Origin of the sequence: Sphingomonas glacialis (assembly GCF_006439055.1) — a bacterium.
GTDB classification, from domain to species: Bacteria; Pseudomonadota; Alphaproteobacteria; order Sphingomonadales; family Sphingomonadaceae; genus Sphingomonas; species Sphingomonas glacialis_A.
Map to the genome: position 1 here is coordinate 1 of NZ_RCZC01000002.1, position 57,671 is coordinate 57,671.

39 protein-coding genes and 1 pseudogene (1 of these 40 running past the window's edge) are annotated in these 57,671 nt (G+C 65.3%); 20 read left to right on the plus strand and 20 right to left on the minus strand.

Translation table 11 applies throughout. The features are described from left to right. Positions 1–219, minus strand: a pseudogene (locus tag EAH76_RS24285) (IS110 family transposase); the annotation flags it as partial. Positions 220–340: 121 nt separating this feature from the next. On the opposite strand from EAH76_RS24285, the gene EAH76_RS03875 reads away from it, so the two are divergent. Further along, on the plus strand, positions 341–790 hold the full coding sequence (locus tag EAH76_RS03875) for a hypothetical protein (protein WP_140848411.1): 450 nt from the start codon (positions 341–343) through the stop codon (positions 788–790). Positions 791–900: 110 nt separating this feature from the next. On the opposite strand, the gene EAH76_RS03880 is transcribed toward EAH76_RS03875, so the two are convergent. After that, positions 901–1,308 (minus strand): hypothetical protein, encoded by a 408-nt coding sequence (locus EAH76_RS03880; protein ID WP_140848413.1) that lies wholly within the window; start codon positions 1,306–1,308, stop codon positions 901–903. 140 nt (positions 1,309–1,448) lie between these two features. Between EAH76_RS03880 and EAH76_RS03885 the strand changes: the two genes are divergently transcribed. Continuing rightward, positions 1,449–2,723: an IS701 family transposase gene (locus tag EAH76_RS03885; RefSeq protein WP_140848415.1), complete on the plus strand. Its 1,275-nt coding sequence runs from the start codon at positions 1,449–1,451 to the stop codon at positions 2,721–2,723. Between the two features lie 208 nt (positions 2,724–2,931). On the opposite strand, the gene EAH76_RS03890 is transcribed toward EAH76_RS03885, so the two are convergent. The 5 genes from EAH76_RS03890 to manD all read right to left on the minus strand — a co-directional run bounded on the left by EAH76_RS03890 (position 2,932) and on the right by manD (position 11,970). After that, on the minus strand, positions 2,932–6,585 hold the full coding sequence (locus tag EAH76_RS03890) for a YadA-like family protein (protein ID WP_161988965.1): 3,654 nt from the start codon (positions 6,583–6,585) through the stop codon (positions 2,932–2,934). 785 nt (positions 6,586–7,370) lie between these two features. Beyond that, entirely contained in the window at positions 7,371–7,970 is a 600-nt protein-coding gene (locus EAH76_RS03895; RefSeq protein ID WP_140848419.1) for a DUF1772 domain-containing protein, read from the minus strand. A gap of 267 nt (positions 7,971–8,237) precedes the next feature. Further along, a complete protein-coding gene (locus EAH76_RS03900; RefSeq protein ID WP_140848421.1) occupies positions 8,238–9,458 on the minus strand; it encodes an SGNH/GDSL hydrolase family protein in 1,221 nt (406 codons plus the stop codon). Between the two features lie 32 nt (positions 9,459–9,490). After that, entirely contained in the window at positions 9,491–10,762 is a 1,272-nt protein-coding gene (locus tag EAH76_RS03905; RefSeq protein ID WP_140848423.1) for an MFS transporter, read from the minus strand. Continuing rightward, positions 10,759–11,970 carry a D-mannonate dehydratase ManD gene (manD, locus tag EAH76_RS03910; RefSeq protein ID WP_140848425.1) on the minus strand — a complete coding sequence of 404 codons (1,212 nt, stop codon included), beginning with the start codon at positions 11,968–11,970 and terminating at the stop codon, positions 10,759–10,761. The genes EAH76_RS03905 and manD overlap by 4 nt, the downstream gene beginning before the upstream one ends. A 161-nt stretch (positions 11,971–12,131) precedes the next feature. On the opposite strand from manD, the gene EAH76_RS03915 reads away from it, so the two are divergent. Further along, positions 12,132–14,288 carry an alpha-glucuronidase family glycosyl hydrolase gene (locus EAH76_RS03915; protein ID WP_140848427.1) on the plus strand — a complete coding sequence of 719 codons (2,157 nt, stop codon included), beginning with the start codon at positions 12,132–12,134 and terminating at the stop codon, positions 14,286–14,288. Between the two features lie 13 nt (positions 14,289–14,301). Here the strand turns inward: EAH76_RS03915 and EAH76_RS03920 are convergent, their stop codons facing one another. After that, the gene (locus EAH76_RS03920; protein ID WP_140848429.1) at positions 14,302–15,039 is read right to left on the minus strand and encodes a FadR/GntR family transcriptional regulator; all 738 of its coding nucleotides are present in this window, start codon (positions 15,037–15,039) and stop codon (positions 14,302–14,304) included. Between the two features lie 241 nt (positions 15,040–15,280). Here EAH76_RS03920 and EAH76_RS03925 point away from each other — a divergent pair, with 241 nt between their 5' ends. Both EAH76_RS03925 and EAH76_RS03930 read left to right on the plus strand, forming a co-directional pair. Then, positions 15,281–18,454, plus strand: a complete 3,174-nt coding sequence (locus tag EAH76_RS03925; RefSeq protein ID WP_140848431.1) for a TonB-dependent receptor — start codon at positions 15,281–15,283, stop codon at positions 18,452–18,454. 106 nt (positions 18,455–18,560) lie between these two features. Continuing rightward, positions 18,561–21,107 carry a glycosyl hydrolase 115 family protein gene (locus EAH76_RS03930; RefSeq protein WP_140848433.1) on the plus strand — a complete coding sequence of 849 codons (2,547 nt, stop codon included), beginning with the start codon at positions 18,561–18,563 and terminating at the stop codon, positions 21,105–21,107. Between the two features lie 594 nt (positions 21,108–21,701). On the opposite strand, the gene EAH76_RS03935 is transcribed toward EAH76_RS03930, so the two are convergent. From EAH76_RS03935 to EAH76_RS03945, 3 genes are all read right to left on the minus strand, one after another. Beyond that, a complete protein-coding gene (locus EAH76_RS03935; RefSeq protein WP_140848435.1) occupies positions 21,702–23,126 on the minus strand; it encodes a phospholipase D-like domain-containing protein in 1,425 nt (474 codons plus the stop codon). 190 nt (positions 23,127–23,316) lie between these two features. Further along, the gene (locus EAH76_RS03940) at positions 23,317–25,182 is read right to left on the minus strand and encodes a bifunctional sugar phosphate isomerase/epimerase/4-hydroxyphenylpyruvate dioxygenase family protein (protein ID WP_140848437.1); all 1,866 of its coding nucleotides are present in this window, start codon (positions 25,180–25,182) and stop codon (positions 23,317–23,319) included. A 24-nt stretch (positions 25,183–25,206) separates the two neighbouring features. Continuing rightward, positions 25,207–25,764 (minus strand): DUF3237 family protein, encoded by a 558-nt coding sequence (locus EAH76_RS03945; protein ID WP_140848439.1) that lies wholly within the window; start codon positions 25,762–25,764, stop codon positions 25,207–25,209. Positions 25,765–25,881: 117 nt separating this feature from the next. Here EAH76_RS03945 and EAH76_RS03950 point away from each other — a divergent pair, with 117 nt between their 5' ends. Further along, positions 25,882–27,534, plus strand: a complete 1,653-nt coding sequence (locus tag EAH76_RS03950) for a carboxylesterase/lipase family protein (protein ID WP_140848441.1) — start codon at positions 25,882–25,884, stop codon at positions 27,532–27,534. A gap of 41 nt (positions 27,535–27,575) precedes the next feature. After that, a complete protein-coding gene (locus EAH76_RS03955) occupies positions 27,576–28,253 on the plus strand; it encodes a TetR/AcrR family transcriptional regulator (RefSeq protein ID WP_140848443.1) in 678 nt (225 codons plus the stop codon). Here the strand turns inward: EAH76_RS03955 and EAH76_RS03960 are convergent. From EAH76_RS03960 to EAH76_RS03970, 3 genes are all read right to left on the minus strand, one after another. Beyond that, entirely contained in the window at positions 28,250–29,296 is a 1,047-nt protein-coding gene (locus tag EAH76_RS03960; protein WP_140848445.1) for a hypothetical protein, read from the minus strand. The two genes, EAH76_RS03955 and EAH76_RS03960, sit on opposite strands and share 4 nt — an antisense overlap. Beyond that, a complete protein-coding gene (locus tag EAH76_RS03965) occupies positions 29,293–30,597 on the minus strand; it encodes an MFS transporter (protein WP_140848447.1) in 1,305 nt (434 codons plus the stop codon). Before EAH76_RS03965 ends, EAH76_RS03960 begins: the two co-directional genes overlap by 4 nt. A 71-nt stretch (positions 30,598–30,668) precedes the next feature. Next, the gene (locus EAH76_RS03970; RefSeq protein WP_241659552.1) at positions 30,669–31,532 is read right to left on the minus strand and encodes a shikimate dehydrogenase; all 864 of its coding nucleotides are present in this window, start codon (positions 31,530–31,532) and stop codon (positions 30,669–30,671) included. Positions 31,533–31,711: 179 nt separating this feature from the next. Here EAH76_RS03970 and EAH76_RS03975 point away from each other — a divergent pair, with 179 nt between their 5' ends. The 4 genes from EAH76_RS03975 to EAH76_RS03990 all read left to right on the plus strand — a co-directional run bounded on the left by EAH76_RS03975 (position 31,712) and on the right by EAH76_RS03990 (position 37,951). Further along, positions 31,712–32,806, plus strand: coding sequence for an alpha/beta hydrolase (locus EAH76_RS03975; protein ID WP_140848449.1), 1,095 nt, complete (start codon positions 31,712–31,714; stop codon positions 32,804–32,806). A 59-nt stretch (positions 32,807–32,865) separates the two neighbouring features. Further along, positions 32,866–35,931 (plus strand): TonB-dependent receptor domain-containing protein, encoded by a 3,066-nt coding sequence (locus tag EAH76_RS03980; protein ID WP_241659553.1) that lies wholly within the window; start codon positions 32,866–32,868, stop codon positions 35,929–35,931. A 189-nt stretch (positions 35,932–36,120) separates the two neighbouring features. Next, entirely contained in the window at positions 36,121–37,458 is a 1,338-nt protein-coding gene (locus EAH76_RS03985; protein ID WP_140848451.1) for an MFS transporter, read from the plus strand. Between the two features lie 28 nt (positions 37,459–37,486). Beyond that, on the plus strand, positions 37,487–37,951 hold the full coding sequence (locus EAH76_RS03990; protein WP_241659554.1) for a MarR family winged helix-turn-helix transcriptional regulator: 465 nt from the start codon (positions 37,487–37,489) through the stop codon (positions 37,949–37,951). A 4-nt stretch (positions 37,952–37,955) separates the two neighbouring features. On the opposite strand, the gene EAH76_RS03995 is transcribed toward EAH76_RS03990, so the two are convergent. The 6 genes from EAH76_RS03995 to EAH76_RS04020 all read right to left on the minus strand — a co-directional run bounded on the left by EAH76_RS03995 (position 37,956) and on the right by EAH76_RS04020 (position 44,950). Continuing rightward, positions 37,956–40,064, minus strand: coding sequence for an acetate--CoA ligase family protein (locus EAH76_RS03995; protein WP_140848453.1), 2,109 nt, complete (start codon positions 40,062–40,064; stop codon positions 37,956–37,958). Positions 40,065–40,072: 8 nt separating this feature from the next. After that, the gene (locus tag EAH76_RS04000) at positions 40,073–40,909 is read right to left on the minus strand and encodes a p-hydroxycinnamoyl CoA hydratase/lyase (protein WP_140848454.1); all 837 of its coding nucleotides are present in this window, start codon (positions 40,907–40,909) and stop codon (positions 40,073–40,075) included. Between the two features lie 28 nt (positions 40,910–40,937). Beyond that, positions 40,938–41,414, minus strand: a complete 477-nt coding sequence (locus EAH76_RS04005; RefSeq protein WP_161988966.1) for a DUF3237 domain-containing protein — start codon at positions 41,412–41,414, stop codon at positions 40,938–40,940. Positions 41,415–41,421: 7 nt separating this feature from the next. After that, positions 41,422–42,864 carry an aldehyde dehydrogenase gene (locus EAH76_RS04010; protein WP_241659555.1) on the minus strand — a complete coding sequence of 481 codons (1,443 nt, stop codon included), beginning with the start codon at positions 42,862–42,864 and terminating at the stop codon, positions 41,422–41,424. A 432-nt stretch (positions 42,865–43,296) separates the two neighbouring features. After that, on the minus strand, positions 43,297–43,968 hold the full coding sequence (locus EAH76_RS04015; RefSeq protein WP_161988967.1) for an inositol monophosphatase family protein: 672 nt from the start codon (positions 43,966–43,968) through the stop codon (positions 43,297–43,299). Positions 43,969–44,113: 145 nt separating this feature from the next. Beyond that, positions 44,114–44,950: a helix-turn-helix transcriptional regulator gene (locus EAH76_RS04020; protein WP_140848460.1), complete on the minus strand. Its 837-nt coding sequence runs from the start codon at positions 44,948–44,950 to the stop codon at positions 44,114–44,116. A 96-nt stretch (positions 44,951–45,046) separates the two neighbouring features. Between EAH76_RS04020 and EAH76_RS04025 the strand changes: the two genes are divergently transcribed. From EAH76_RS04025 to EAH76_RS04065, 9 genes are all read left to right on the plus strand, one after another. Beyond that, positions 45,047–45,949, plus strand: a complete 903-nt coding sequence (locus EAH76_RS04025) for an SDR family oxidoreductase (RefSeq protein WP_140848462.1) — start codon at positions 45,047–45,049, stop codon at positions 45,947–45,949. Positions 45,950–46,261: 312 nt separating this feature from the next. Next, positions 46,262–47,059 carry a helix-turn-helix domain-containing protein gene (locus EAH76_RS04030; protein ID WP_140848463.1) on the plus strand — a complete coding sequence of 266 codons (798 nt, stop codon included), beginning with the start codon at positions 46,262–46,264 and terminating at the stop codon, positions 47,057–47,059. 66 nt (positions 47,060–47,125) lie between these two features. Then, positions 47,126–47,647 (plus strand): SgcJ/EcaC family oxidoreductase, encoded by a 522-nt coding sequence (locus EAH76_RS04035; protein WP_140848465.1) that lies wholly within the window; start codon positions 47,126–47,128, stop codon positions 47,645–47,647. A gap of 26 nt (positions 47,648–47,673) precedes the next feature. Further along, a complete protein-coding gene (locus EAH76_RS04040) occupies positions 47,674–48,162 on the plus strand; it encodes an SgcJ/EcaC family oxidoreductase (RefSeq protein ID WP_161988968.1) in 489 nt (162 codons plus the stop codon). A 510-nt stretch (positions 48,163–48,672) separates the two neighbouring features. Next, entirely contained in the window at positions 48,673–49,293 is a 621-nt protein-coding gene (locus EAH76_RS04045) for a response regulator transcription factor (protein ID WP_140848469.1), read from the plus strand. Between the two features lie 302 nt (positions 49,294–49,595). Further along, positions 49,596–49,775, plus strand: a complete 180-nt coding sequence (locus EAH76_RS04050) for a hypothetical protein (protein WP_140848471.1) — start codon at positions 49,596–49,598, stop codon at positions 49,773–49,775. A 249-nt stretch (positions 49,776–50,024) separates the two neighbouring features. Further along, a complete protein-coding gene (locus EAH76_RS04055; protein WP_241659556.1) occupies positions 50,025–52,028 on the plus strand; it encodes a putative bifunctional diguanylate cyclase/phosphodiesterase in 2,004 nt (667 codons plus the stop codon). Positions 52,029–52,351: 323 nt separating this feature from the next. Further along, on the plus strand, positions 52,352–55,879 hold the full coding sequence (locus EAH76_RS04060; protein WP_161988969.1) for a PAS domain S-box protein: 3,528 nt from the start codon (positions 52,352–52,354) through the stop codon (positions 55,877–55,879). 560 nt (positions 55,880–56,439) lie between these two features. Then, positions 56,440–57,671, plus strand: partial view of an alpha,alpha-trehalose-phosphate synthase (UDP-forming) gene (locus EAH76_RS04065; RefSeq protein ID WP_170207999.1) — the 5' portion only. It continues 154 nt past the right edge of the window; only the first 1,232 of its 1,386 coding nucleotides appear in the window; it begins with the start codon at positions 56,440–56,442; the stop codon falls past the right edge of the window.

Consider the following 57,671-nt stretch of genomic DNA (forward strand, 5'->3'; position numbering starts at 1 on the left):
CCGGACCTCGTACCCCATCGCCTGAAGCTCGCGCGCCCAGTGGTGCGCACCTCCGCACGCTTCCAGCGCCACAATGCACCGCGGCTGCGATACGAAGAAATTTAGAAGCTTTCCTCGGCTCAGCTTGCGGCTGAAAACCGTTCGCCCGGTGCTATCGGCGCCGTGCGCATGGAAAACGTTCTTGGCGATATCCAACCCGATTGTGGTAACTTCCGACACGGACGCCTCCCTCAAGTGGTGATCAACACCTCCACTTTGGCACATTGATGCCGTCGGGGGGCGTCCACCCCATCACCAACTATCGCCGTTCGAGCGCCGGCCGCCCGACCGCCTCGCCCAAATGCCGACCGTCCGCTATCGGGCGGAAAAGCGGACAGGCAGAAATCGACCACTTGCAGTCATTCAGCAAGCTGCGATGATCAACGGCATGAAGGTCATATTTGCAATTGGTCAGTTTGGCCTGCTGATCCTGAGCGGGTGCAGCTTTCTTGAACCACGATCCACCTTCCAAATTACGTCCGTCGATCGTTCAGTTAAGTCGGCATCCTTGAAGCTCTGCAAGCAGACGTTCTCGTTGACTCACGTGGATAGCCGTTGGCAAACAACCATCCATGTGCCCGGAGACTGTGATGGTGGCGTCGCCACTATTATGAACGATGGCAGGATCGTCTTCTGTCCCATCGGCTATGTAACCGGCGGGGATGGCAGCAACTGGCAGTTCACCATCAAGGGTGATGTTTGCCGACCTCTCGTAACCTATGGCGATGCCAGTTCTGGGAACGGCAGCTAGCCACCAACTATCGCCGTTCGAGCGCCGCCAGCGCGACCGCCTCGCCCGATTGCCGACCGTCCGCTATCGAGCGGAAAAGCGGACAGGCAGAAATCGCCCAAAAGCGGAAGTTAGAAAACGATCAACGAACCGGTTTCATCGTAGATTTCGCCGCATTCATACAGTTCATTGTTGCTATAAATGCGTAGTAGATCACCTTGGTCGAATGCGAGGGTTAGGCGAAATTCTTCGACGAGAACGAGGCGTATTTTCTGACCCAGCAGGTGGTGGATAAAGAGGGGCGCAAGTTTGTCGGCATCGGTGTTGTGACGATGTGCCGTTCCCTGTCTATCAACATGCTCCAGATAACTGCCAACATCGATTTTCAAGGTGTCGAATGCAAAGTGGAATTGATGGGGTTTAAGACAAATGTCATCCAACTCCTTCCCTACGAGGAACTGTAACTCAGTGACGGGCGGGAAAGGAAACATCGCTTCCAGTCGCAAATTTTCGATTGGATCGCAACGTCTGCTCTCCACCAATAATCGCCGTTCAGCCCTTGCCTCCGCAGACCCCATTTTATGGGTTCACGACCTAGCACTACTTTGGCAGGTTGAAGGAACCAGCTTGAATCGTCGTTGATTCCCATTTGTCAGTGTAGGCTGGCGGACTTACGACGATGGCGGTGGACGAGAGCTGGCGGACCGATCTGGAGCAATGGCTGGCGCCGTTTCTGGCAGGGCTGTCGCATCCGGCACGGCGCAAGATGTGCCCGCAGTACATCGCCGGTTTGATAGGTCCCGGAGATCGCAAGAGCGTGCAGCCGATGGCTGCGCGGGGTGGCGAGGCCGGCTACGATCAGCTTCATCATTTCGTCGCAGCGGGAATATGGGACAGCGCTCCGCTCGAAGCTGCACTGCTGAATGAGGCCGACCGGCTGGTAGGGGGCACCGGCGCCTTTCTCGTCATCGATGACACGGCGATGCCGAAGAAGGGCCGTCACTCGGTCGGCGTAGCGCCGCAATATGCCTCGTCGCTGGGCAAGAACGCGAACTGCCAGACGCTGGTTTCGGTGACGCTTGCATCGCGTGAGGTGCCGGTGATGGTCGGCCTTCGCTTGTTTCTGCCAGAAAGCTGGACCTCCAATCCGGAGCGCATGGCAAAGGCGAAGGTGCCTGCCGACCGACAGGTCGCCCTGACCAAGCCGGAGATCGCCATCGAAGAGATCGACAGGGTCAGGATGGCAGGCGTGCGTTTCGGCTGCGTTCTGGCAGATGCGGGATACGGCATGAGCGCTCCATTCCGCCAGGCGCTGAGTGAGCGAGGTCTCTCCTGGGCTGTCGGCATCCCTTATCGCCAGAAGGTCTATGCTGCCGATGTCGCCATGATTTTTCCGGTCTCGGGCCACGGTCGCCCGCGGCAACACCACATCCCCGACAGCCAGTCCGTGGCCGCCGAGACGCTGCTGGCCGAGCAGCCCTGGAGATCGGTCAGTTGGCGACGGGGTACGAAGGGACGGCTGACCGCGCGCTTTGCGGCGTTACGCGTTCGCGTCGCCGATGGTCCAACCCAGCGTATCCGCGACATGGGCAACCAACATCTGCCCGGCGAGGAAGTCTGGCTGGTTGGGGAGCACCGCTCGACCGGCGAGCGGAAATACTATCTCTCGAACCTGCCACCCGACACGCCGATCAAGACGCTTGCCGGCGCCATCAAGGCGCGGTGGATCTGCGAGCAGGCGCACCAGCAGCTTAAGGAAGAACTCGGCCTCGACCACTTCGAGGGTCGATCATGGACAGGGCTGCACCGACACGCACTGATGACGATGATCGCCTATGCCTTCCTTCAGTCCCGCCGCCTCACCGCCGCGGGACGGAAAAAAAAGAGTCGGGGGACCTCCGCCGCAGCCGACTATGCCCGCCGTTCGGCAGGCGATCCTCAACATCTTCGCTAGGCCTCCGCCGAGGCGCTGCCCGCATTGCCAAGCGCCACTGGATCCACCCTCGACACACAATCTGCCAAAGTAGTGCTAGCCTCACGATACCGTTGGCATGCGCGCACCCAATAACGGGACGAACCCTCCGACGTGCGATAGCACGGGAGGGTTCGCTGTCGGGGCGTCCTTTACGCCGGCGGCGGGGGCGCCGCCCGCGAGGTTCGGATCAGAAGCCGAAGCCGACGCCCGCCGCGCCGCCGCCCTTGCCGCGGGTGTTGATCACCGCGCCGGCCTTGATCACCACCTTGCCGTCGGGGCTAGCCTTGGACACGCCGATCGCGAAGCCCTGTTCGCCGCCCCAGGTGCTGACGCCGCCGCCGACCATGCCCATGCCGGGGCCATAGGCTTGCGGGATCGTCGCCAGCGCCATCGCCGCCGCGGTGCCGCCATTGGCGTCGCGGCGCAGGCTGCGCAGGTCGAAGCCGACCTGGTTGAGCCGGGCGTCGGTATAGGCGTTGGCCGCACCGAGCGTCTGGTTCATGCCGCTGGTCAGCTGCGCGAGATTGACCGCATCGCTCGGCATCGTGCCGGCCGCGACATTGGTGATCTGCCGCGCTGTCGTGGCGTTGCCGACCGAGACGCTGTTGGCCCGATCCGCCACTGAACCGTTGCCCAGCGCCACGCTGTTGGTGCCGTTCGCGGTCGCCGCCGTCCCGAGCGCGACGGCATTGGCGCCTGACGACACCGCGCCACCACCCGCCGCGATCGCATTGGCGCCGCTCGCGACGGGGGTCGCGTTGCCCCCAGTGTTGTTTACCTGGAAGAAGCCGGCAGTGCCGTTCTGCAGCCGGGTGATGTTGGTCGTGTTGGTGGCGATGTTGGTGGTGTTGGCGGCGACCTGCTGCCCGACCGCATTGAGCTGCGCGCCGTTGACCGCGTCGGTCGAGGTCGCGTTGACCGCGCCTGCGCTCACATTGGTCAGCCGCGTGCCCGCAGTGCCGGCCAGGGTGATCGTATCGCGGGCGCTGCCGGCCGCCCCGTCATAGGTGACCGCCCGGTCGGTCGCCGTGGCGATCGCATCGACACGGCTGTTGACGGTGCTGATGCTCGCGCCGAGGCCCGAGAGCGCGCTGCCGACATTGGTGTATGTGGTCGTCGTCGTGGCGCCGCCGGCGCCGACCGTGGCGACCTGATAGCTCGGCGCGGTGACGCTGCCATCGGCATTGACGCTCGATCCACCGCCCAGGCTGCTGGCGACGCTGCCGCCGAGGTTGGTCACCCGCGTATCGACCGCCGCGACGGCCTGGTTGGTGGCGTTGAGCTGCGCGCCGTTGACCGCATCGCTCGAGGTCGTGGTGAGCGCACCCGCCGCGACGTTGGTCACGGTCGTGCCCGTCGCGCCGCCAAGCGCGAGCGTGCCCTTGGTCGCGTCGCTATAGCGCACCGCCAGGGGATCGGCGGTGCCGTTGGCGATGTTGGTGGTCAGGTTGGTGATCGCCGAGGTGTTCGCCCCGACCTGCTGGTTGGTCGCGAACAGCTGCGCGCCGTTGACGGCATCGCTCGACGTCGCGCCGAGCGCGCCCGCACCGACATTGGTGATCACCGTCGGCGCCCCGCCGCGCGCGGCGTTGAAGGCGTTGAGCCCGGCGTCGAACAGCAAGGCATTTCCTTGCAAGCTCGAGACGGTGGTGCCGAGATTGGTGATGTTGGTGGCGTTGGTCGTCACCGCGCCGTTGGTGGTGAAGAGCTGTGCGCCGGTGACCGCGTCGCTCGAGCCGGCGCTGAGCGCTGCCGGCGCGACATTGGTGATCGTCGTCGGCGCCCCGCCGCGGTTTGCGTCGAAGGCGTTGATGCCGACGTTGAACAGCAAGGCGTTGCCCGACAGCCCGGTGACCGTCGTTCCGAGATTGGTGATGTTGGTCGCGTTGGTCGTCACCGCGCCGTTGGTGGCGAAGAGTTGCGCGCCGTTGACGGCATCACTCGAGGTGCCGTTGAGCGCGCCGGCCGCGAGGTTGGTCACGGTCGTTCCGGTCACGCCACCGAGCGCGAGGGTGGCCCTGGTCGCGTCGGCATAGCGCACCGCCAGCGGATCGGCCGTACCGTTGCCGATATTGGTGCTGAGATTGGCGATCGCGGTCGTGTTGACGCCGACCTGGGTATTGGTCGCGAACAGCTGTCCGCCATTGACCGCGTCGGTCGAGGTCGCCGTCAGCGCTGCCGGCGCGACGTTGGTGATCACCGTGGGAACACCCCCGCGCGCCGCGTTGAAGGCGTTGAGCCCGGTATCGAACAGCAGCGCATTCGCCTGCAGCCCGGTCACCGTCGTGCCGAGATTGGTGATGTTCGTGGCATTGGTCGTCACGGCACCATTGGTGGTGAAGAGCTGCGCGCCGGTGACCGCGTCGCTTGAGGTCGCGCTGAGCGCCGCGGGGGCGACGTTTGTGATCGTCGTCGGCGCCCCGCCGCGGGTTGCGTCGAAGGCGTTGATCCCGGCATTGAACAGCAGTGCATTGCCCGACAGACCGCCCACGGTGGTGCTAAGATTGGTGATGTTGGTGGCGTTGGTCGTCACCGCGCCGTTGGTGGCGAAGAGTTGTGCACCGTTGACGGCATCGGTCGAGGCGGCGCTGAGCGTGCCGGGGGCGACGTTGGTGACCAGCGTGCCGGTCGCGCCGCCGAGCGCGAGCGTGCCCTTTGTCGCATCGGCATAGCGCACCGCCAGCGGATCGGCGGTGCCGTTGGCGATGTTGGTGGTGAGGGTGGTGATCGCCGTGGTGTTGGTCCCGACCTGCGCGTTGGTCGCGAACAGCTGCGCGCCGTTGACCGCGTCGGTCGAAACCGCGGTGAGCGCCGCCGGCGCGACGTTCGTGATCGTCGATGGCGCGCCGCCGCGTGTCGCGTCGAAGGCATTGAGCGCGGGATTGAACAGCAGCGCATTAGCCTGCAGCCCCGTCACCGTCGTACCGATATTGGAGACGGTGGTGCCGAGATTGGTGATGTCGGTCGCGTTGGTCGTCACCGCGCCGTTGGTCGCGAACAATTGCGCGCCGTTGACCGCGTCGCTCGAGGTCGCGCTGAGCGTGGCCGGTGCGACATCGGTAATGCGCGTGGCAGCACCACCGCGCAGCGCGCTATAGGCGCCGAGCCCGGCATCGAAGGTCAGCGCATCGACCGGCGTCAGGCCGACTGTTGCGGCCTTCAACTGGGCGACGTTGACCGCGTCGGTGTCCTCCGAGCCGCCGGAAAGGCCGGTCAGGCGACGGTTGCCGATATTGACCTCGGCTGCCGCGGTCCCGCCGACGAGATAGGCGGTGTTGCCGAGCGTGGCACCGCTTGCGAGGGAATTCTGGCCGAGCGCGACGCTGCCGAGCGTGCCCGGGGCGGTCACCCGCGCACCGGCGCCGAGTGCGACCGCGCCGAACGATCCGGCGGCCGTGTTCGCGGCGTCACCGAAGGCGATCGCATTCGCTTCCGCGGCGCTCGCCACCAGGCCCGCGCTGCCCAGGCCGCTGATGCGGTTGCCGCCGATCGCGAGCCCCGCCGGGGTCCTGAGCGTATAGCCGTCGGCTTGCGAAACGCATTGCGGCGTGGTGGCGAGGTTGACCGCATTGCCATTGATATCGAGCACGCCCAGCGCGATCGGCGCGCCGGCCGCGGCATTGGTCAATGCGGTGCTCAGGTTCAGATTGACCGTCCCGAAGGTGAGCGCACCGAGCGTCGTCTCGACAGGGGCGAGCACGGGGGCGAGGATGTTGCCAGCGATGCCGGTGACGACCGATCTCGGCAGGCTGACGCCCGAGCAGACACCCACCACCGATTCCTGTGCCTGGGCGCGCGCGCTGAACATCGTCGCAAGGATGATCGCGCCGGTCGAAGCCATCGCGCGAAGCGCAAGGCGACGGTTAGCACTTGGTTGCTTATGGTAATCTCTTGGTTCGCACCTGGCCTCTGGCTGTAGAGGGACAATACTTTTGCAGCCATTATAGATCGATGCACTTGTAATGCTAACTCGACCGATAGTCTGAGCCGCTTGTGAGGAAAACTGAGAGTACTCGTTACACATGTCATCTGCTCCTCGTGACGAGCTGAAAACATGAGGAGCGATTGATACCAAAAACCTAACAAGATCTACTTGTGAAATTAACCTTTGATGTCTGTTTTGACTCGGTGATTGGAACGAGAAGATGGCGTCGCTTCTTTTGCCATATCTTGGAAAAAGAGCGCTTCTGAGCGTCGTGAGGTGATGTCGTGGCGGGTATTCGCCTTATTTACAAATCAGTTACATGACATTTCCTCATCCCTTTGGGTCGTCTGTGATCGACGAATCCACCAGAATTCCCGCAATTCGGCGACTTCCGACGGGCCGGAAAAGCGCTGAGCCGCCAAGTGGATATGCAGTGTCGCGCTAAACGGAGCGAACGCCATTTCGATTCTTTTCGACCAAAGTCGAATGTATTGTCGAAGATAAGTAAGGCGGTTCCGACAGTCTCGCGTCGTCCTTGCCCGCAGCAGCGATGCATCTCGGCGCTGATGGGCACAAAGGGTGCCTGTTTCGACCTACGACCGTGCGGTCGGCCGCGTCGGAGGGGCTTGCGCAGGCTATCGCCGCTGCAGTCGCTCCCGCCTTATGGTGCGTCGAGCTCGAAGCCTTGCGCGCGCCGGCCTTCAGAGGTTCGCGATGAACCAAAGGACAAAAGCAGCCACCCCCGCGAGCGCCATTGCAAGTCCGATGCGAACGGCGAGCGAATCTCTCGGCGCAGCCTCATTCGGCCAGGGGAGCCTCAGCGCTCGCAACGGCGCGACGAACGCGGCGCTCGCGCCCACCACGCGACACCAGTCCAGCGTCAGCCAACGGCCGGTCATGGCGACCGATTCCGCATCGGTGATCGTGTCCTTCGGCGACCCGATACCGTGATAGTAGAGCGCAGCGTTCATCGGCCAGAATGCCACCACCGTCAGGACCAGCAGCGCGAGAATGCCGACCGAGGGAAGGCACAGCAGCCAGCGGTACCGCCACGGCGTCCTCCAGCCGGCAACAAGTGCGCCGAAACCCGCGACGAGCATCAGCGCGGAGAAAGGAATGAAGAACGCTCCGGTGTCGACAGGCCAGGCTTTGCCGTAGGGCATCATCGCTAACGAAGCAGGCGGATGAGCCCCCCAAGCACCGGCGAGCACTAGAAGGTCGAAAAGCTTGGCGCCGAGCAGCGGTCCGCCGACCAGCGTCGCCAGCCATAGAAAGCTCCGGCAGACGCGTTCTCTCGTCATCTACAGCCTCGCCAATTCTGTGCCGACCGATTGTGGTGTTCGGCAAATCCTTCAGATCATGACCGAAAATCGAGATTCCCGCAAACGCGCCCTTCGCCGTTCAGTTTACGGCTTCTTCCACGCGCCGACAGGCTGCAAATGATCCGAGCGACCGCTCGGCATTCGCACAACCGAATCCTTTGGGTGGCTCTGAAACGCGCCGTAGGGCTCGAATCGGCATCGATTTCGGCCGGGATGCGCTGATGCTTGCGCTCCGAGGTCGCGCCCTCACCGAAAAGCCGCGATCGGCACCGCCTGGCCCATCCGTGCATAGCCAGCCGGCGATGGATGCAGCCCATCGCCCGAATCGAACGCCGGAGCGAGCCGCTCGGGATGCGCCGGATCGCGCATTACCGCATCGAAATCCACCACCGTGTCGAACACGCCCGATCTGCGGATCCAGTCGTTCACCGCGACGCGGTCGGCCTCGCCGGCCGCGCCGGGGTGGTAATAGGCCGATCCGCCATACGGCAGGATCGTCGCGCCGATCACCTTGACCCCGTGATCGTGCGCGCGGTTAACGATCTGGCGATAGCCCTGTTCGAGATCGGCGACGAGCGCCTCGTGCTCGGCCGTCGTGACGGGGTGATCGCGCGTCAGTACGCCGAGATCGTTCACGCCTTCGAGCACGATCAGATAGCGCACGCCCGGCTGGGCCAGCACGTCGCGGTCGAGCCGCGCGAGCGCGTTGGGGCCGAGTCCGTCGCGCAGCACACGGTTGCCGCCGATCCCGTGATTGACGAGCGACAGCCCCGATCCCGCCGGGAGCCGCGCGGCGAGGACATTGGTCCAGCGATCGTCGCGATCGGTGGTGGCGCCGCGCCCGTCGGTAATCGAATCGCCCAGCGCGACGATCGCGCTGCCGCAGCCCGCGACATCGACGCCCGAGGCGAAATACCAATGTTCGACGCGCTCGCCGGAGACCGTCGTATCGCCGGCGTGGTTGCCCGAAACGATGAAGCTGCCGGTGCGCGAGCCCGGATGGCTCGTCACCGCGGACGGCGCCTCCGGCAGATGCAGGCTGATAGACAGCGTCGCGCGGTCGGGGGCGGCGAGGGTGATCGGATCGGACCTGTATTCGGCGCCCGCCGGTATGCTGACCTGGCGTCGGCCGCCGAACGTGACGACCTGATCGCTGCCCGCCCGGATGCTCGGCGATCCGCTCGCCTCGGCCAGCGCGACATGCACCGAATCGATCGTCAGCGGCGCGGTGCCGACGAGGTTCGACAGGCGAATCCGCACGCTGTCGCCGCCGCGCGACAGCCGCACCGTCTGGCGAAGCGTCGCATCGCGCAGCTTTGCCGCGATGTTGGTGTCGGCGTGGTCGGCGTCCTTCTGCGACGACGCCCAACTCGCAGTCCAGCGCCCGGCGCACTGCGCGGCGGGTGACGCGCTCGCCAGCGCGGGGAGGGTGAGGGCAAGCATTGCGGCCAAGCTTCGAACGATCATGGGCGGGACTCCCGATGCGGTGGCGCGCCGTGTCATGCGATCCGCTCCGTTGCGACCGGCGCATAGCTCGGCACGAGCAAATGGATCACGCCGAGCGCGAGCAGATAGGCGCATGACGCGACGAGGAAGATCGGCTGATAACTGCCGAGCGTCTCGAGGATCGTGCCGGCGAACTTCGCCATGATCATCCCGCCGAGCGCACCCGACAGGCCTCCGAGCCCGATCACCGACCCGGCGCGGCCGCGGGGGAACAGGTCGCCCGGCAGCGCATAGACATTGGCCGAAAAGCCCTGATGCGCCGCGCATGCGAGCCCGATCAGCAGCACCGCCACCCACAGGCTCGGCGCCTGCGCGGCAAAGGCGATCGGCAGCGCGAACAGCGCGCAGGCAAACATCGCGGTCTTGCGCGCACGGCCCGTTTGCCAGCCGCGCAGCAGCAGCCGCGACGAAAGCCACCCGCCGCCGATCGAGCCGACATCGGCGAGCAGATACACCGCCACCAGCGGCGGGCCGAAGTCGAGCATCTTCACATGATATTGGCGATTGAAGAAATCGGGCAGCCAGAACAGGAAGGTCCACCACACCGGATCTATCAGGAAGCGCCCGAGCATATAGGCCCAGGTCTGGCGCAGGGCGAGCAGCTTGCGCCACGCGATCGGCCGCGCCCGCTCGGCGGGCTCGCTTTCGATCCAGGCGAGCTCTTCCGCAGAGACCGACGCATGTTCGCGCGGGCGGCGATAGAAACCGAGCCACGCGATCAGCCACACGATCGTCAGCGCGCCGGTCGCGATGAACGCCATCCGCCAGCCGAAGGTCACCGCGATCACCGGCACGACGAGCGGCGTGACGATCGCACCGACGTTCGAGCCGGCGTTGAAGATGCCGATCGCCAGCGCGCGCTCGGACTTGGGGAACCACTCGCCCGTCGCAGCGAGCGCCGCGGGAAACGCGCCCGCCTCGCCGATCGCCAGTGGCACGCGCGCGAACGCCATGCCCAGCGTGCTGGTGAACAGCACATGCGCGACATGGCCGATCGTCCACAGCGTTACCGCCAGCGCATAACCGATCCGCGCGCCGACACGATCGACCAGCCGGCCGAACAGGACGTAGGCGAGCCCGTAAGCGCCCTGGAACCAGATCGCGAGATTGGCATAGCCTTGCTCGCTCCAGCCATATTGCGCCTGCAGGCTGGGCTTGAGCACCGGCAGCACGAGGCGATCGACGTAGCTGAGCACCACCGCGGCAAACAGCAGCGCGCAGATCACCCAGCGGACATTGCCGCGCGGCCGCTCGGTGGTGCTCACCAATTATACATCGTGCCGTCTTCGAGACGGTTCACCGGCAGATAAGCGCGCGCATAGGGATATTGCGCGGCGAGTACCTCATCGAGTTCGACGCCCAAGCCCGGCTTTTCGCCCGGATGCATCATCCCGCGCTCGAAGCTGTAGGCATGCGGGAAGACCGCATCGGTCTCGGGTGTGTGGCGCATATATTCCTGTACCCCGAAATTGGGCACCGACAGATCGAAATGCAGCGCCGCCGCCATGCACACCGGCGACAGATCGGTCGCGCCGTGGCAGCCGGTGCGGATCTGGTAGAGATCGGCGTGCGCCGCGATCCGGCGCAGATGCGTGATGCCGCCGGCATGGACGACGGTCGCGCGGATATAGTCGATTAGCTGGTTCTCGATGAGGTGCTTGGCATCCCAGATCGAATTGAAGATCTCGCCGACCGCGAGAGGGGTGGTGGTGTGCTGGCGGATCAGGCGGAACGCGTCCTGGTTCTCGGCGGGCGTCGCATCCTCGAGCCAGAATGGACGATACGGTTCGAGATCCTTGCCGAGCCGGCCGGCCTCGATCGGGGTGAGGCGGTGGTGGATGTCGTGGAGCAGATGGACGTCCCAGCCGAGCGCCGCGCGCGCCGCCTTGAACAGCTCGGGGACGACGCGGAGGTATTTCTCGGTCGACCACAGGTTCTCGGTCGGCAGATCGGCGTCGGCGGGTTCGTAGAACATCTTGTCCTTCGACACGCCGTAGGTCGAGGGCAGCCCCGGCACGCCGCATTGCAGCCGGATGGCCTTGTAGCCCTGCTGCTGATAGTTGCGCGCCACCTCGACCGTTTCCTCGATCGAGACGCCATTGGCGTGGCCATAGACCATCACGCCGTCACGGCTCGCACCGCCGAGCAACTGGTACAGCGGCAGCCCAGCGAGCTTGCCCTTGATGTCCCAAAGCGCGGTATCGACCGCGGCGATCGCGCTCATCGTCACCGGGCCCCGCCGCCAATAGGCGCCCTTGTAGAGATACTGCCAGATATCCTCGATCCGGTGCGCGTCGCGGCCGATCAGCAGCGGGACGACATGGTCGCTGAGATAGCTCGCGACCGACAGCTCACGTCCGTTGAGCGTTGCGTCGCCGAGCCCGTACACGCCGTCCTCGGTCTCGATCTTGAGCGTGACGAAGTTGCGGCCGGGGCAGGTGACGATCACCTTGGCATCGATAATCCTGGGCATGGCATCCTTCCTGAAGCTTGCTCCGGCGGAGCAGTCGGTCGCTCTGCGGCGCCCTTTCAACGATAGCGCTACCATGCTAGGGGAGGGATGGATTTGTCAACGACATGTGTCAGGCAGGTTTGGACGGACGCCCGCTGCGAGTGTTCGCCATAAGGAGATGGATGGTGCGCCAGGCTGGTCGAATCCTGTCAGTGTTGCTGCTGTGCTGCGGCCTGTGCGCAACGCCGGCGTTTGCCGAGGATGGCTACGATCTGTGGCTGCGCTATCGCCCGCTAGCCGGGCCGGCGCAGGCCGATGCCGCGGCGCATGCGCGGGTGATCGTCGCGCCAGGAACCTCGCCGACGATCGCCGCGGCGGTGGCCGAGCTCGAGCGCGGGTTCGGTGGGATGACGGGTCGGCCGCTGCTACGCGCAGCCCTAGCAGAGGACGGCGCGATCGTGCTGGCAACGCCAGCGCAGGCTCGGGGCGTAGGGCTCGGTAGCGCGTCGATCGCCGATCTGGGGCGCGAGGGTTTCTGGCTCCTCACGACCACTGCGAACGGCAAGCCCGTTATCGCGATCCTCGCCAATACCGATATCGGCTTGCTTTACGGCAGCTTCCGCCTGCTCGAGCTCGCCGAGCAAGGCGTATCGCTCGCGCACCTCGACGTCCGCAGCGCGCCGAAGCTGCAGCTGCGTGTGCTCGATCATTGGGACAATCTCGATCGCAGCGTCGAGCGCGGCTATGCCGGGCAGTCGATCTGGGACTGGTGGACGCTGCCCGATTATACGGGGCCGCGCTACACCGACTATGCCCGCGCCAACGCTTCGATCGGAATCAACGGCGCGGTGCTCAACAACGTCAATGCGGTGAAGGAAAGCCTTACCGCGCGCTACATCGCCAAGACCGCGGCGCTCGCCGATGTGTTCCGGCCGTATGGCATCAAGGTCTATCTGTCGGCGCGCTTCTCGGCGCCGATCGAGCTTGGCGGGCTCAAGACCGCCGATCCGCTCGATCCTGCGGTCAAGGCGTGGTGGGCGGCAAAGGCCGACGAGATCTACCGCGCTATCCCCGATTTCGGGGGCTTTCTGGTCAAGGCCAATTCGGAGGGGCAGCCGGGGCCGCAGGATTACCACCGCACTCATGCCGACGGCGCGAACGTGCTCGCCGAGGCGGTCCGCCCGCATGGCGGCGTCGTGATGTACCGCGCGTTCGTCTATAGCGAGCACAACGCCGCCGACCGTGCGCGCCAGGCGTATGACGATTTCAAACCGCTCGACGGCCGTTTCGCTGACAATGTCATCGTCCAGGTCAAGAATGGCGCGATCGACTTCCAGCCGCGCGAACCCTTCCATCCGCTGTTCGGCGCGATGCCCAAGACGCCGCTGATGATGGAGTTCCAGATCGCCAAGGAATATCTCGGGCAGGCGACGCACCTCGCCTATCTCGGGCCGCTGTTCCAGGAAACGCTCGAAAGCGACACCTTCGCGCACGGGGCGGGCTCGACCGTAGCGCGCGTACTCGAAGGCAAGGTCGATCGCTATCGGCTGACCGGCATGGCGGGGGTCGCCAATATCGGAGTCGATCGCGACTGGTCGGGGTCGACCTTCAACCAGGCGAACTGGTTCGCCTTCGGGCGCTTCGCCTGGGATCCCGATGGCGACGCCAAGACGATTGGCGCCGAATGGGCGCAGATGACCTTCACCCCCGATCCGCGCTTCGTCACGCCTGTGGTTGCGATGATGATGGCGTCGCGCGAGGCGGTGGTCGATTACATGACCCCGCTCGGCCTCGCGCACCAGATGGCGACCGGGCACCATTACGGCCCCGGTCCGTGGGTGAGTGAGCTTGCCCGCCCCGAGTGGAACCCGACCTACTACGCCCGCGCCGACGCGACCGGCATCGGCTTCGATCGGACCGTCAGCGGGAGCGACGCGGTCGGGCAATATGCACCAGCGCTCGCCGGGCGACTGGCCGATCCCAACACCACGCCCGAGCGCGACCTGCTGTGGTTCCACCATGTGGCATGGGACCGGCGCATGGCGTCGGGGCGCACGCTCTGGGACGAGCTCGTCGCGCATTACGATCGCGGGGTCGCCCAGGTCGACGCGATGCAGCGGTTATGGGACGCGCTGGCGCCCTATGTCGATGCGGAGCGCTTCGCCAAGACGCGCACGTTCCTCGGGGTTCAGCAGCGCGAGGCGATGTGGTGGCGCGATGCGAGCATCGCCTGGTTCCAGTCGCGCAACCAACTTCCGCTGCCCGCCGGATCCCCCGCGCCGGCGCACCCGCTGGACTATTACCGCGCGATCGAGACGCCGTTCGCGCCGGGGCACTGAAGGGCAGCGAAGGTTACAGCAGACCGAAGCGCTGCCGGCGAGCGGTGACCCGCGCGTCGAATTCGGCGGTCTCCTGCACCTCGGTCGCCTCGACCAGCGCGCTGAGCACCTTGTCGAGGTGCGAGCGCATCGCGACCCGAGCGCGGTCGGGATCACGCGCCGCAAGCGCTTCGAAGATCGGGCGATGTTCGTCGATGCGCGGTCCGACGCCGGCGCGATGCGCTTTCTCCGACATCGCCTTTTCCTGCGGCGAGCATAGCCGCGCCTGCCACAGCGCCTCGACCGCGCCCGATATCGCGCTGTTGCGCGTGGCGCGCGCGATACAGATGTGGAACTGATGGTCGAACGCTTCGGCCCGCGGGACATCGTCGCCCGCCGCGACCATATTGTCGAACAGCGCGCGAAGCTCGGCGATATCTTCGTCATCGACACGCGCCGCGGCGATCGCGCAGGCTTCGCCCTCGATCGCGCGGCGCGCCTCGAGCAGTTCGAACGGCCCCACGCCGATCGCCGAGAATTTGCCGCCGGGCGGTGTCTTCGCCGAAACGTAGACGCCCGAGCCCATCCGGATTTCGACCAGCCCATCGACCTCGAGCGCGATCAACGCTTCGCGGATCGTCGGGCGCGACACCTCGAACGACTCCGAGAGCTCACGCTCCGATGGGAGGCGGGTGCCGAGCGGATAGTGACCGCTGAGGATCTGGCCGGCAATCTGCCCGGCGACCTGTGCATAGAGCCGTACGTTTTTCATGATTCCCCCGAGTATCTCGCCGGCCTGCCGGTAGCGAGCCTGTTTCACGCGCGCATGTCGACCGCGGCGCTGTGTCTGGCCTCACCATGCGTCCGCGCAGCCGTGAACTGCAACATCTTGCGACTGGCCTGACACAGTTTGAAATATCTGTTTGACAGAATTTCACGTCTAGCGCAGTTTGGTAGCGCAAACATAGCGCTCGGTAAGCAAGGCGCGTGTGCTTTAGGAAGGGGATTTCCAAATGATTCTGTTCGACGGTGCCGTGCGCTCGACTCGATGCGTGCTCCTTGGCGCGACGATCCTGTCGGGCTTCTGTGGCCAGGTTGCACTCGCCCAAACGACGCCGCTCCCACCGCTGACGGCGACTCCCGCGGTCGCTCCGGGTGCCGGACAGGCTTCCGCTCCTGCTCCGGTCGAACAGCCTGCGGCTGTGCAACTCGACACCGCCGATTCCACAGTCGCGCAGGACATCGTGGTGACGGGCTATCGCAACAGCCTCGCGCTCTCGACCAACGCCAAACGCGCCTCGACCGGCTTCACCGATTCGATCTTCGCCGAGGACATCGGCAAGTTTCCCGACACCAACATCGCCGAGTCGTTCAACCGCATTTCGGGCGTCACGATCACGCGCGACATCACGGGCGAAGGCACCAACGTCGCGATCCGTGGCCTCGGTTCGAACTTCACCAACGTGACGCTCAACGGCGCGCCGATCGCGGTGGCGTCGTCGGGCGCGACCGACGCGCAGGGCACCGACCGCTCGGTCGACCTGAGTTTCTTCCCGACCGACCTGTTCACCAAGCTGACGGTCAATAAGAGCTATACCGCCGACCTTCTCGAAGGTGGCGCTGCGGGTAACGTCGATCTGCGCTCGGCGCGGCCGTTCGATCGCGACAAGAACTATCTCAGCTACAATGTGCAGGGGTCGCAGCAGGGCGATGCGAACCGCATCGGCATCCGCGGCTCGCTGATCGGCAGCTGGCACAACGACACGATCGGCATCCTGGCCGGCGTGTCAGGCCAGCGCGCTTTCACCGATACGCGCGGTTTCGAGACGATCGGCTACACCAACCCGGCGCTGTCGGCGGCGCAATGCGGCGCGGCAACGGGCTGCAACAGCACGGGCGGCGGAAACTGGACCATCCCCGCGGTTGTGCCCACGGGTGCTGGTGCCGGGCTTGTTGCCGGGACGGTCGTCGACCAGGCGTTCCTGCTGGCGAAGAATCCCGGCGCGACGATCCAGCAGATCGACAATGCGCTGCTGCCGCGGCTCGGGCGCACGTCCGACGAACGCGGTTCGCGTGACCGCGTCAACGCGATCGTCAGCGTCGAATGGCGTCCGACCGACACGCTGCATTTCTACGTCGACGGCCTGTACGGCTACAAGCATAACGATTTGATCCGCGAGGACATGGCGTGGATCGTGCGCAACAGCGCGATCATCCCGCTCAACCTGACCTTCGACAAAAGCGACTGCAGCAACGGCTGTTCGGTCACCGGCGGCACCTTCGCCAATGCGCAATTCTTCGACGAATTCCGGCCGTATATCGAGACGACCAAGCTGTTCAGCGTGAATCCGGGCGGCGAGTGGGAAATCTCGGACAATTTGAAGCTTCAGGCGCAGGGCAATTATTCGCGCTCGACCTTCCACCGCGAGAGCCCAACCGTCGGCGCGACCACCCCGCTCGGCGTCGGCACGACGGTGACCTACACCAATACCGGCGATGGCCCGGTGATCACGCCGAACATCGATCTCAACAATCCGGCGAATTTCGGCTGGAATGCCGGCTCGCGCGTCAACATTCAGGACGAGCGCCGCATCAACAAGACCAAGGGCGCGCGCGCCGATCTGACATGGGGCGGCAAGGCACTCAACCTGCGTGTCGGCGGCGCCTATGACGATGTGTCGCGATTGATCCAGGGCTATGACAACAGCCAGGCGTGGCAGAATGCCGTTTGCGGCAACAATCCCAGCATCTTCGTCGGGTCGCCCAACACCCAGCCGCCGTGCGTCGGGATCAACTCGCCCGGCGCTGCACCGGCCGGCTATCCGACCTATCCCGGCTACGGCACCGGCTCGACCACCGGGCAGACGGGCACCGTCAGCTATGGCGGTTCGCTGGTGCCCAACAGCGCATTCCCGAGCTATCTGGTGCCAGGACCGGCCGGTTTCGTGACGGTCGACTTCGACAAGTTCGCCAATGCGACCAAATATCAGCAGTTCCACGACAACGCCCCGCTGTCGGGCGGCGCGAACACCGGCGCGAGCGGCGGATACATCCGCGAAGTCGTCAAGTCGGGCTTCGCGACGCTCAACGGCGCGCAGGAGCTCGGCGGCAATACGCTGCGCTTCAACGCGGGCTTGCGCTTCGTCGATACGATCCAGACGATCTCGGGCTCGGTCTCGCTGCCCGACCCGCGCAACTCGCCCGCCGGGGGTGGTTCGCTGCCCGATGGCAGCCGCTATCCGAACCTCTCGACCACGGTGACGACGCGCAACGAATATACCAACTGGCTGCCCGCCGCGACCTTCGCCTACGACATCGGCGAGCACGCGCTCGTCCGCGTCGCCGGCTCGCGGACGATGACCCGGCCCGATCCTTCGGCGCAGCTGCCTGGCGTGAACTTCGGTGCGCCATCGGCCGACCAGGCGACCATCGGCAATCCGGCGCTCAAGCCCTATCTCTCGACCAACCTCGACTTGGGCTTCGAATATTACACCGGTCGCGAAGGCGTGATCAGCTTCAACGCCTTCCGCAAGTCGCTCACCGGCTTCACCACGACCAACGTCACGACGGTGCCGTTCACCTTCCTGGCGCAATACGGCATCACCTATGACACGCTGAACCCGACGCAGCAGATCGCGCTCAACTCGCGTGGCGGGCCGACTGCGGCGCAGGTCCAGCTCACGTCGCAGACCAACGTGCCCGACAAGTTGACGATCAACGGCCTCGAATTCCAGTGGGTCCAGCCGCTCGACTTCCTGACCAAGCACATCGGCGTGACCGGCTTCGGCTTCAACGCCAATGCGACGATCGTCGACCAGACGAGCAAGGGAGCGGCGCTCGCCTATGGCGTGGCACCGTTCACCTACAACATCACCGCCTATTACGAGAAACATGGCGTGATGCTGCGGGTCTCGACGACGTCGCGGCGGGGTTCGCAGAACAGCGGTGCGGCACAGAACGGCATTACGGCCGCCGCGCTGTTCGGCAACGACTATACGTCCTACGATTTCTCGTCGGCGTTCGATCTCGACAAGATCTTCGGCATCAAGAGCTTGCCGCAGCTGACGGTCAACGTGTCGAACTTCACCGACGCGACGTTGCGGTCGTACTTCCAGTTCAACAACGACACCTTCACCCAGTACAAGCCGGGCCGGCAGGTGCTGGTCGGGCTTCGCGGCAGCTTCTGATCCCCCCTCGGGACCCTTGGCGGGAGCGGCATGTCCGCTCCCGCTTTTTTCTGTATCGACCGATCGGCGGCGGGTTCGGCCGTACGCCGCTCAGGGAGCTTGCGGCATGAAGGCCCTTCGTGTTGTCCTCTGGTGCAGCGCCGTGGCGCTCGCGACACCGGCCTGGGCGTGTGACACGCCGGTCTCGGTCTGCGCGCGTCCGTCGCCGGGCGCCTTCGCGCTCGTGTCGCGCAACGGACCCGCGCAACTGCTCGTCGATCCGGGGGCGGATCCAGCGGTCGTCCATGCCGCGGATGGATTTGCCCACGACCTAGCGGAGATCTCGGGCCGAGCGCCGCGTCGCATCCAGTCGACCGACCAGATCACCGGTGACGTCGTGATCGCGGGTGTGCTCGGCCACAGCGCGGTGATCGACGCCCTTGTGCGCAGCGGGAAGATCAAGGCCGCCGACATCGCCGGCGAGTGGGAGGCCTTCCGCCAGATCGTGGTCGAGCACCCGTTCGCCAATGTCGCGCGCGCGCTGGTGGTGGTCGGAGCCGATCGACGCGGGGCGGTGTTCGGACTGTACGATCTCTCCGAGAAAATGGGCGTGTCGCCCTGGTCGTGGTGGGCGGATGTGCCCGTCTCGCGGCGCGCGGCCATATTCGTCACCGCAGGGTCGCGGCGTGACCAGCCCAAGGTGCGCTATCGCGGGTTCTTCATCAATGACGAGGATCCCGGCTTCAGCAGCTGGGCGCGCAAGCAGTTCGGCGGGCCCAACGCCAAGGCCTATGCGCATGTCTTCGACCTGCTGCTTCGGCTCAAGGGGAATACGCTGTGGCCTGCGATGTGGGCGCCCAAGGCGTTCAATGCCGACGATCCGCAGAACATGATCCTCGCCGATCGGGTCGGGGTCGTGATGGGAACATCGCACCACGAACCGCTGACGCGCGCGCAGGACGAATGGCATCGCAATCTCACCGGCGGCGTGACGGGCGGCAAATGGGATTATGCGACCAACGCGGCCAATCTGCGCACCTTCTGGCGCGGCGGGATCGAGCGGATGATGGCGAAGCATGACGGCACGCCGTACGAGAGCCTGGTGACGATCGGCATGCGCGGCGATGGCGACGAGGCGATGTCGGGCGGCACCGCGATCAGTCTGCTCGAGTCCGTAGTGGCCGCACAGCGTGAGATCATCGCCGACGTGACCGGCAAGCCCGCCGAGCAGACGCCGCAGGTCTGGGCGCTCTACAAGGAAGTGCAGGACTATTACGACAAGGGCATGAAAGTGCCCGACGACGTGATCCTGCTCTTTTCCGACGACAATTGGGGCCAGATCCGACGTCTGCCCGATGCGGTCGATCGTCGGAAGGGCGGCTACGGGGTCTATTACCACTTCGATTATGTCGGGGCGCCTCGCAATTACAAATGGCTCGATACGGTGCAGATCGAGAAGACCTGGCAGCAGATGGACCTTGCGTACCAGAAGGGCGCGCGGAGCCTGTGGATGGTCAATGTCGGCGACATCAAGCCGATGGAATATCCGCTGAGCTTCTTCCTGAAACAGGCATGGGACCCCGCCGCGATGACGCCCGAGGCGCTTGCGCGCTACCCGGTGGACTGGGCGCGGGGAACGTTCGGCGCCGGGGGGGCCGATGCGATCGGTGGGCTCGTCACCCGCTACGCGCACCTCGCGGCACGGCGGAAGCCCGAATTGCTCGATGCCGACAGCTTCGCGCTTGGTCCGGTGACGCCCGCGACGCTCGATAGCGGCGACTTTGGCGCGCGGGTGGCGGAATGGGATGCGTTGCAGGCCGATATGCGCGCAACGAAGCAGCGTCTGCGGCCGGACCAGCGCGACGCCTATTTCCAATTGGTCGAGCATCCAATCGAGGCGCTCGGCAATCTCTATAACCTCTATTACGCCGTCGCCTGGAATCGGCGGCTCGCGGCGGCGGCCGACGCACGTGCAAACAGCTTTGCCGACCAGGCCGAAGCGGCTTTCGCGCGCGATGCGGCGATCACCGAGGCGTATCATGCGCTGAATGGCCGCAAGTGGGACGGCATGATGGCGCAGACGCATATCGGCTATACCGGCTGGCAGCAGCCTGACCGCAATGTCATGCCCGCCGTCACGCGCGTCGCCGGGGCCGCCGAACCGATCCGCTTCGTGCCAACCCGGCGGTCAGGCGATGCGGGTATCGCAGCCGCGGAGTATACCCGCGCAATTGGCGGCAGGGGGCTGATCTGGCGGACGATCGCGCATCTCGGTCGATCGGCGGCGGTCGTCGCGTTGCCGCAGGGCGCCAAGCCGACGACGCAGGCCGACGGCGTGCGGCTAGAATATGCCGTATCGACCGAATCGGCGGGCAGGATCTCGGTCAAAGTGGCGCTCGCGCCGACGCTGGACGTCACCGGCGGTGGCACGCTGCGCCTTGGCATATCGCTCGACGACGGCCCGATGCGCACGCTCGAGGATCACCTGACACCGGCCCCGAACGATGCGACCAGCCAGGCGCAGCGAGACTGGAACGCTGCGGTCGAAAGCAATATCCGTGAACTCGAAGTAGATTTCCCGTCGCAACGCGCCGGAGCGCATGTCGTCAAGATCTGGCGGATCGACGACAATGTCGTGCTCGAGGAGCTGCACGTGGGGGTCGTTCCAGAGTGATCGCGGCGCTGTTCCGGCAGAGCCAGCCGACGGCAGCGACCGTCCGGCGGCGACGCGCTTTGGCCGAGAACGCAGCAGGCCATTCTGTCGATCTCGTCAGTGCGCTGTTTCCAGGGCTCGATCATGGATCGGCATTTCGCGGGTCGCGCCATTCTCGACGTGCTCGTGGGCCATGGACGGCGCACCGAATCCCAAAATTAAACAAATTTGTTAGCTATGCGTATTGATCTTTGTCCCAATTTGGGGCGTTGTTGTCTCGGTCCTGTAACGGCTGGACCATAAGGCCTGGAGAGATAAGTTGCGCGAACCGAATTCTGGCGTTTTCGATGCCCGACGGGCTACCTACCGTCCGTTTGGAGCCCACGGGGTCCTGCTAGCACTCCCGGTATCGGCGCTGCTTTGGGCGGCTTTGGTCGCTCCCTTCCTCTTTCGCTGAGGATCGCCGGACGGGGAGCCTCGGTTAGAACAGATCTGAAAGCCGGGCGGACCTCATAGGTTTCTTGCCCGGCCAACCTTCGATCGCGGTGACCAAGCCGAGTCGCCGGACGACAGCCGACGCTGCCCTGTCAGCAGCCTGAGTCACAACAGTGCGCGTCAACCGAAGGGATGGCGGAGACGGCGGAACAGGCCGCGCCTGGCCGTCGCCTCGAACATTTCCGAAGGGCTTTCGGGATCCAGCACTTCATTGTCGGCGAGCCACGCCTCGACAGTGCCGAGGTCGGGAGCCTCGTACGGCCGAAGCGACCGGCCTTTGCCGCGCAACGCCTCGATCGTGCTGATCAGCGAGCCCCGCGCGTCGATCTCGGCGGCAACCTTGGCGACCGGAAGGCCGAGATGCTCGGCGATGAGGCCATCGCGGATCGCGCGAATGGCATCGGCGCCTTCATCGCCGGCATCGATGGTCACGTCGCATTCGGTATCGAGCCCCATCGAGCGGTTGTTCATGTTCGCCGAGCCGATGCGCAGGGTACGTCCATCGACGATCATCACTTTCGCATGGACGTAGATCGGCGCGCCTTTGGCCGTGAAGGGATGATAAAGCCGCAAGCGGTCGTGGGGATCGCGCTGCTTCAGCGCGGTTACGAGGCGGGCGCGGGCAGTGTCCATTGCGATCGGCTCGAGCCACCCTTGGGCATGCTCGGGATTGATGATCACGATCTCGGGGCCGTCGGGCTCCGCCAGCCGTGCCGCGATCGCCTCGGCGATACGACGCGACGCGAAATATTGGCTTTCGGCGTAGATCGAGACCTTTGCAGCGGCGATCTGCGTGACGAACAGCCTCTCGATCTCGCGTATCTCCGGACATTCCGGCATTTCCGGAGCGGTGCGCGCGATGCCGACCTCGACGTCCCTGAACTCGGCGGCCAAACCCTTCGGCCAGCAATCGCTGTGCGAATCAACCGGCGCAAGCGTTTCGCCACCGGCGTGTGTCCAGCGATCGCGCGCGAGTTCTCCCAACGCCGCGGCGATGGGGCCTTGCAACGCCGTCGTCGCATCGTGCCAGGGCTTATAGGGTTTGCCGTTCGGGGTGACCCTGCGGGGTTCGACATCGCGGTGGCGCCGCGTGTCCCATCGCTCGCTCGTCATGTCGATCCCGCCACAGAATGCCAGACAGTCGTCGATCACGACGATCTTCTGGTGATGCGATCCGCCGGTCGGATGAAAGCTGTCGAGCCTGGTATGGATGCGAGGATGCTGCATCCAGCGGGCGAGCGTGACGATGTTCGAACCTCGAACGAGCGTCTTGAGGGCGCCCACGTCCCACCGCAGGAGATAGATCTCGAGTTCGGGATTCCGATCGACGAGCCAATAGATGAAATCGCCCACGGAGGCGGGCTCGTCGCTTTCGCGTTTCGAATCGACGAGATGGATCCGCGCGTCGAAATCCCAACCGATCAGCATGATCCGACGCCGCGCCTTGAGCATCGCCAGCCGGGCATTCTTGAAATACGCGTCGGCGTCGATGATGACGCTCATCCGGGTCGCGCTCGCGACGCGCCAGAACGCCTTGCTGTCCATGCTCACCCGATATCTTCCCAACCAAGCCACGGGGTGGTCTGCCGTCGCGCGCAGTGGCGAACCACCATGGGGTGCCGTTTGACAGAAATTAACGCCGTTGCAACTGGCCGCTCATGCCTCGGCTATCGTCCTACGTGTCGATTGTCCGGCCCGACTCTGTTACCCGCTACCTAAAATCGGGGGGCAGGTGTCACGCCACCGGTTCCGCGCGAAACTGACTTTGGGCGCCAAGCCGGATCGGGGCGTTCGCCGCGCCATAGCCCGTATACGCCCCGCGCCGCTCGATCACTTCGAAGAAGAAACGCTTCTCGAACGCCCGCGTGTAGAGCTGCCAATATTCGTTGCCGGCCTCGTCGCGGTCGAACAGGATGTTGAGCGCGGCCATCTCCGCGACCAGATCGTCCGCCAGCCCGAAGCGCGCGACCAGATCGTCATAATAGTTGCCGGGGATCGCCAGCGTCGCGACGCCGTTTGCCGCTAGCGTGCGCGCGGTTGCGAAGATGTCGGGGGTGGTGAAGGCGATATGCTGGAAACCGGCACCGAAGACGTTGCCGATGAACCGCGACGACAGCGTGCCGCGCCCGCCCGAGGCGTTCATCGTCACGCGGAAGGCGCCGTCGGACCCCTCGATCGCGCGGCTCTGGACGAGCCCGGCGGGATCGGGAATGTCGAGTTCGACCTGTTTGGCGACGTCGAACAGCGCGGTCCAATAGAGCTGCCACGACAGGAATTCGTCGATGTCGACCGAGGCGGCGACGTGATCGACCCGCTCCAGGCCCGCACCCTCGGCATGGCTTTGCAGCGGGCGGAATTCGTCGGTCCAGGTCCGATCGGTCGCCGTGTCGCGCAGCAGATAGATCAGGCTGCCGCCGACGCCGCGCAGGGCTGGCATGCCGGCGCTCTCGCGCGGGGTGCCGTCGTCATAGCGCTGGATCGCGAGCGCGCGGGCGCGGCGCAGCGTCGCGTCGGGGTTGGGGACGGTGAGCCCGAGTGCGCAGATCGAGGCGCCGTGCATGATGTCGTAGGAATGCGCGAAGCCGCGCTGCTCGCGATTGACGACGAGGTTGATCGCGCCCTGGCGCCAGCGATCGACCTGCAGCGTGCGATGCTGCCCGACCTTGGCGAAGCCGAGTCCGGCCAGCAGCGGCTCGAGCCGCGTTGCCTCTTCGTCCGACGCGGCGAATTCGATGAATTCGATCCCGCCGATCGGGGAGGGCGGCGGCAATGGCGAGCGCTTGCCGATCAGTCGCTCGGCTTGGTCGTGCACCGCAACGAGCGAGCGCAGACCATCCTGTGCGACCAAGGCGGTCGAGCCGGCGCGGAAACGATCGTTGAAGATCTCCAGCGAGAGCGGGCCGTCATAGCCGAGCTTGAGCAATTCGGCGACGAAGCCCGCGACGGGCAGGTCGCCTTGCCCGGGCATGCAGCGGAAATGGCGGCTCCAGAACAACAGGTCCATCGACAGCAGAGGCGCGTCGGCGAGTTGTACGAAGACGATCTTGGCGGGGTCGATCTCGGCGAGGCTTTCGTTGGGAATGCCGCGCGACAGCGAGTGGAAGCTGTCGAGCAGGATGCCGATCGACGGATGGTCGACCGCCTTGACGATCTCCCACACCTGGCGGTGATCGTAGACGTGCCGCCCCCAGGCGAGAGCTTCGTAACCGACCAGCACGCCGCGCGCCGCGGCGCGCTCGCCGAGCGCGCGGAAATCGTCGACGATGCGGTCGTGCTCGCCGAGCGAATGCGGCGAGCAGTTCGAGCAGACCAGGATGCGGTCGGTGCCGAGCTCGGCCATCACGTCGAACTTGCGTTCGGCGCGGTCGAGCGCGCGCTGGCGCAGCTCGCCCGGCATCCCCTCGAAATCGCGGAATGGCTGGTAGAGCGCGCAGGTCAGCCCGAGATCGTCGAGCTGGCGCGCGATCTCGCGCGGCGAGGCGGCGCAGGACAGCAGGTCGGTCTCGAAGATCTCGACCGCGTCATAGCCCGCCGCCGCGATCGCGGTGAGCTTCTGTTCGAGCGTCCCGCTGACGGAGACGGTGGCGATGGAGGTACGCAAGCGACAGTTCCAATCGATGGGAGGTCAGGCGAGACGGAAGACGTGGACGATCACCGCGGGCGGGCCGCCCGAGACGCTCTGCAGGCTGCCGACGAAGACCGACTGGTTGAGCCAGTCGTGCGGCCCGGTCGGCGCCTCGAATTCGGGGACGGTGCGGAGATAGCGCGCCTTTGCGCCCGCCACGCGGGTGTTGGTCAGGCCGCGATTGCGGACGTGGATCTGCGTGCCGTCGGCAGCTTCGATCATGTAGTCGGCCTCGAGAACGGTGTAATCGTCGGCGCGCTGGATCTGCCAGTCGGCGCCGCCGGGGATGATCCGGCCGCTGATGCGCGGGCCCTCGAACGTCCCGCCGATGATCGGGATGCGGCGGCGGATGCCGTAGGGCGTGCGGCCGATCTCGCGCGTCGGCTCGAGCAGGACGTGGGCCGAGAAAGCGAATTCGACGCGGGGCGTGGCCTCCGGCGGCGGGACCGGGACGGGGCCCTGCGGGAGCGCTTGCGCAGGCGTCGGCAGAGCGAGCGGGAGCAGCGTCATGGCCATCGCCCCGAGCACGGTGCGCCGACTGGTCAGGCTCTCCATCATCGCATCTCCTCGCGTGCCTCGCCCCGCCGCTTGACGATCACGAACCGTTTCGTACACACTCTGCCCGTCGGGACCGAAATCGGCAAGAGGCGCGTTGCGGCCCGGCGAGGAGGATGAATGAAAGCGATCATGCGGGTGCTTGCGGCATCGAGCTTGCTGGCGTCGGCGGCGGCCGCGATCGCTGGCCAGGTGGTTCAAGTCGCGGCGATGCAGCCGGTTGCGACCGATCCCGTGCGCACCGAGTCGGGCCTGCTCGCGGGCACACAGCGCGACGGCGGCGTCCGCGCCTATCTCGGCATTCCCTATGCCGCGCCGCCGGTCGGCGACTTGCGCTGGGCGCCCCCGCGCGCCGTCGCGTGGAGCGGCGTGCGCAATGCCGATCGCACCGGCCCCGAATGCATGCAGGTGCTGCGGCCGCACGACATCAACCATTATTTCGGCGAGGAGGCGGTTTCCGAAGACTGTTTGTCGATGAATATCTGGGCCCCCGCGCAGGCGTCTGCGGCGAAGCTGCCGGTGGTGGTGTTCCTGTATGGCGGCGGCTTCACGATCGGGTCGTCGGGGATGCCCAATTATGGCGGCGCCGAGATCGCGCGGCGCGGCGCGGTGTTCGTCAATTTCAACTATCGCGTCGGCGCGTTCGGCTTCCTCGCGCATCCCGAGCTCAGCCGCGAGCAGGGCGGGCATTCGGGCAATTACGCGCTGATGGACCAGATCGCGGCGTTGCGCTGGGTCAAGGCGAACATCGCGGCGTTCGGTGGCGATCCCGACAAGGTCGCGATCATCGGGCAATCGGCCGGCGCGCTGTCGGTGGCGTCGCTGATCTTCTCGCCCGAGGCCAAGGGGCTGTTCCGCAGCGCGGTGATGACGAGCTGGTGCAATTATCGCGACACGCTGCCGACGCTGGCGGAAGGCGAGGCGATCGGCGTGGCGGTGCAGGAGCGGCTGAAGGCGGGATCGCTCGCGGCGATGCGCGCGCTCCCGGCCGACCGCATCCTGGCGATCCAGAGCGAGAGCCAGCTCGGCGCGAATGTTGCGGGCGTCCGGATCGGCGGGCCGATCGTCGACGGCGTCGTGCTGCCCGCGCAGAAGGCGGCATTGTTGGCGGCGGGGCGGATCAACCGCGTGCCGATCATCGCCAGTTCGAACACCGACGACATCGACATTGCGATGAGCCCGTTCGGCAAGGTGACGACGCTCGACGCCTATCGCGCCACCGCGCGGGCGGCGTTCGGCGCCGAGGCCGATGCTTTTCTCCAGCGTTTCCCAGCGGCGAGCGATGCCGAAGCGAAGGCTGCGGCACGGCGCGTCGCGCATCTCGGCGGCTTTGCGCTCGCGTCGCAGCAATGCGCGGTCGATCAGGCGCAGGTCGGACAAGCGACGTACATCGACGACTTCGCGCGCAAGCATCCCTACACTCCGGGGGTGCGCTTTGCGGATCAGGATCCCGCGACGGTCGGGGCCTATCACACCGGCGACATCCCCTACTGGCTGGGCACGCTAGACGTGTACAACAGCTTGCGCCGGACGCGCGACTGGACGCCCTACGACCGCAGCCTTGCGACGACGATGATGGATCACCTCATCGCCTTTGCGCGCGACGGGCGCCCGGGGGCGGGCTGGCCGGCATGGTCGGCGCGCGATCAACGCGAACTCGTGTTCGGCGACGGCGTCGCGGTGCGGCCGCTCGATACGGCGGGCCTCGCATGGCTGGCGGCGCATCCGGTGGCGCGGACGCCGCTCGTGCCGCGCGGCTCGCCACGCGACTGACGCGCTGATATTGAACGCAGCGGGGCGAGCTTCTACGCGTCATGTCAGCCACTCAGCCAAGGGACCGCGCCATCGCTACGACATCAGAGCCGCGCGGCACGCGTGCCGCGGATTCGGAGGCGACCAAGGCCAACATCCTCGCGGTCGCGCGCGCCGAATTCGCCGACAAGGGCTTGAGCGGCGCGCGGATCGACGAGATCGCCGAGCGTACCAACACGAGCAAGCGGATGATCTATTATCATTTCGCGAGCAAGGAGGGGCTGTACCGCGCGGTGCTCGAGGAAGCCTATACCCGCATCCGCGAGACCGAGACGGCGATGCCGATCGAGACGATGGGCGCCGAGGAGGCGCTCAAGACCAACGTCCGGATGACCTTCGACTATCATCACGAGCATCCCGAGTTCGTGCGGCTGGTGATGAACGAGAACATGCACCACGGCGAATTCATCCGCGACGTCGCGGGGATCAAGCGGCGCAACGAAAGCGTGATCCGCGTGCTCGGCGAGATTTTGGCGAAGGGCCGCGACGAGGGCGTGTTCCGCGCCGACCTCGACCCGATCGACCTGCACATGACGATCAGCGCGCTGTGCTTCTACAACGTCTCGAACCGCTATACTTTTTCGGAGATCTTCCGGCGCGACATGGTCTCGCCCGACGCGGTCGAGCGGCGGCGCGAGCAGGTGGTCGAGGTGGTCTTAGCGGCGTGTCGGCCCTCCTAGCGGCTGGGTAGCCTGCGATAGGCGAGGCGGTCGGCTTGGTAAGAGCCGAGCCACAGGGTGTCGCCGACGATCGCGGCGGCGGAGGCGCCATTGAAGGCGGGGTCGGGTTCGCCATACGCCACTGTCGTGACGGTGCCCGCCTGCGGATCGATCGCGGCGGCGACATAGCCACGGTGACACAGCATCTTGTCGGCCTCGCCCGCGACGACGCGGCGCAGTCCGCCGCATGCGGGCTCGTCGAGCCGCATTCCCGCTGCGACGAGGCGGCCGTCGGTCCAGTGGATGTTGTCGGGCATGAAGCCGGGCATCTCGATCGTGCGGACGGGTTTCCTCGGATGGCGTCGGTCGTAGACCAAGACGGCATGCCAGCCGAAGGCGACGACGTAAAAATGGCGCTCGTCGGGGTCGGTCTCGAGCCCGTTATTGCCGGGTAGCTGCGTGCCGGGGATTTCGCTGAAGGCAGCGGCGCCGGGCGCCCATTGCCACACCGCGCCGGTGCGCTTGCCGAGGACGAAATCGCCGATCGTCGTGCCGGGGCGGGTGAGGACGGTCACCAGCAGCGTGCCGTCGGCGAAAGTCGCGACGGCGTTGCCGACTTGCCCTGCGGGCATGAGGCGGCAGCCGCGCCAGTGGAGGGCAGGGCCATCTGCTCCCAACGTAACGTCGAAGATCTCGATCGATTCGCGGCCGCCATGATTGACGACGTGGAGCGTGTAGTGGCCGTCGCCGACGCGGCGCAGGCTGAGGCCGCGCGCGTTGAACAGCGCTGGGTCCACCGGACCGGGACAGTCGGGATAGGCGCGGCGGTCGGGATCGACCTGCGCCGCGCTCCCGTCGAACCACGGCGCAGCGCGATGCGTTTCCGTATCGACCAGCTTCAGACCAGCGCCCGGCGCGAAGCCGCTGGCGATGATCCATTTAGAGCCGGGGATCGCGACGACATCCTCGGGATGCGCGGTGCCGCAAACGAAGGCGAGCGACGCCCCGGGCGGGCAAGCCTCGGCCGGCGCGGCCAAGGCGAGCAGCGCGGCGAGCCAGATCACAGCACGATCCGCTTCACGTCGCCGACCACGAAGATGTAGGCGAGCGCCCCGATCAGCGCGAGCCCGCCGACAAAGGCAAGCGCATAGAAGAACGAACCGGTCGCCGCGACGATCACGCCGATCGCGAGCGGGGTGACGATCCCGGCGAGATTGGCGGCGAGGTTGAAGATCCCGCCGGTTAGCCCGAGCATCCCGGCGGGCGCGATGTCGGACACCAGCGTCCAGCCGAGCGCCGCCATCCCCTGCGCAAAGAAGGCGACCGAAAGGATCGTGATGACCGCGGCATCGGATTGCACGAAATTGGCGGCGATGATCGTCGAGGCAAGCAGCAGCCCGGTGATGATCGGCGTCTTGCGCGCGACATTGGCCGAGAGACCACGCCGCAACATCGTGTCGGACCACCAGCCGCCGAACAGCACGCCGACCGACGCCGCGATGAACGGCAGCACCGCGTAGAAGCCGATCTTGAGGAACGCCATGTGGCGCTCGGTCGCGAGATAGGTCGGGAACCAGGTGAGGAAGAAGACGAGCGTCGAATTGCCGGCGAACTGGCCGATGCAGATCCCCCACATGCGGCGATAGCGCAGCAGCTGGCCGGCCTTGCTCCAGTCGAGCCGGCCACCCTTGCCCGCATTCGCGACCAGGCCGCCGCCGTCGGCGATCAGCGCGAGCTCGGCCGCGTTGGCGCCCTTATGGTCGCGCGGTTCGCGATATTTGGCGAGCCACAGCAGCACGAAGGCGAGTCCGAGCATACCGCACACCACGAACAGCGAACGCCAGCCATAATGCGCCAGTAGCCAGAACAGCACGGGGCTGAGGAAGGCGAGCCCGATATACTCTCCGACGGTATAGACGCCGGTGGCGAAGGCGCGCTCGGATTGCGGGAACCAGGTCGCGACGACCCGGCTGTTGGCGGGGAAGCACGGCGCCTCGGCGATGCCGAGCGCAAGCCGCAAGCCGAGCAGCGAGGCAAGCCCGCCGACCGCCGCGTGGAGCAAGGTGAACAGCGACCAGAAACCGACCGAAAGCGCATAGGTGAGGCGCGTGCCGAAGCGATCGAGGAACAGCCCGCCGGGGATCTGCGACGCGGCATAGCTCCACGAGAAGGCCGAGAAGACGATCCCCATTACCGCCGCGTTGATCGCGAGATCCTTGGTCAGCGCCGGCGCGGCGATGCCGAGGATCGTGCGGTCGAGATAATTGACCAGCGTGCCGGTCGCGATCAGCCCGAGCATCGCGAAGCGCGCATGACTGGGGCGGGCGGCGCTAATGCTTGCGTGGATCGTACCGGTGTCGCTCATGCCCCATCCTCTCGCATGCGGGGGATGGTCTTGTGCCACCTCGCCCGCTTTGTCCCGCCGTAGCGGCAATTTTAGAACCGTGCCGCCATTCGTTCGCGATTCGCCGGGTGGCCGGTGAACAAGTCGAACGCGCGTGCCGCCTGGAACACCGCCATGTCACCGCCATGCGCGGTGCGGCAGCCGATGGCCCGCGCGGCGGCCAGCAGCGCGGTCTCGAGCGGGAAATAGACGACGTCGGCGACCCACAGATCGGGCCGCAGCAAGGCCGCGTCGACCGGAACGCCCGGATGCCCCTCCATGCCGATCGGCGTGGCGTTGATGATGCCCTGTGCATCGGCGATCTCCGCGGCGACCGGCCGCGTCGCGGCGCGGGCGATCCCGCCGGGCAATCGCGCGACCAGATCAGCGGCGCGCGTCGCCTGCGGATCGACGATCACCAGTTCGCGACAGCCGAGTTTGACCATCGCCATCGCGGTCGCGGCACCAGCCCCGCCTGCGCCGACCTGAACCACGCGATCGAGCGCCACGCCGCCGAGTTGCCGCTCGAACCCTTCGGCAAAGCCGTAAGAATCGGTATTGTGCCCGGTGCTGCGGCCATCGCGGAACACCACCGTGTTGACCGCGCCGATCGCGCGCGCCTCGTCGCTGAGTTCGTCGAGCAACGCCATCACGCGTTGTTTGAAGGGGTGCGTCACATTGACCCCGGCAAAGCCCGCCGCGCGCACCATCTCGAGCGTCTGCGCGAGATCGGCGTCCTGCTCGGGCGGCTGTGCGAGATCGAGCAGGCGGTAGCGCAGCGCGAACCCTTGCGCGGCGGCCTCGGCCTCATGCATTTCGGGCGAACGCGAGCCCTGGATATCCATGCCGATCAACCCGGTCAGGATCACGCCGCGCGCGACGTCTTCCGTCGCCATCGCTGTGCCATCGTCGCTCACGCCAGAACCTCCCCGGTGCCGGCGCGATCGACCCTGAGATCGGTCGTCCGCCGGCTGCTTGTACATCCATTGACTTGGTACGAACCATTTCGTACATCAAATGTCAACGGGGCGCGAATGGTGCGAGCCGGGGACAGGACAAACGCCGCAGAGCGTTGTTTTGAGGGGATCAGATCGGCATGCGACTCGCCACTCTTGCTATCGCCACGATGCTGGGCTGCGCCGCGGGAGCCGCGACTGCGCAGAGCAATGGTGCGCGCATCGCCGAGGCCAGCCCGATCGGCGAAGGCGTTCAGGCGGTCGGCGCCGACTCGTTTGCCGGCGTGAAGGTCGCATTCCCTGATGGCGTCACCGGCTATCCCGACATGCCCTATCAGACGCTGCCGGGTTATCGTCCCCTCAAGCTCGATCTGTTCCTGCCGCCCGCGAGCTTCGCGGCGGCGGGCCCGCGCCCGTTGGTCGTCTATGTCCATGGCGGCGGCTGGATGGCGGGCGGCCCGCGGCGCAGCGCGGCCTATGTCGACTGGCCCAAGGTGCTCGCCGCGCTTGCCGCCAAGGGCTATGTCGTTGCCAGCGTCTCCTACCGCTTTTCGCGCGAGGCGCCGTTCCCGGCGGCGATCCAGGATGTAAAGGCCGGCATCCGCTGGCTGCGTGCACACGCCGCCGATTACAATATCGACCCCAAGCGCGCGGCGATCTGGGGACAGTCGGCCGGGGGGCATCTGGCGGCGCTGGCGGGCGTGAGCTGCAACGTCGCAGCCCTCGAACCCGGCGCGCGGATCGTTCCCAGGGCGGGCAATGTCGAGACCGTCGCCTCGACTGCGGCCGGCAGCGACCAGGCGTCGGATTGCGTCCAGGCGGTGGTCGGCTGGTTCGGCATCTATGATTTCGCCGCGCTCGCCAAGCGGACCAGCCCGCCGCCGGGCGTTCCCGCCGGGCCGAGCGCCGACGACCTGTTCCTCGGCTGCCCCGAGGGCAATTGCACCGCCGAGCAGCGCGCCTTTGCGTCGCCCATCACCTATGTCGACCGCAGCGACCCGCCGTTCCTGCTGATGCATGGCAGCGACGACCGTACGGTCCCCGAGGCGCAGACCGAGCTGTTCGACGCGGCGCTGCGCGCCAAGGGGGTGTCGGTGCGTAAGATCGTCATTCCCGGCGTCGACCATAGCTGGATCGGCAAGACGCCCGAGGCGACGCGCGATGCGAGCAAGCTCGCGCTGCGCACCGCAATCGACTTCATCGACGCGCAGATCGGCGACGCGGCGAAACGATAGATATCAAGCAATCCGTCACGCCGGCCAAACCGGCGGACGCACCAACGGGGAGGACGACCATGAAGAAGAGCATTTTGACGCGCCGCGCTCTGGCACACTCGGTTTCGCGCGGAGCGATCGTCGCGGGGGCGGCACTGATGATCGGCGTGACCGCCACGCCCGCCACGGCGCAGGCGATCGGCACGACCGGTCCGACGACGACCACCGATCAGGTCACCAAGCCCGGCGACGCCACCACCGCCGCCGCGCAGGCCGATGAGGCGCGCGCCACCATCGCGCCGCGCCCGACCGCGCCCGAGCCGAGCACCGATGGCGCCGACATCGTCGTCACCGGATCGCTGATCCAGCGGCCCAACAACACTTCGGTCAGCCCGATCGTCAGCGTCGGCGATATCGCGATCAAGGAAGCCGGCGTCGCGACGCTCCAGGATGCGCTGAACCAGTTCCCGAGCTTCACCACCGGCGGCAATGCCGGCACGGGCGGGCAGGGGACCGGCGGTCGCGCGTCGATCAACCTTCACGGGCTCGGCACCAACCGCAACCTCGTCCTGCTCGATGGGCGGCGGCTGCCGTCGTCCGACATCAACGGCAATGTCGACGTCAACATCCTGCCCGAGGCGATCATCGACGGGATCGACGTGATCACTGGTGGTGCGTCGGCGGTCTATGGCTCGGACGCGATGTCGGGCGTGGTCAACTTCAAGACCGTGCGCAAGCTCGAGGGCGTCCGCGTCGACCTGCTCAACACGATCAGCGAGCGTGGCGATGCCTATCGCTTCAACGGCTCGCTCGCGCTCGGCTCGAGCTTCGCCGACGATCGCGGGCATGTCATCGCGGCGTTCAGCTATGCCAAGCAGAACCCGATCAACGGCAGCGCCCGCGATTTCTTCTACGACAAGACGCCATCGTCGTTCATCGGCACCGGCACCTTCGTGCCGAGCGCAACCAACGCGCCGAACGCCGCGGTCGAGCAGGCGGTGTTCGCGCGCTACGGCGTGACCAGCACGGTCAATCCGTTGCTCAATCTCGGCTTCAACGCCAACCAGACGCTGTTCGTACAGACCGGTGCGGTCAATTATCAGGGGCCGACCAACACGTCGGGCTACCTGCTCGTCGGCAACAACGTCCGCATGCCGGTCGGCCAGCAGACCGATTTCTACAACGGCCTCGACCGCAAGACGGCGTTCGTGAAGGCCGACTATGAGCTCGCCCCCGGCATCACCGCTTATGGCCAGTTCATGTATGTCGATCTGAACGTGAAGACCGCGAGCGGCGGCAGCCTGACGCAGTTCGGCGTGCCGCTAACCGTGCCCGTCACCAATCCGTTCATCCCGACCGATTTGCGCACGATCCTCGCATCGCGGCCCAATGCGGGCGCGAGCTTCACGATCAACGGCCGCTATGTCGGCGTGCCGTACAAGAATTTCGAAGAGCAGTATAACGTCCAGCAATATCTGGCGGGTGTCCGCGGCGGGATCGCCAGCGGATGGACCTTCGACGTCTATGCGTCCTACGATCAGTCGGTGCACGACCAGGCGATCCATTCGGCGGTCGTGAAGAGCCGTGTCCAGACGCTGTTGAACGCGGCGGACGGCGGGCGGTCGCTGTGCGCGGGCGGCTATAACCCGTTCGGCGACGCCAATGCGCGCGGCCTGTCGCAGGCGTGCGCCACCTATATCACCAAGGACGCCTTCTCGAAGGAGAAGGTCTCGCAGACGCAGGTCCAGGGGCAGATCAACGGCAAGCTGTTCGATCTCGGCGCCGGCCCGGCGCAGATCGCGATCGTCGCGGACTATCGGCGCAACAGCTACAGCTATGTGCCCGACAGCGATCTGGCGGCGCAGAACCTCGAATCGATCATCGCCTCGGCGGGGGCGACGGGCGCGATCAATCTGAAGGAAGCCGCGGCGCAGCTCGATATTCCGCTGCTTTCCGATCGGCCGTTCTTCCGCGAACTCGGCATCGGCGGCGCGATCCGCGTTTCCGACTATTCGACCACGGGTACGGTCACGAGTTTCGAAGGCGATGCGCGCTGGCGTCCGATCGAGCCGCTGCTGTTCCGCGGCAGCTATCAGCGCGCCGTCCGCGCGCCCAACATCGGCGAGCTGTTCGCGCCGGCATCGGGCACGCAGCTGGTGATCGGCACGCCGCCGGCGTCGCTCGGCGACCCGTGCGACGTGCGTTCGAGCGCGCGCACCGGCGCGAGTGCCGCGCAGGTCAGCGCGCTCTGCGTCGCGCAGGGCGTGCCGGGTGCGGCGGTCAGCAGCTACACCTTCCCGACCACGGCGACGGGGCAAACCGTCACCGGCAACACCGCGCTCACGCCGGAAAAAGCCAATACGTTCAATCTGGGTCTGGTGCTCAACGCGCCGGTGCGCAGCGGGCTGTTCCGCGATTTCACGCTCTCGATCGACTATTACAACATCAACATCAAGAACGTGATCTCGTCGGTGCCGGGCCTCACCGTCCTGTCGAAATGCTTCAACCTCGACGGGTCGAACCCGAGCTATGCCAACAGCAATCCCTACTGCCAGTTGATCCAGCGTGACGCGACCGGGCAGATCGTCTCCGTCTCGACGCCCTATCTCAACCTCGGCGGGCTGAAGACCGACGGCGTCGAGATCCAGGCGCATCTCGGACTGCCGATCGCGATCGCTGGCGCGCAGGGCAAGGTCTATGCCGACACGGCGGTCGGCTATACCCGCAGCTACAAGGTGCAGCTGCTCCCCAATACGCCGTTCCTCGATTATACCGGGGTCAGCAATGGTGGCGCCGGGACCGGATCGGTGCCGCCGCGCGCGACCCCGCGCTGGAAGAGCCTGACGACGATCGGCTATCGCTCCGACGCGTTCGGGATGGGGCTGCGCTGGCGCTATCAGGGGCCGCTGCGCGATGTCAGCGCGGTCCTGACGCCGGCGAACGCCCAAGTCGGCGTCGCGGCCTATTCGCTGTTCGATCTGTTCGTGTCGACCAAGATCAACAAGCGCTTCGAGATTCGCGGCGGGGTCAACAACCTGCTCGACAAGGGGCTGCCGTTCGTCGCCAGTTCGCAGAACGGCACCGACGTCGCGCTGTACGATCCGATCGGGCGGTCCTTCTATCTCGGCGTCAAGCTGGGCTTCTAAGCGCAGTTTCGGCGCAAACGTGGCAAGACTTGGCCCCCGCGATCACGATCGCGGGGGCCAATCGGCGTTTGTGCCCGACCAGCCCGGCCGCTGCCGAGGCGCGTGGTGCCCCTTTCGCAAAGCTGCGCGTCGGAATTGGTTGCAGCGTATAGCAAAGTTGCGCACACCTGCGTCCAACAGGAGAGAACAATGACCGAGGATCCGCGCGCAACGATCGAGCGGGCGCCCATGTCGCGCTTCCAATGGATCATGGTTGCGGTGATGATCGGCCTCAACGCGCTCGACGGGTTCGACGTGCTGTCGATCAGCTTCGCCTCGCCGGGGATCGCGGCGGAGTGGCGGGTTGATCGCGCGGCGCTCGGTCTCGTCCTGTCGATGGAGCTGATCGGGATGGCGCTCGGCTCGCTGCTGCTCGGCGGAGTGGCGGATCGCTTCGGGCGGCGCGCGACGATCCTCGGCTGCCTGTGTGCGATGGCAGCCGGCATGTTCGGCGCGGCGACCGCGCATGACGTAGTATCGCTGTCGGCCTGGCGGGTGCTGACCGGGTTGGGCATCGGCGGGATGCTCGCCGCGACCAACGCGGCCGTCGCCGAGGCGGCGAACGCCAAGCGCCGGAGTCTTGCGGTGGTGCTGATGGCGGGTGGATATCCGGTCGGCACGATCATCGGCGGGCTGATCGCCACGGTGTTGCTGGGCCATTATGGCTGGCGCGCGGTGTTCGTGTTCGGCGGTATCGCCACCTTATCCTTCATTCCGCTGGTGCTGTGGCGTGTCCCTGAATCGATCGCCTTCCTGCTGCAGCGGCCGGGCCCGACGACGCTCGATCGGGTCAACCGGACGTTGGCGCGGATTGGGCATCCAGTGATCTCCGTGCTGCCCGCCGCCACGCCAAAGCCGCGCCGTGCGGGTGTGGTCGCGCTGTTTTCGCGCCGTCACGTCGCGCTGACCGCCGCGCTGACGCTCGCTTACCTCGCGCACATCATGACCTTCTATTACATTCTGAAATGGATCCCCAAGATCGTCGTGGATTTCGGCTTCCCGCCGCCGATGGCGGGGGGCGTGCTGGTCTGGGCGAGTGTCGGCGGTGCGCTCGGGTCGCTGACGCTTGGGCTGCTGACGCTGCGGGTGCGGGTCTATTGGCTGACGCTGGTGGCGATGCTCGCCTCGACGGCGCTCGTCATCCTGTTCGGCTATCAGCGCGGCAGCCTCGGCTGGCTGTCGCTGACCGCCGCGATCGTCGGCTTTGCGACCAATGCCGGGGTGGTCGGGATCTACGCGCTGCTCGCGCAATCCTACCCGACCAATTTGCGCGCGAGTGCGACCGGGCTGGTGATCGGCATCGGCCGCGGCGGATCGGCGTTGGCGCCGGCGCTGGCCGGGTGGCTGTTCGCTGCGGGCTATGGCTTGCCGCTCGTCTCGGCGCTGATGGGGGCGGGGTCGCTTGTCGCCGCGGTCGCCTTGTTCGGCGCGCGCGCCCGCTTCGCCGCGCTGTCGCGCGGGATTGAGCCGACCGGCGATGTCGATTAGCGTCTCCGCCTGAACTGGGGAGCAAGTGTTGGCCGAAACCGCGCCGGAACCGACCGAGGATAGCGTCAGCCTGGGCGTGCTGTCGGATCTGATCGGCTATCGTCTTCGCCGCGCCTCGGCGGTGATGGCAAGCGACTTCTCGCGCGCGCTCGAGGGGACCGGAATCCGCCAGGTGCTGTTTGGCATCCTGTCGATTGTCGATGCCAATCCCGGGGTCAACCAGGGGACGGTCGGGCGGATGCTCGGCATCCAGCGCGCGAACATGGTCGCGCCGGTCAACGAAATGGCCGAGCGCGGCTGGATCGATCGGCAGACCGACCCGAGCGATCGGCGCGCGTTCATCCTGTCGCTGACCGCGGCGGGGGAAACGATGTTCGCGCGTGCGCTGACGCAGATCCGCGCGCACGAGGCGAATGTGCTGAGCGATTTCGACTCCCGCGACCGCCAGCACTTGGTCGCCCTGCTCGCGCGGATCGAGGCGCGCGAGGGCTGATCGCTCAGTCGGCGAGGATCAGGGCGTCGAGCGCGACCGCGCCTTGGCCGCGCGGATAGACCATCACCGGGTTGAGATCGATCTCGCGGATGTTGGGCGCAGCGGCGAGCGCACGGCCGACCGCGGCGATGATCGCCGCCACCGCATCGAGATCGAGCGCGGGCGAGCCGCGCCAGCCGTCGAGCAGGGCACCGCTCTTCAACTTGCGGAGTTCGGCGATGATCGCGGCGGGCGTCAGGTCGGGCGCGAGCAAGCACACGTCTTGGAGGATTTCGGCCTGGACGCCGCCGAAGCCGACGAGGATCACCGGCCCCCAATCGGGGTCGTTGCGCGCGCCGACGATCAGCTCGACCCCGCGCGCGCCCATCGTCTCGACCAGCACGCCGTCGAGCATCAGGTCGGGTGCGTGGCGCGCGGTATTGGCGTGGAGTTCGGCCCAGCCGCGCGCGACCGCCGCGGCATCGCCGAGGTTGAGGATCACGCCGCCCGCATCGCTCTTGTGGCTGAGCGCGCTGGCCTGCGCCTTGAGCACGACGGGATAGCCGATCTCGGCCGCGATCCGCTGTGCGTCCTCGACGCTGGTAGCGAGCTCGCCCTTCGAGAAGGCGACGCCGAACGGCGCGAGGAGCGCCTTGGCGCGATATTCGGGGATGACGCCCGCTGGCACTTCGATCGGGGCTGGCGCCTCGCTCGCCACCCGATTGAAATCCCGCGCGGCGCGCGCGGCCAGCCGGGCGAGCGCACGGTACGCGCGGTCGGGCGCGGGGAAATAGGGGACGCCCAGCGCGCGCAATTCGGCGACGTAGGACGCGGGCACCGGCGCGCCGTCGTCGAGCCCGGCGAAGATCACCGGCTTGGCGGGAGCGAGCGTGCGGATCGCGGCGATGATCGGCGCGAACTTGAGGTGGCAGGTCGTCTCGTCGGTCTGGATGATGCCCAGTACGATCGCGGCGAAGGCATCGTCCTCGAGCAGCGGGGCGAGCGTGCGGCGATAGAGATCGGGATCGACCAGCGCCTGCGCGGTGAGGTCCATCGGATTGCTGACCGGGATGAAGTCGGGCACCGCAGCGCGCAGGAGCGCGGCGGTCTCGGTGGAGGGCGCGGGCAACGCCAGCCCCTCGGCCTCGCACAGATCGAGCGTCAGCGCCTTGAACGCGCCCGATTCGGTCAGCACGGCCGCGCCACCCGGCTGCGGCATTCCGGTGCGATAGAGGATGTCGACGAGGTCGCCGAGTTCCTCGAGCGTCTGTGCGACGATCACCCCGGCGCGCTCGACCTTGGTCTTCATCACCTGCCAGTCGCCCGCCATCGCACCGGTATGCGTCGCGGCCGATTCCCGCGCAGCGCTCGACTGCCCCGGGTGGAGCAGCACGATCGGCTTGCCCGCTTCGCGCGCCCGCGCGGCCAGCGCGAGGAAGCGCGCGGGCTGGCGGAACTGTTCGACGATCATCGCGATCACCTGCGTCGCAGGATCATCGAGCAGATGCTCGACATAATCCTCGACGCCCGAAGCCGCCTCGTTCCCGGTGGACACGGATAGCGAGATGCCAAGCTCCTTCGCCATCAAAGTGGTGCCGAGCACCACCGCCATCGCGCCCGATTGCGAGACGATGCCGACGCCCTTCGCGTCGCCCAGCCGGTACGCCGGCACCTGGACGAAGGTGAGCGGAATGCCGTCGACATAATTGACCATGCCGAGGCAGTTCGGCCCCTCGATCACCATGCCGCTCTCGGCCGCGATCCGCGCGACGGCGCTTTGCGCGGCGAGGCCTTCCGCGCCACCCTCGGCAAACCCCGCCGAGAAGATGATCGCCGCGCCGACCCCGCGCGCCGCCAGTGCCTCGACCGCGCCCAGCACCGCGCCGCCCGGAATCGCCAGCACCGCCGCATCGACCCCGTCGGGCAGCTCGGCGATGCTCGCCAGCGCTTGCCGCCCGCCGATCACCGGCGCCTTGGGGTTGATCAAATGGATCTCCCCCGCAAAGCCGTGGCGCTCGAGATTGGCGAGCACCTGGTTGCCGAGCGCGCCGGGTTTCTCCGATGCGCCGACGATCGCGACCGAGCGCGGGCGCAGCAGACGATCGAGCGCGGTGACGGGCGGGCGAGCGGTCATGCTGTCTCTCAGCCCTGCGTCTTGCTGGTGTCGTAGGTGCCGAGGCCGGGCTTGTAGCTCTTCTCGTCGATGAACTGGCGGATGCCTTCCTTGCGGCCCTCGCCGTCGAAGCTGTTGGCCGCCTCCTGCGCGCGGATCAGATAGTCCTGCGCATTGTCATAGGTCATCTCGCCGACACGGCGGACGGCGTCCTTGGTCGCCTTCAGCGCGACGGGGTTCTTGGCGAGCAGGACGTGCGCGACTTCGGTGACGCGGTCCTTCAATCGCTCGAGCGGGACGGCTTCGTTGACCAGGCCCCATTCGGCGGCGGTCGTGCCGCTGATATTCTCGCCGGTCATCGCGTGGTACATGGCTTTGCGCAGCGGCATCAGCTCAGTCGCGACCTTGGTCGCGCCGCCGCCGGGGAGGATGCCCCAGTTGATTTCGCTGAGGCCAAACTTGGCGTCCTCGGCGGCAAAGGCGAGGTCGCAGCCGAACAGCGGGCCGTAACCACCGCCGAAGCACCAGCCGTTGACCATCGCGATCGTCGGCTTCTGATACCAGCGCAGCCGCGCCCACCAGCCATAGCTCTCGCTCTGCGCTTTGCGCGTACCCGCCAGGCCCTTGGCCTCTGTCTCACGGAAATACTCCTTGAGATCCATCCCCGCGGTCCAGGCCGAGCCCTCGCCGGTCAGCACGAGCACGCCGACATCCTCATGGAATTCGAGCAGGTCGAGCACTTCCATCATGTCGCGGTTGAGCGTCGGCGACATGGCGTTGCGCTTGTCGGGGCGGTTGAAGCTCACCCAGGCGATACGATCGACGATCTCATAGGCGACGACGCCGTTGCTGCTGGTCTGTGTCATGCGGATACTCCCTTGGAACATGTGGCCGTCACGCGACGGCGAACACCTGGATTTCGACTTGGGTCGGGCGGCGGATGCCGACGCCCACGAAGATGTGGCGCCGCAGCCAGCCGTGGTCGCCGTCGGGCACGGTGAAGCGCGGCGTGCTGCGGAAGTAATACTCGCTCGGGTCCACGGGCTCGTCGTGGGCGAGGCGGTGCGTCAACGCTTCGCTCGCGACGCGGACGGCCGGGTTGGTGATGCCGATCACGGTGCCGTCATCGGCGCGGATCGCGTAGCGCGTCTCGAGCAGGGCGAGGCCGTCGGCATGGATCGCCTGCCAGTCGCCGCCCCCCGGCAGTACGACGCCTTGCAGCCGCGGTCCCGCGACGCGCTCGCCGGTAATCGCGACGAAACGGACCTGTCGCCCGTCCACCACGCCCTGCTCCTGCGGCACTGCGACGTCGACGAACAGCGAGAAGGCATGCTCGAGCGCGGGCGCGATCGGGGGAGGGGACTCCGCCATGTCGTCGTCAGATCGGGAAATGGCCGGGCTGCGTTTCGATCGTGATCCAGCGCAGTTCGGTGAAGCTGTCGATCCCGGCCTTGCCGCCGAAGCGACCATAGCCCGATCCCTTGACCCCGCCGAACGGCATCTGCGCCTCGTCATGCACGGTCGGCCCGTTGATGTGGCAGATACCCGACTGGATCTGGCGCGCGACGCGTAAGCCCCGGGCGGTGTCGCGCGTGAACACTGCGGCGGACAGGCCGTATTCGGTGTCGTTCGCCAGTGCGATCGCCTCGGCCTCGTCCTTTGCGCGGATCACGCCGACGACGGGCCCGAAGCTCTCGTCGCGAAACAGCCGCATCTCGGGCGTGACCTTGTCGATCACATGCGCCGGCATCAGCACGCCGTCCGCCTCGCCGCCGACGAGCTGCTCCGCGCCGTGCGACAGCGCATCGTCGATCAGCTCACGGACATGGTCGACGGTCTTCTGGTCGACCACCGCGCCGAGCGGGGTGTTGCCGGCGCGCGGATCGCCGACCGGCATGCTTCCGACTTTCTCCTTGAACTTTGCGACGAAGGCATCGGCGACGCTGTCGAGCACGATGATCCGCTCGGTCGACATGCAGATCTGGCCCTGGTTCATGAACGCGCCGAACGCCGCGGCCTTGACCGCCTCGTCGAGATCGGCGTCGTCGAGCACGATCAAGGGCGCCTTGCCGCCGAGCTCGAGCAGCACGGGTTTCAGATGCTCGGCGGCGCGCTTGGCGATGATCTTGCCGACCGCGGTCGAGCCGGTGAAGTTGATCCGCCGGATCGCGGGATGGTCGATCAGCGCGCCGACGATCGCGCCGGCATCGGCAGGCGCGTTGGTGACGACACCGACCACGCCGCCGGGGAGCGCTTCCTCGAACGCCTCGACGATCAGGCCGTGCGTGCGCGGGCATTGCTCGGAAGCCTTGAGCACGACAGTGTTGCCGCACGCCAGCGGCACCGCGATCGCACGGACGCCGAGGATGATCGGCGCGTTCCACGGCGCGATGCCGAGCAGCACGCCGACCGGTTCGCGCAACGCCATCGAAATGCAGCCGGGCTTGTCGGAGGGGATCACCTCGCCGCTGATCTGCGTCGTCAGCGCGGCGGCCTCGCGCACCATGCCGGCCGCCAGCATCAGGTTGAAGCGCGCCCAGCCTTCGGTCGCGCCGATCTCGCCCATCATCGCCGCGACGAAAGCGTCCGCTCGGGATTCAAGCGCGACCGCGGCATTCATCAGCGCGGCGCGCCGCGCGTTGGGGCCGAGCGCCGACCAAGCGGGGAAGGCCGCCGCTGCGGCGCTGGCGGCGGCCTTGGCGTCGGCGATGGTCGCTGCCGGCGCGCTACTCGCCACCTCGCCGGTCACGGGATTATGTCGCTCGAACCGTACGCCCTGCGCCGCGTCGTCGCGCGCGGGCATCGAAATATCGCTTGCCATGGCATCTCTCCATATTGTTATGCCGTATAGCGGAAGTTCAGTTGACCCGCAATATGATCAGCCACGAAAATGCCTTTCGCTATTTTGGAGCGCAAATTGCCGGGGAGTGCTGGTCGCCGCCGACGAGCGTCAGCGCGAAGTTGAGCGGGCTGGCTGAACCGGGACGCTTGCGCGCGGACGAGCGGCGGCACGCCTCGGCGCTTACGGATGACGACGTCCTTCGCTGGCGATTCAAAGCGCCTGATGCCCGATGGTAACGCGATCGTATCGCGGTGGTGGCACTCAAGGTGCTGCCGAGTGTGAGTGCTTGTCGCAGGCTGTCCGCACTCGAGCGGGGTTTGATGTCTCAGATCGTGTCCATGCACCTTTGCCAGCATGCATTGAGCACGCAAACCATGGAGCGGCTGGTATGCGATTCATTGAAGGCTAAGTTCAGCACCGCGAAGCCTTCCTCGCCCGCATTCCGTCCAGCCGCGTGACGACGACACCGCCCGCGCGTTCGATCGTCGGGATCCAGTGCCACGATGCCCTACGGCTGAAGCGAGGCTCGATCGCCAGGTCGATACGGCCTGCCGCCATTATCGCTATCGCCTGGCATTCGGCGCAACGGTGGGTCATCCGCACCGCTGCTTCCAACCGTGCGAAACCATGCGCGAGGTCCTTGCCGAGATATTCGGGCGAGGTGGTGTGCTGGGTCGCGCGATCAAGGCTGCCGAAGTCCCGTGTCGCCAGCACTCGGCGCACTCCGTCATGGTCAATCCAGGCACCGTTGCGATCTGCCCAGAAGCGTTCGCGAGCGAAGGGCTGGCTCATCATTCTCAGTTCGGCCCGTCCGTCGGCCGTCATCCCGATCAGCGTCCCCCAGACAGGCAGGCGGCAAAGGATCGGGCGCGTGCCGTCGACCGGATCGAGCACTCGGTGAAAGCGCCCGCTTCCCGTGAGCCCCAGTTCCTCGCCGAGGATGGCATGGTCGGGGACACGCGCACCAGATTTCGGCGCGGGTCGCTGCCTCAGTCGCACGGTCCGCCTTGGTCGCGGGATCGAAGCTGTACCCCCCCCCGTGATCTTGGTATCGATCGCGTTGTCGGTGCGGTAGCCGGGCATCATCTCGGCATCGGCAAAGTCGACGGAGCGGCGCGATGCCGGCTATGGCGGAGATGAACGAGTCTCTGACATTGGGAAGCGGGGGAGGGGGCGTGAATGGCCGACTATGGGTCGAGCCGACCAAGCCGAGACTGGTCGATCTCGATCAGTCTTCGCGAGAGTCCAGCAGCACGCGCAGTCGCTCTGCATCCGCCGGCGATACGGGGTTGTAGATGATCATGCCGAGTTCGGGCCGCCCTTCGACCGCGAACGAAGAGAACTCCATCGCGAGCAGTCCGGCATCGGGGTGATGGATCCGTTTCACCCCCTCTGTGTGAGCGACCACGTCGTTGCCTCGCCACAGTGCTTCGAACTCGGGGCTGACCCGGGAAAGTTCGGCGACCAGCTCGGCGGTCGCCGTGCTGTTGTTGGCACCCGCCCGCGCGACGTCAGCGCGAAAGGCACCCACGACGTAGCGGGCGATGCCGTCCCAATCCTCGTTGCGGGCGCGGACATGGTTACTGCCGAACATCAGGCGAAGGATATTCCGACCTTCACGCGGCAGTTTGGCATAGTCGGTCAGCAACAGCGCGGCTGCCCGGTTCCAGCCGACGACGTCCCACATCGCGGTCTTGATGATCGCCGGGCTCAGCACCATTCCGTCGAGCACGCGCTGAAGCCGGGGGCTGATACCGTCAACTGGCAGGTAGCGCGCCTCGGGTAGCCGGCCGAGGCCGAGCATGTAGATGTGCTCGCGTTCCGGCTCGGTCAGCATCAGGCCCTTGGCAATGCGGTCGAGCACGTCGGCCGACGGCGCGCCACCACGACCTTGTTCTAGCCACGTGTACCATGTCGGGCTTATGTTGGCGCGGCTCGCCACTTCTTCGCGACGGAGCCCCGGCGTACGCCGCCGCCCGGCACCGAACCCGAATGCCACCGGGTCGAGACGGGTTCGACGATCGCGAAGATAGGTTCCGAGCGGGTTTGGCGCTTTGCCGGCCATGATCGATCCTATTACACGCTATACCACGATAAGATCACCACTTTAACACGGTCCGACAGGTCTTGATACGTCGCCTTGGCAACAAGGAGATCTTCGATGCGCGTGTTTCTAACCGGCGCGACCGGCTTTATCGGTTCGCACGTCATACCCGAGCTCCGCAGTCGTGGCCATGACGTGCTAGGGCTCACGCGCTCCGACGCGGGGGCTCATCGCCTCGAAGCGGCCGGCGTCGAAGTCCATCGCGGCGACCTGGAACAGCCCGAGACGCTCGCGCTTGGCGCTGCGGCGGCCGACGCGGTGATCCACTGCGCGTTCGACCACAATTTCGCGACCTTTTTCGAGAATACCAAGAAGGACGAGCGCAACATCGCTGCAATGGGGGAGGCGCTGGCGGGGACGTACAAGCCAATCCTGATCACCTCGGGCGTCGGGATCGGCACGCCGCTCAATGGCGGTCCGGCGACCGAGGATGTGCTCAACCCGCGCCACGCCAATCCGCGTATCGCGACCGAACTCGCGGGCGCGGCGCTGATCGCCCGCGGCATCGACGTGCGGACTATCCGACTGCCCCAGGTGCACGACACCACCAAAGCCGGGCTGATCACCCCGCTGATAATCGAGGCGCGTCGGGCGGGTGCGGTGGCGTATCTTGGCGACGGCCAGACACGATGGTCCGCAGCGCACGTCAGCGACGTGGCAAAGCTTTATGTCCTCGCATTGGAGAAGGGCGAGCCGGGCGCTCGTTACAATGCGTCGGTCGAGGAGGGCGTCACGGCACGTGCCATCGCCGAGGCGATCGGAAAGGGAACTGGGCTGCCCGTCCGCCCGGTCGCAGCCGACGAGGTCCAGCGCTATTTCGGCTGGATGGCACCGTTCGCGGCGCTCGACATGATCGCATCGAATGCCTGGACGCGTGCGCGCCTCGGATGGGAGCCGACAGGGCCTGATCTGCTCACGGACCTCGCCGCGATGAACTTTTCGGCGCTCGCTGACGCTTGATCAACCGCCGTCGCTCGCTCGCTGAAGCGTCGTGCTGGCGAGCGACGACGTACGCCGTGTCCGAGTTGACGGGATCGCAGGTGCCAATCCGAGTGGTAACAGCTGCAAGCTACGAAAGGATCGGATGTCCGCTCTTGGGGAGTGTCAAAATGGCGCCAAATGTCGCGTTCTGGGGCGTCCTGCTCGTCTGGAACTGCCTGTTCTCGAGGCGAGGTGTCTCGGCGTCAGCGAGTCGCGTTTCCACCAACAAATGGCTGATGGCGATATGGCAAAACATCGCTAGACCTGACATCATCACGCCACGGATGGTCGATGATGATGCGCGTTCGCAATACAAACGCCTGTGCTGCGATCAGTCCAATCGTCCGGTCGTTCAGCGAACGCCGGGCGGTGCTGCATGGCGACGTGATCACGAAGCCGCTACCGGCCAGGCCCGATCAGTTCATCGAGATCTATATCGCTGAACGCTACGGTGTATCGCATGATGGCGGCCAGCGTGAAGCCTCGCCGGAGATGGTCGTCGTCGGACCGCAAAGCTATCGCCATACCCAGCTGTTCCTGTCGGGTGAGATCGACGTCTTCACGATACGGTTCCAGCCGGGCGGCTTTCACGCGCTATTCGGCATCGACATGTCCGAATTGGTCAATGAAGGTGCCGTTGCCAGCGATATCGTCGGTGCTGCGTCAGAACGACTTCGCGGGGCTGTGCTCGGCGCGGTCGATTTCGATGCGCGCGTCGCGATTGCCGAGCGCTGGATCCATGATCGGATGGCCGATGCTCGGCCGCTCGATGCGGTTGCCCATGCGGCCTGGGTGCTGTCGCGCGCAGGCGGACGCCTCCGGATCGATGCGCTTGCGCGGCGCGCAGGGCTCGGCGAGCGACAGTTCACGCGTCGTTTCGCCACGCAGGTCGGGCTTCCGCCGAAGCTCTATGCCCGCACCATCCGGTTCAACGCCGTGCTCGCGGCGAAGGAGGCCGATCCCAACGCGCTGTGGACCGATCTCGTCCACGATGCAGGCTATGCCGATCAGGCACATTTCATCCGCGATTCTCACGCGTTCGGCGGCACCACGCCCGCGCGTTTCTTCGCGGAATGGTCGGGCGCATGACGGATTCGTTCAATTCCGCATAAAGTGGCTGGGCTAATCCGCGCGTAGCAACGGGAGCGAGAAGCGATGACACGACGCGATCTGGCCGTCAGTCTGATGGCGACACAGATGATGACCGCAGCGGCGAAAGGAGCAAGCGTCGCATCGGACGATACGATCCGTAAAGTCCAGGATGTGCTCGACCGGTGGCTCGCGGCCTGGAACGCGTCCGACATGGACGCCATGTTCGCGCTGTTCCGGGCGGACGCGCACTGGGTCAACATCGTCGGCATGCACTGGAAAGGGCGCGCCGAAATCGAACAGGCCCACCGGGTCTATTTCGACCTGATGTTCAAGGGGGTGCCGCAGTCGCTGGAAGCAATCGAGTCCATCGTGCCGATCGCGGGTGGGGCGGTCAGCGTCGTCGTCCGCTGGTCGCTGGGCGCGTTTAAGACGCCCGACGGTCACCGCAATCCGCCAAGCCGCGACAGGATGTCGCTGGTTTTGGCGCCCGATGGCGATCGCTTCGTCATCGTGCACGGCGCCAATATCGCAATCGTGGAGGAGGCGCAGCGCTTCGATCCTGCGCTCAAGGCGCCAAAGGCGTGAGTCCCGGCTCCATAACCGCAATGGTTATGGCGACGCTGCTCGCGGGCGCATCCGGCGCCCCATATGCTGCCCCGGACACGGAGACACGAAGGATGCTATCGCAAGATGATCTGACCGCCATCAAGGCGATGGTGCCAGCGATGGAAGCCGCTTGGCGGACCCACGACGCCGCCGCCTATGCCGGTCAGTTCGTGCCCGATGCGGAGCACGTGAACGCCTATGGAATGTGGTGGCGTGGTCGTGCCGAGGTCGAGCAGGGGATCGCCTTTGCATTGAGCCGGATCTATCCGGACAACCCCATCGTCGCGAGCGATGCGTCGGTGAGCGCGGTCGGAGCGAACGTCGCGATCCTGCAATATCGATGGCGGTTGAAGCCCTATTCAGATCCCGACGGCACGCATTATGCTGATCCGCAGGGGCGAGTGACGGATGTTGTCGTTCGGACCGACGCGGGTTGGCGCATCCGGAATTTCCAGAGCACGTTCATCAATCCAAACGTCCCGCAGCCGCGGTAAGCGGAGAGCCGCGTGAACTCCTTCGGTGGAAAGTTCGAAAGACCGCGTTCGCTCCCATTCGATGTTCCGACGCGAGATTGAAAGTCCGAGGCCTAGTCCCATCGGCTCTCTCGTTGAGGAAAGCGGGCGATAGTCCCCCGAAGGTCCGTGTTCGGCAAATCCGGAGCCGGCATCCTCTAAGGAGAATGCTGCCACCCCATCTGCGGTGGCAGCGCGATAGCGATTGTTTGGGTTCCGCTGTCAGGTCCGGCATTGCTTCGGTCGCATTCCTAAACGCAGAACCCATATTTGGGTGATACGGGCCTCGAAATGACGACACTAGCTCCGTTACCTGATCGATTTACTGCGCTGCAGCGTCTCATCGACCGTGCCAATCCTAAAACGTGAGCCAAACTTCAAGGAAAACTCGAATTCCATCAATAATGGATTGTTGATCTTAATCAATGCAATGCTTAATGATTTAAGACCATAGAAGTGACATTGTCTGTAGGGCAGACTTTGGAGAGTCGGGTGGGGTTGCGTAACGTATACGTCATTGATGACGATGATGTGTTGCGAAAGGCGTTGGTCAGCTTGCTGTCTGTGCGTTCGGACCTTTTGGTTCGGACGTTTCGATCGGGCGAAGAGTTCTTCGAATCTGCGACCGAACAGGATGCAGCGGTCATTCTCGTCGATCATAATATGCCGGGAATGAGTGGCCTTGATCTCATAAGTAGAACCAGCTTGGTTCCCGGGCGTTATGCAACGATCATGCTGACTGGATGTGGAAATATCAGCTTGGCCGTCGCCGCGATGAAGGGGGGCGCTTTCGACTTTTTGGAGAAGCCGTACGACCCCGCCTTTCTCCTGGCTTTGATTGACCAAGCGTTTGTTCATTTGGACATGGATAGTAGCACCGTTAAGCGCAAATTCGTCGCGAAGAATAAGATCTCGGAGCTTTCTCCCCGCGAAACCGACGTTCTGAAGGGGCTGATCGAAGGACGATCGAACAAGGTTATCGCGCATGACCTGAACATCAGTCCGCGAACGGTCGAGATCTATCGTGCGAACATGATGGACAAGCTTGACGTCCGTTCGCTGTCGGAGGCGCTCCGTGTTGCCTTCATGGCGGGATTGCTGTCGGCAGCGTGAAAGAGCCATCGATCCAGATAGAGTGATCACGCGCTGATGCTTCAGCGATCTTCTGCGTGCGCCACGTAAATCGGGAGGCGCATCGGCACGCTGCTATCGCGGCATCATTCCCGCGATCGGCGTTTATGACAAGCGTCCGAATAATCGGCGCTGCAGTGGATCGCTTAGCTGCTCGCGATCCACCGACCGACCGATCGGCCGGATTCGCTTCTATCAGTAAGGTATGGCCGTCGCGTATCGTCCTCGTGGAGCGATATGCCGGTTGATTGGAGGGGGGACCTATCATCGCGTCGGAGGCGTTCGTGCAGCAACCCATCGATCTCTTCGTCGACGCGCTGTGGGAGCGTTACCGCGAAGGTGCATATCCGATTGCGCTGCAACAGGCGCAGGACGCGCATCACGACGACAGGATCGCAGCTTCGTGGCACGAAATCGCGGCGCGGCTCGCGGCGAGGTTGGAGAGCGCGCTGCTCGCACCGTAAGGCGCTCGCTCGTTCGGCTGCGTTCAGTTGTAGATGCTGCTGCCATGCTCGTGGCGGTGACCCATCGGTCGCACTCGAGGCTGGGCATTGGCGCCGGTCACGGCGCAGGCCTCATGATCGGCCAATGGCTGCAAAGAGCGTATCGAACGCTCGGCCACGCCGGCATCCGCTATAATGAATACGGACAGTGGACGCCGAACGCCCGTTTCCAACCGCCGCCCAGGTTGGACCAAGAGCAATCGAATCCCGGTGAAAGAAAAGGAAGCACTCTGGATGCACGCGGGCAAGAGTGAGAGCGTCGAACGGGAATTGCTGGCGATCACCTGCGAAAATCTAAAGCCGATGCTGGCGATGAACTTCGTTGCATCAACCGGGGTTTCGGCGATCCTGTGGTCTGGCGGCGCGCGTTGGGCGATCGGATGGTTCACCGCTGCCGCGATGCTGGCGGCTTTGCGATATGGCCTCGGTGCTCGCCTGTCACGCGCCGTCATTCTTGGCGGCACGCCGGCCCAATTTGCCCGATGGCGGCGCGAGTTCGCGGGCGGACTGTATCTGTCGTCAGCGCTGTGGGCAACGCTGTCGCTCCTGGTCAGCCGCACCCCCAACCCCGGCCAGTATATGGTCGCGATCATCCTCTCTGCGCTGGCGGCGGGCGGGGCGGGGATCATGGCGACGATGCGTCGCGAAGGGCGGGTCTACATCGCCGCGATGCTCGGGCCGGCGTCCATCCTGCTGTTCGGCCACGATCATCAGGGTGTGGTGATGACGCTGCTTGGCCTGATGTTCCTGATCGTCATGCTCGTCGTGCATAATCGCAACTATGTGACCATCCGCCACAGCGTTGTCTTGAAGAACGAGAATCTCGATCTCGTCCGCGAACTGCAAGTGCTCAATATCGACTTGGAACATCGGATCGACGAGCGAACGAAGGCACTGATCGACGCCGCCAATTCGGACAGCCTGACCGGTCTGCCGAACCGGCGGCGGCTCCTGTCCTGGATGCACACCCATCTTGCTGCCGATAACGGCCGCAATGCCGCGGCGTTGTTTCTCGACCTCGACTGCTTCAAGCAAATCAACGATGCAATGGGCCATACTGTCGGCGATCGCGTCCTTGCCGCCGTTGCCGAACGGCTCGGCAGTCTGATCCCGGAAAATGCGATGTTCGCCCGCTGGGGCGGGGATGAATTCGTTATCGTCCTGGGACATGGAGATGACGTCTTCTGCCAGGCGCAGCGGGTCGGACATGCGCTGATCGATGCAACCGCCCAGCCCTTTCAGATCGACGGGCAGAGCCTGTCGGTCGGCCTTTCGGCTGGTCTCGCCCTGTTTCCGGGGGATGCGAGCACCCACGAAGCGCTGATCCTGGCAGCCGATCTCGCCGTCGCCGAGGCCAAGCGCCAGGGGCGCGGCAAAGTTCTGACCTTCCGCGACTCCTATGCCGCTACGCAGAAGCGGCGCTTCGACGTGTCGCGCGCGCTGCCCGAAGCGATCCGGGTCGAAGAACTCGTGCTGCATTATCAGCCGATCTTCAATTGGCGCACCGGACACATCCATGGCTATGAAGCGCTGGCGCGCTGGAACCATCCAAAGCTCGGCACCATCAATCCGGATGAATTCATTCCGATCGCGGAAGAAACCGATCGGATCATCGCACTTGGGGATCTCGTGTTGCGGCGCGGGTGCGCCGCCGCGGTCGAATGGACGACGTCTGATCATGCACCGATCGTGGCGGTCAATGTCTCGGTCAAGCAACTGCGCGAAAGCGACTTCGCGCTGCGGGTTGCCAAGATCCTCGCACAGACCGGCCTCGCCGCCGGCCAGCTCGAACTTGAAGTGACCGAGTCGGTGTTTGCCGAAGATTATATCGACGCGACCCGCTCCTCGATCGAGAGCCTCCGGGCGATCGGCGTATCCTTGCTGATCGATGATTTTGGAACTGGCTATTCATCCTTGTCGCGCTTGTTGAGTTTTCCGGTGGCGGCGGTGAAGATCGACAAGTCGTTCATGTCTACGCTTGATGGCAGTGGCGGCGCGGTCGTCGAAAGCACGGTACTGATCGCGCGGCGCCTCGGGATTTCAGTCGTCGCCGAAGGAGTCGAGACGGCAGAACAAGCCGCGCTCCTTTCGGCGATGGGGGTTGACCTGTTCCAGGGATATTATTTCGGTCGTCCTTCTGCGTCGGCGCTCAAAGGGCACGACATGCGCCTGTCGACCGCCATCGAACCGAGGCGAAGTGCCATCAGATGGTAGCAGCGCAGAATGGCACGACCGAACCCCGCCTGAGGGGAGGGGCTAATAAACACCGATATCCCACTGGCATCTTGAAACAGTGGGTATCGGTGCGTTGGACAAAGTCGGCGATTGGAAAGCTTTTTCGCGGCGCGTCAGCGCCCCGGCCTCGGGCAAGCGGGAGATCGTTACGTTTAATCTGAGTTATGGGTAGCTCCCACTGTAGTCTGGGTGTAAATCCCTCAACAGGCCAAGAACTAGCCTGTCTGTCTAATTGGGGATCGCAGAAGGAATTGCGTCTCTCAAAGCCCTCTAGCCATCGGTTTCCAAGTACCGATAGGCTGTTGTCGCGCATCGTAACTGTGCTCGCGGTAGCGGCGGCATTCGGCCTTCTCGGCTGGTGGGGCGTGATGTTGACACAGATGGAAGCACGCATCCCGCCGGTCTGGCTGCCCAACGCCATTGTCGTCGCGGTGCTGCTGCGCACTGATCGCCTGGCCCTATTTCTGCTGCCCGTCTGCTTCGCCGCAGGCGTGATTTCGGAACTCGTTCTGGACGAGTCGTTGATCCGCGCGGTCCTCTTGACTGGAAGCAACATTCTCGAAATCGCCGCGGTGGTCGCAGTGATGCGCCTATGGTGCGGCGAACGGCCGGATCTTACGCGCTTCCGCGAGGTGCTGGTTTTCGGTTTCGTTGGCGGAATTCTCGTCACCTGCGCCAAAGGCTTGCTGGCCGCCGCCGTGATGGCCGCTCAATTCGGCCGGCCCGATCCCGCCGACTGGTTCGCATGGTGGACCGCGGACAGCCTGGGAATGATGATTGTCGCGCCGATGGTGATGACCGCAATCGACGGATGGCGACGGCGCTCGCCCCCCAGTCTGGCAACGGTTCGGGAATGGTTCGTCGTGTTGTCCGTCGGGCTGGCAATCACGGTTGGGGTGTTCGCGCAGACTCATTTCCCTTTTCTGTTTCTGGTCACGCCAGTTGTGCTGGTCGCCGCGCTGAGGCTCGGACCGAGCGGGACGGTGGTGGCGACGGCGATGGTGGCCCTCGTTGCCGCAATCGCGACCCGCGCCCATCTTGGCCCTATTGACCTGATCCGCGGTGATCTGAATGAAAAGCTGATTGCGCTGAAGGTGTTCCTGGTGACCAACGTTGCGATGGGACTGCCGATTGCCGCACTGATCGCGGGGTTGGAACGCGCCCGCGTGGACTTGGAGGCAAGCCGAGACTTTCAGCGGTCGATCCTTGAAAACATGCAAGAGGTGCTGTTTCGCACCGACAAGGAGGGACGCTGGACCTTCCTCAATCCCGCATGGGAGCAACTGACCGGCTATTCGGTCGAAGAGAGCCTGGGCCAGCCGAGCTTCACAATACTGCACTCCGAGGAGGTCGATGAAGCGAAGCGGCTGACACAGAGCGCTAGGGATGGCGAAATGCCACCCCATTCGCGCGAGTGGCGGTTGCTCGGCGCGGACGGCAGCAGCATTCATGTCGAAGTCGCGACAGCGAACCTCCACGATGCACAGGGCCGCTATCTCGGGCGAGCGGGAAGCGTTCGCGACATTACCGCGCGCAAGGCCGTGCAGGTCGCGCTCACCGAAAGTCAGAGACGTTTTCAGACGCTCGCCAACGTGTCGCCTGCGGGCATTTTCCAGTCGGATCTCACCGGCGCCTGTACCTACGTCAATCGCGCATGGCTCAATTTCGCGGGAATCAGCTTCGACGAAGCAATGGGTAGGGGATGGACGCGCGCCGTTTTGAAGGAGGACCTTCCACGCCTTCGAGACGAATGGGCTACTGCTATGGTCGGTGGCACAGAATATCGCAGCTGGTTCCGGTTTCTCCGTCCCGATGGTTCACAGTCCTGGATGGAAGGCGTGAGTGCCCCCGAGTTCGACGAGAACGGAAGGCTGGTCGGGCATATCGGCGTCAGCTTAGATGTGACCGACCGAAAGCTCGCCGAACAGGCGCTGGTGGAAAGCGAGCAGCAGTTGAGCCTGCTGGCGGCACACGCAACAGACGCAGTGTTCCGGCTCGATCTGACGGGTCGATGCCTCTATGCCTCACCATCCGTGCGCGAACTGCTGGGCATTTCGCCCAAGAGTGTGATCGGCCATGACTTGCTGACGGGGTTTTACCCCGATGACGAAGCAAGTGTGATCGCCGCCCATCGCGCGCTGGCGAGAGGCGAGGTTGAGCGGATCGTGGTCAGCTATCGCTCGGCACCGTTCGGCAAGCCCGGTACCTGGGTTTGGATGGAGGCCAATTGCGGTTTGGTGCGCGACCCGGAAACCGACGATCCGCTGGAAGTGATCGCCGCCGTGCGTGACATCACCGAGCGCAAGCAACTGGAGGTAGAGCTCGACGCGGCGCTGCAGCGCGCTGAGGCTGCGGCGCAGGCCAAGTCCTCGTTCCTTGCGAACATGAGCCACGAAATCCGGACGCCAATGAACGGCGTCGTTGGCTTCACCGAATTGCTGCTCGGCTCCGAGCTGACCGATGAGCAGCGCGACACCGTTCAGATCATCGCCGATTCGGGTAAGGCGATGATGCAACTCCTCAACGACATCCTCGACATCTCGAAGATTGAGGCTGGGCAGATGCGGTGCAATGAGGAGGCGATCGACCTCCCCGACGCGCTGAAATCCTGCATCAAGCTGATGGATGCGCTCGCGCGTCGCAAGTCGATCGTGCTCGGCATCGAAATCGCCGCCGATCTGCCAGAGTGGGTCATCACCGACGGACTGCGGCTACGCCAGATCGTCCTTAATCTGCTCGGCAACGCATTGAAATTCACCGACGTGGGATCAGTAACGCTGCGCGCCTCACGGCAAGCCGATCCGGACGGTGAACGCATCGAGATCGAGGTGGCCGACACCGGCCCGGGGATCGCCGAGGACCGGCACCGTGCAATCTTCGAGCAGTTCGTTCAGGCTGACACATCGGTAGCGCGACAATATGGTGGCACCGGCCTTGGTCTTGCGATCAGCCGTCAGCTTGCGAGGCTGATTGGAGGCACCCTCGAGCTTTCCAGCATGCTCGGCAAAGGCACGAGCTTTTATTTGCGGCTACCGGTGCGGGAGGCTAGCCGCCCGGCATCGGTGCCGGGCGCAGACGATACCGCGCCCCGAAGAAGGCGTTGGACAAAGGGGCTGGCGGCGCGCGTGTTGGTGGCCGATGATCATGACGTCAATCAAATGCTCAGTCATGCGATGCTGGAACGGCTGGGATACCGCGTCGATATCGCCGAGGATGGCGCTGAGGCGATCGAATGCGTGGAAGCCGCCATGGCTTCGGGCGATCCGTATGGGATCGTATTGATGGACATCCAAATGCCGGTGCTCGACGGACTCGAGGCAAGCAGGCGAATCCGATCCTCGGGCATTACGGCGCGGCAATTGCCAATCCTGGCGTTGACCGCAAACGCGGGTACCGATGACATCGCCGCCTCTGTCGAAGCCGGCATGGAGGGGCATCTCGTAAAGCCGATCCGAATGGCGGACCTGGATACCGCACTGCGTCGCTGGCTTTGCGACAGCGCCGTTGGGGGCGATCCGATCATCGCGAGCCCGACGGCGCCTATACCTATCTTCACGCCGAGCCCCGAGATGGCCGAACAGTTCGCGGCGCGCTGCGCGGAGACGCTCGATGCAATCGATGCGATGCTTCGCGCGGGGGTGTTTTCCGATGCGAACGTTAGAGAAATCGCCGTCGCAGTCCACAACATAGCAGGGACCGCCTTGATGTTTGGCCGGCCGGCGCTGGGGGCGGTTGCCTCCGCACTGGAGAAGGGGCTCGATCTGTGGTCGCCGAGCGAGCGGCCGGCCAAGGTTGCCGAATTGCTGAGCGCGATGCGCGACGCCGCATAACGATATTTTACGGGACGCGATACGGCGGCCGTCCAAGCGAACGATGCCGGGGCGCGTCCGTAAATTCTCTGACCTAAGCATGCGCGATGATAGAGTCTCGACTGAAACCGCCAGCTGCAGAGTTGCGAAGCGCTTCCCTGTTCGACAATTTCGAAGCGCCGCTCGTCGCGCTTGCGGCCGGATCCGGTTTGGTCTCGATCGATGCGCGGCTTGCGGCGTTGGTCGCTTGACTGACGGACAGGCTTGATGGCCCACGGTCTGATCACCGGTCGCTTGGTCGAAAGCATTACTGCGCTCTTCGGGAGCCTCTCGCTCACGATCGCCCGGAGCCACGACCCGGAGACGCGCTGAAGCGACGGAAAGGTATCCTTGCCGGAACGGCCGGCCGCTCTCGATCGTATTCATGCCATCATGACAGAATTAGCACACGCCACGCCGGGCCTTTTGGTCCAGACGAAGTCGCCGGGCGAGGCGCTGCGCTCTGGCGGCGCCCCCCATTTCGCGCTCGTCGATCGCGCGGGTCCGTTCGCTCGGAGCTGCGTGCCGTGGAGTGCGAGCCGGTGAGCAGACTGATCATCATCTCGAACCGCGTGTCGGCCCCGAAGGGATCGCAATCCGGTGCTCAGGGTGGGTTGGCGGTCGCGCTCGCCTCGGCCCTACGCGAGCATGACGGCCTATGGTTCGGCTGGTCGGGCGAACGGATCGACACCTTCACCGGCGAGATCGACTTTCAAACCAACCAGGGTGTCACGACCGCCACGATCGACCTGGAGGACCAGGATATCGACGAATATTACAACGGCTATGCCAACCGGACGCTGTGGCCATTGTTCCACTTCCGCGTTGATCTGGCCGAATATGAGCGCGACTTCGCGGGGGGCTATCAGCGGGTCAATGCGCGCTTCGCCGACATGGTCTCGCCGCTGCTCAAGACCGATGACGTCGTATGGATCCAGGATTACCACTTGTTCCCGCTCGGCGACGAACTGCGCCAGAGCGGCTGCACCAATCGGCTCGGTTTCTTCCTGCACATTCCCTGGCCGCCCCGTCGGCTGCTATCGATCCTCCCCGAAGCGGCGGAATTGGTCCGGCGGATGTTCGCCTATGATGTGATCGGCTTTCACACCGCGGAATGGCTGGAGTCGTTTCTCGATTTCGTCCGGCTCGAGCTCGGAGGGGCTGTCGGTACGGACGGCATCGTCACGCTCGGCGACCGCAGCGTGCGCGTCCTGGTGTGCCCGATCGGGATCGACACGTCCGAATTTGTCGAGCTCGCAGCGGGCGTGCCGGCGCGATTGGCGTACCGGAAAATGCGCGACAGCGCCGATGGCCGCGACATGATCGTCGGGGTCGACCGACTCGATTACTCGAAGGGGCTGGAAGAGCGCTTCCTTGGCTATGAGCGTTTCCTGGTCGAGCATCCAGAAGAGCGCAAAGAAGTGTTCCTCCTCCAGATCGCCCCGCCGTCGCGCGGCGCGGTGGGCAGCTATCAGCGGATCCGCGACACGCTGCAGGGCCTGGCGGGGCGGATCAACGGTGCCTATGCCGATGTCGATTGGGTCCCGATCCGCTACGTCAACCAGGGCTATGCCCGCGACACGTTGGCCGGCATCTATCGGGCGGCAAAGATCGGGCTGGTCACGCCGCTGCGCGACGGGATGAATCTGGTCGCGAAGGAATATGTCGCCGCGCAGAATCCCGAGGATCCCGGCGTGCTGATTCTGTCGCGCTTCGCCGGGGCTGCAGCCCAATTAACCGAGGCGATCCTGGTCAACCCCTACAGCGCCGAGGA

Bases quoted from the DNA above. Each gene is read 5' to 3' on its own strand.
- EAH76_RS03875 (WP_140848411.1), top strand. From the start codon at position 341: ATGCCGACCGTCCGCTATCGGGCGGAAAAGCGGACAGGCAGAAATCGA.
- EAH76_RS03995 (WP_140848453.1), bottom strand. From the start codon at position 40,064: ATGACCGCTCGCCCGCCCGTCACCGCGCTCGATCGTCTGCTGCGCCCG.
- EAH76_RS03930 (WP_140848433.1), top strand. From the start codon at position 18,561: ATGAAGGCCCTTCGTGTTGTCCTCTGGTGCAGCGCCGTGGCGCTCGCG.
- EAH76_RS03885 (WP_140848415.1), top strand. From the start codon at position 1,449: ATGGCGGTGGACGAGAGCTGGCGGACCGATCTGGAGCAATGGCTGGCG.
- EAH76_RS04015 (WP_161988967.1), bottom strand. From the start codon at position 43,968: ATGCCCGGCTACCGCACCGACAACGCGATCGATACCAAGATCACGGGG.
- EAH76_RS04040 (WP_161988968.1), top strand. From the start codon at position 47,674: ATGGCGACGCTGCTCGCGGGCGCATCCGGCGCCCCATATGCTGCCCCG.
- EAH76_RS04025 (WP_140848462.1), top strand. From the start codon at position 45,047: ATGCGCGTGTTTCTAACCGGCGCGACCGGCTTTATCGGTTCGCACGTC.
- EAH76_RS03980 (WP_241659553.1), top strand. From the start codon at position 32,866: ATGAAGAAGAGCATTTTGACGCGCCGCGCTCTGGCACACTCGGTTTCG.
- manD (WP_140848425.1), bottom strand. From the start codon at position 11,970: ATGCCCAGGATTATCGATGCCAAGGTGATCGTCACCTGCCCCGGCCGC.
- EAH76_RS04035 (WP_140848465.1), top strand. From the start codon at position 47,126: ATGACACGACGCGATCTGGCCGTCAGTCTGATGGCGACACAGATGATG.
- EAH76_RS04030 (WP_140848463.1), top strand. From the start codon at position 46,262: ATGATGATGCGCGTTCGCAATACAAACGCCTGTGCTGCGATCAGTCCA.
- EAH76_RS03895 (WP_140848419.1), bottom strand. From the start codon at position 7,970: ATGACGAGAGAACGCGTCTGCCGGAGCTTTCTATGGCTGGCGACGCTG.
- EAH76_RS03925 (WP_140848431.1), top strand. From the start codon at position 15,281: ATGATTCTGTTCGACGGTGCCGTGCGCTCGACTCGATGCGTGCTCCTT.
- EAH76_RS04000 (WP_140848454.1), bottom strand. From the start codon at position 40,909: ATGACACAGACCAGCAGCAACGGCGTCGTCGCCTATGAGATCGTCGAT.
- EAH76_RS03935 (WP_140848435.1), bottom strand. From the start codon at position 23,126: ATGGACAGCAAGGCGTTCTGGCGCGTCGCGAGCGCGACCCGGATGAGC.
- EAH76_RS03975 (WP_140848449.1), top strand. From the start codon at position 31,712: ATGCGACTCGCCACTCTTGCTATCGCCACGATGCTGGGCTGCGCCGCG.
- EAH76_RS03915 (WP_140848427.1), top strand. From the start codon at position 12,132: ATGGTGCGCCAGGCTGGTCGAATCCTGTCAGTGTTGCTGCTGTGCTGC.
- EAH76_RS03920 (WP_140848429.1), bottom strand. From the start codon at position 15,039: ATGAAAAACGTACGGCTCTATGCACAGGTCGCCGGGCAGATTGCCGGC.
- EAH76_RS03890 (WP_161988965.1), bottom strand. From the start codon at position 6,585: ATGGCTTCGACCGGCGCGATCATCCTTGCGACGATGTTCAGCGCGCGC.
- EAH76_RS04005 (WP_161988966.1), bottom strand. From the start codon at position 41,414: ATGGCGGAGTCCCCTCCCCCGATCGCGCCCGCGCTCGAGCATGCCTTC.
- EAH76_RS04020 (WP_140848460.1), bottom strand. From the start codon at position 44,950: ATGGCCGGCAAAGCGCCAAACCCGCTCGGAACCTATCTTCGCGATCGT.
- EAH76_RS04010 (WP_241659555.1), bottom strand. From the start codon at position 42,864: ATGGCAAGCGATATTTCGATGCCCGCGCGCGACGACGCGGCGCAGGGC.
- EAH76_RS03965 (WP_140848447.1), bottom strand. From the start codon at position 30,597: ATGAGCGACACCGGTACGATCCACGCAAGCATTAGCGCCGCCCGCCCC.
- EAH76_RS03985 (WP_140848451.1), top strand. From the start codon at position 36,121: ATGACCGAGGATCCGCGCGCAACGATCGAGCGGGCGCCCATGTCGCGC.
- EAH76_RS03950 (WP_140848441.1), top strand. From the start codon at position 25,882: ATGAAAGCGATCATGCGGGTGCTTGCGGCATCGAGCTTGCTGGCGTCG.
- EAH76_RS03900 (WP_140848421.1), bottom strand. From the start codon at position 9,458: ATGATCGTTCGAAGCTTGGCCGCAATGCTTGCCCTCACCCTCCCCGCG.
- EAH76_RS03955 (WP_140848443.1), top strand. From the start codon at position 27,576: ATGTCAGCCACTCAGCCAAGGGACCGCGCCATCGCTACGACATCAGAG.
- EAH76_RS03945 (WP_140848439.1), bottom strand. From the start codon at position 25,764: ATGATGGAGAGCCTGACCAGTCGGCGCACCGTGCTCGGGGCGATGGCC.